A 54676-nucleotide genomic window follows, 5' to 3' on the forward strand; every position below is an offset into this window, starting at 1 on the left:
CAGAAGCTTTGGGAACTTTCTTAGCAACCTGATTTCAGGGCTTATCGCATATAGCTTCTTGCCTAAAAAACCGTCTATTAAATTTCAAACTATAAATTCCAATCAAGTTTGCCTGTTTTAATAATCGAACTCAGGTTTTAAATTCATTTATTAGGCCTGCCCTGTTGGTCCAAAGTTCAATGGTATTGGTGGTTGCTCGTAAAAAAACATTTCGAGCACCACAAAATAAGTGGTACTAAAAGAATTTAAATTCATTTATTAGGCCTGTCCTGTTGGTCCAAAGTTCAATGGTATTGGTGGTTGCTCGTAAAAAAACATCTCGAGCACCACAATATAAGTGGTACTAAAAGAATTTAAATTCATTTATTAGGCCTGCCCTGTTGGTCCAAAGTTCAATGGTATTGGTGGTTGCTCGTAGTCTTTAATTTCACCATGAGCGTTTTCAAACCTAGTAATGTTTTCCCCTAAGGCTTTTAATAAGCGCTTAGCATGTTGCGGCGTTAATATAATTCTAGATTTAACCTTATTCTTGGGAACCCCGGGCATAATGTTTACAAAATCAACTACAAACTCAGAAACTGAATGATTTATAATAGCTAGGTTGGAATACGTTCCTTCTGCTACTTTCTCATCAAGCTCTATATTAATCTGTCCTTGTTTTTGGTTGTCTTTTTCTTCAGCCATTGGAAATTATATTTTTCACTTCCACGAAAGTGGAAGTCTCATTATTAATCATTTTTAAAATAAAAAGTCCTTACTATATAATTAGCAGGACTTTTTATTATTATTTAAACAGATCCCAACCTGCGTTGGGATAAATTCGACTAACAAGTTTTACTACCCTTTCAGCTATTAAAACTTGAGTCTCATTTAATTATAATTTAATTCTTGTTTTACTTGCATCATTTCGTCAAACTCTTCTTTAGAGCCAACAATAATATCAGTATAACTTCTCATACCTGTACCTGCTGGAATTCTATGTCCAACAATAACATTCTCCTTTAATCCTTCTAAAGTATCAACTTTACCAGCAACTGCTGCTTCGTTAAGTACTTTAGTTGTTTCTTGGAAAGATGCTGCAGATATAAACGATTTCGTCTGAAGTGAAGCTCTTGTAATACCCTGAAGTATTGGTGTAGCTGTTGCTGGATTTGCATCCCTTGCAGTTACCAACGCTTTATCTTCTCTACGCAAAATAGAATTCTCATCTCTTAACTCACGAGGTGAAATAATTTGTCCCGGCTTAAGATTTTCTGAATCTCCAGCGTCTTCAATTACTTTCATTCCGAAAATTTCATCATTTTCTTTTATAAAATCTGCTTTATGAGCTAATTGATCTTCTAGGAAAATAGTATCACCAGAGTCAATAATTCTAACTTTACGCATCATCTGTCTAACAACAACCTCGAAGTGTTTATCATTAATCTTCACTCCTTGCAAACGATATACTTCTTGTACTTCATTTACTAAATATTGTTGAACCGCTGAAGGGCCTTTAATATTCAAGATATCATTAGGCGTTATAGAACCATCAGATAAAGGCATACCAGCTTTAACATAATCATTTTCTTGTACAAGAATTTGATTAGATAACTTCACTAGGTATTTTTTAACATCTCCTAACTTAGATTCTACTATAATCTCACGGTTACCTCTTTTGATTTTACCGAAAGACACCACACCATCAATAGCACTTACTACTGCTGGGTTAGAAGGGTTACGTGCTTCAAATAATTCTGTTACACGAGGAAGACCACCAGTAATATCACCTGCTTTAGCAGATTTACGAGGAATCTTAACTAAAATTTTACCAACTTCAATTTTATCTCCATCATCAATCATTAAATGGGCTCCAACAGGTAAGTTGTAAGAACGTATAGTTTCTCCTTTTCCATCTTCAATATGAAGTGTTGGAATCAGTTTCTTATTTCTAGATTCAGAAATCACTTTTTCTTGGAAACCTGTTTGCTCATCAATTTCAACTTGATAAGTAACACCTTGTTCGATGTTTTCATAGGTCACTTTACCAGCAAATTCTGAAATAATTACACCGTTATATGGATCCCAAGTACAAACAACATCACCTTTAGTTAATTTATCACCATTTTTAACATTAATGGTAGAACCATAAGGAATATTATTAGTACTTAATACAATACCTGTTTTCTTATCCGTAAGTTTAAGTTCAGACGTTCTAGAAATTACAATATCAATCGCATTTCCTTCACTATCTGCACCTTTAACCGTTTTTAAATCTTCGATTTCAGCGATACCATCAAACTTCACAGCTAATTTGTTATCCTCTGAAATATTACCTGCAATACCACCCACGTGGAATGTACGAAGTGTTAATTGTGTTCCAGGTTCACCAATTGATTGTGCAGCAACTACTCCAACAGCTTCACCACGTTGTACCATTTTACCTGTAGCTAAGTTACGACCGTAACATTTAGAACAAATACCTTGTAAAGCTTCACAAGTTAAGGCAGAACGTACTTCTAAACTATCAATAGGAGATGCTTCAATAGCCTTTGCAATATCATCTTCAATTAATTCACCAGCAGAAACTAATAAATCATCCGTTAATGGATCATGAACATCATTTAATGATACACGACCAACGATTCTTTCTTCTAATTTCTCAACAACTTCATCATTTTTCTTAAGTGCTTCAACTTCAACACCTCTTAATGTACCACAATCTTCAGTATTAATGATAACATCCTGAGACACATCAACTAAACGACGTGTTAAATACCCAGCATCGGCAGTTTTAAGAGCCGTATCTGCAAGACCTTTACGTGCACCGTGAGTAGATATAAAGTATTCTAAAATTGAAAGACCTTCTTTAAAGTTAGAAAGAATTGGGTTTTCAATAATCTCTCCACCACCTGCGTTAGATTTTTTAGGTTTCGCCATTAATCCACGCATACCAGTAAGCTGACGTATCTGCTCTTTAGATCCACGAGCTCCAGAATCAAGCATCATAAATACCGAGTTAAATCCTTGTTGGTCTTCACGAATACGTTTCATTGACAACTCTGTTAATTCTGCATTAGTAGAGGTCCAAATATCAATAACTTGATTATAACGTTCATTGTTAGTAATAAGCCCCATATTATAGTTTCCAGTAATACCGTCTACTAAAGTGTTAGCCTTATCAATCATGCTTTGCTTTTCTGGTGGGATAATAATATCACCTAAACTGAATGATAATCCGCCTTGGAATGCAAATTTAAATCCTAAAGTTCTAATACTATCTAAGAAATCAGCACATTCAGGAACAGATGTTGCTTTAAGAATATCACCAATAATATCTCTTAAAGACTTTTTAGTTAAAACTTGGTTGATATATCCAGCTGCTTGAGGTACATGTTGGTTAAATAACACTCTACCAACAGTTGTTTCAACAATCATTCTATCAAGTTTACCATCTTCATTAATGTCGATAGTTCTAACCTTAATACCTGCATTTAATTCAACCATTCCTTCATTAAAAGCAATTTCAACTTCTTCTGGAGAATAGAATGTTAAGCCTTCACCCTTAACTTTGACTTCTGCTGTAGACTTACGCAACTTAGTCATATAATACAGACCAAGTACCATATCCTGAGAAGGTACCGTTACTGGTGATCCATTCGCTGGATTTAAGATATTATGTGATGCCAACATTAATAATTGACACTCCAAAATAGCTTCTGGCCCTAGTGGTAAGTGAACCGCCATCTGGTCACCATCAAAATCGGCATTAAATGCAGCACATGCTAATGGGTGTAATTGAATCGCTTTTCCTTCAATTAATTTGGGTTGAAAAGCTTGGATACCCAAACGGTGTAATGTAGGCGCACGGTTAAGTAATACTGGATGTCCTTTAAGAACATTTTCCAAAATATCCCAAACTACAGGCTCTCTTTTATCTATAATTTTCTTTGCAGATTTAACTGTTTTTACAATACCTCTTTCAATTAGTTTTCTAATTACGAAAGGCTTATATAATTCAGCTGCCATATTTTTAGGCAATCCACATTCAAATAATCTTAATTCTGGACCAACAACAATTACAGAACGCGCAGAATAATCAACACGCTTACCCAATAAGTTTTGACGGAAACGTCCTTGCTTACCTTTAAGTGAATCTGATAATGATTTTAACGGTCTGTTAGAATCTGTTTTTACTGCAGAAGACTTACGTGTGTTATCTAGTAACGAATCTACCGATTCTTGTAACATACGTTTTTCGTTACGTAAAATAACTTCTGGAGCTTTAATCTCTACAAGTCTTTTAAGACGATTGTTACGTATAATTACACGACGGTATAAATCATTTAAATCTGAAGTTGCAAAACGTCCACCATCTAAAGGCACTAAAGGTCTTAATTCTGGTGGAATAATTGGTACTACTTTTAAAATCATCCATTCTGGACGGTTCTCTCTATTTAAATTAGACTCTTTTAAAGACTCTACAACTTGTAAACGTTTTAAAGCTTCTGTTTTACGTTGTTTAGATGTTTCAGTATTTGCCTTATGACGTAATTCGTATGACAAAGCTTCTAAATCAATTCTTGATAACAAGTCTATTAAACATTCAGCACCCATTTTAGCTAAAAACTTGTTAGGGTCTGTATCGTCTAAATACTGGTTATCTTGAGGAAGTGTTTCTAAAACGTTTAGGTATTCTTCTTCGGTTAGGAAATCCATTTTTTGCAATGGTTCTCCTTCTTCATTTTTAGCATTACCTGGTTGAATTACTACATAACGCTCGTAGTAAATTATCATATCTAATTTCTTAGATGGTAACCCTAATAAATAACCTATTTTGTTTGGTAAAGAACGGAAGTACCAAATATGAGCTACAGGAACCACTAAATTGATATGTCCTACGCGATCACGACGTACTTTCTTTTCTGTTACTTCTACACCACAACGGTCACATACAATACCCTTATAACGTATTCTTTTATATTTACCACAAGCACACTCGTAATCCTTAACAGGACCAAAAATACGCTCACAGAACAAACCATCACGTTCAGGTTTGTGAGTTCGATAATTGATAGTTTCTGGTTTTAAAACTTCACCTCTAGACTCTGCTAAAATAGACTCTGGCGATGCCAAACCAATTGAGATTTTATTAAATCTCTTAACTGTATTTTTATCTTGTTTTCTTGCCATAATAAATGGTTGAAATGAATTTAATTAATTAACTACTCCTCTAATCTGATGTCTAAACCTAAACCTTTCAATTCGTGCATAAGTACGTTGAATGATTCTGGTAATCCTGGATCTGGCATTGGTTCACCTTTTACGATTGCTTCGTAAGTTTTGGCTCTACCAATAACATCATCAGATTTTACAGTTAAGATCTCACGTAAGGTGCTTGATGCTCCATAAGCCTCAAGTGCCCAAACTTCCATCTCACCAAAACGCTGACCACCAAATTGTGCTTTACCACCTAAAGGTTGTTGCGTAATTAATGAGTAAGGTCCAATAGAACGTGCGTGCATTTTATCATCCACCATGTGTCCTAGTTTCAGCATGTAAATCACACCAACAGTTGCAGGTTGATCGAAACGAGCTCCTGTTCCACCATCGTATAAATATGTATGGCCATATCTTGGAATTCCAGCTTCATCTGTAAATTCGTTAATCTGATCTATAGTAGCACCATCAAAAATTGGTGTTGCATACTTACGATCTAATTTTTGACCAGCCCAACCAAGAACAGTTTCATAAATCTGACCGATATTCATACGAGACGGTACACCAAGTGGATTTAATACAATATCAACAGGTGTTCCATCTTCTAAGAATGGCATATCTTCTTGACGAACGATACGAGCAACAATACCTTTATTACCATGACGTCCTGCCATTTTATCACCAACTTTAAGTTTACGTTTCTTCGCGATATAAACTTTAGCTAATTTGATGATACCTGCTGGTAATTCATCACCTACAGAGATTGTAAACTTCTCACGACGTAAAGCACCTTGTAAGTCGTTTTCTTTAATCTTATAGTTATGAACTAAATCTGCTACTAATTTATTAGTATGATCATCTGTTGTCCATTTTCCTGATACTAAATGCGCATAGTCATCAACAGCGTTTAACATTTTAAGTGTGAACTTTTTACCTTTTGGTAATACTTCTTCACCTAAATCATTAAAAATACCTTGAGCAGTTTTACCATTTACAATAGCAAATAGTTTTTCAACTAAAACATCTTTTAACTCATCAAACTTTCTGTCGTATTGCGCTTCTAAAGCTAGAATATCATCTTTATCTTGAGCTCTTTTACGCTTATCTTTTACTGCTCTTGCGAATAATTTCTTTTCAATAACAACCCCATGTAATGAAGGCGAAGCTTTTAAAGAAGCATCTTTAACATCTCCAGCTTTATCACCAAAAATGGCACGCAATAGTTTCTCTTCAGGTGTTGGGTCAGATTCCCCTTTTGGTGTAATCTTTCCAATTAAGATATCACCAGGTTTAACTTCGGCACCAACGCGAATCATTCCGTATTCATCTAAGTCTTTAGTAGCCTCTTCTGAAACATTTGGAATGTCATTTGTTAATTCCTCATTACCCAATTTAGTATCTCTTACGTCTAAAGAATACTCATCTATATGAATAGAAGTGAATATGTCTTCACGAACCACTTTTTCAGAAATTACAATCGCATCCTCAAAGTTATACCCTTTCCAAGGCATAAAGGCTACTTTCATATTTCTACCTAAAGCAAGCTCTCCTTTCTGGGTGGCATACCCTTCACATAAAACCTGACCTTTAGAAACTTTATCTCCTTTAACTACAATGGGTTTAAGGTTGATAGAAGTCCCTTGGTTTGTTTTTCTGAATTTTACTAATTGATATGTTTTAACATCAGAATCAAAACTTACTTTAGCTTCATCTTCAGTACGATCGTATCTTATTTTGATTTCATTGGCATCAACATAAAGTACTTCTCCGATTCCTTCAGCATTAATTAATACTCTAGAATCTGAGGCTACTTGACGCTCTAAACCTGTACCTACAATTGGTGCATCTACTCTTAATAATGGTACTGCTTGACGCATCATGTTAGATCCCATTAAGGCTCTATTCGCATCATCATGTTCTAGGAACGGAATTAACGACGCAGAAATAGATGAGATTTGGTTTGGTGCAACATCTGTATAATGCAAATCACTAGGATCAATTACAGGGAAGTCACCTTCCATTCTTGCAATTACCTTATCATGTAAAATTTTACCGCTATCATCAACTTCAACAGTTGCTTGAGCAATTAATTTATCTTCTTCCTCTTCTGCACTTAAATATGTTGGCTCATTTTTAATATCTACAACACCCTCTGTTACTTTTCTATATGGTGTTTCGATGAATCCCATAGAGTTCACTTTAGCAAAAACTGAAAGTGATGATATTAAACCAATGTTTGGTCCCTCTGGTGTTTCAATTGGGCATAAACGTCCGTAATGTGTATAGTGTACATCACGAACCTCGAAACCTGCTCTTTCTCTGGATAAACCTCCAGGTCCAAGCGCTGACAAACGACGTTTATGCGTAATTTCCGCTAAAGGATTGGTTTGATCCATAAACTGTGACAACTGATTCGTTCCAAAGAAAGAATTAATTACAGACGATAACGTCTTTGCATTAATTAAATCTATAGGAGTAAATACCTCATTATCACGAACGTTCATACGCTCACGAATAGTTCGGGCCATACGTGCTAAACCAACACCAAATTGAGACGATAATTGCTCACCAACTGTACGTACACGACGGTTAGATAAGTGATCAATATCATCAATCTCTGCTTTAGAATTGATAAGCTCAATTAAATATTTTATAATCGTAATGATATCTTCTTTGGTAAGCACTAGCTTATCCATTCCGATATCTAATTGTAATTTTTTATTCATTCTATAACGACCTACTTCTCCTAAAGAGTAACGTTGGTCACTAAAGAATAATTTATCTATAATACCGCGTGCTGTTTCCTCATCTGGTGGCTCAGCATTACGCAATTGTCTATAGATATGCTCAACAGCTTCTTTTTCAGAGTTTGTTGGATCTTTTTGAAGTGTATTATGAATAATAGCGTAATCGCCTTGTTCTGTACTTTCTTTATGTAAAAGAATAGTTTTTACATCAGCTTCAAGAATTTCTTCAATATTCTCTTTATCTATAACAGTATCACGATCAAGCACAATTTCATTACGCTCAATAGATACTACTTCTCCTGTATCTTCATCAACAAAATCCTCATGCCATGTATTTAATACACGTGCAGCTAATTTTCTTCCTACATATTTCTTTAATCCAGATTTAGAAACTTTAACTTCTTCTGCAAGGTCAAAAATCTCTAAGATATCTTTATCACGCTCAAAACCGATAGCACGGAAAAGCGTAGTAACTGGTAATTTTTTCTTTCTATCAATGTATGCATACATCACTTGATTGATGTCTGTTGCAAACTCAATCCAAGACCCTTTGAATGGTATAACTCTTGCTGAATATAATTTTGTTCCATTGGCATGGAAAGATTGACCAAAGAAAACTCCCGGTGAACGGTGTAACTGTGAAACAACCACACGTTCTGCACCATTGATACAAAATGTACCAGAAGGTGTCATGTAAGGTATAGTTCCTAAATACACATCTTGAACAATGGTCTCGAAATCCTCATGTTCAGGGTCTGTACAATATAACTTTAACCTTGCTTTAAGCGGAACGCTGTATGTAAGTCCTCTTTCAATACACTCTTCAATAGCATATCTTGGTGGATCTACAAAGTAATCTAAAAACTCTAAAACGAATTGATTACGTGAATCTGTAATTGGAAAGTTTTCCATGAAGGTATTATAAAGACCTTCATCACCTCTTTCTTCAGATTTTGTTTCTAATTGGAAAAAATCCTGAAAGGATTTAATCTGAATATCCAAAAAATCTGGGTATTCTGTCTTATTTACAATAGACGAGAAATTTAATCTTTCAGCTTGTGTTGATAACATCAATGGACGGAATTTTGATTAAAAAATAGTTATAGTGGTTTTAAACACTAGATAAATAGCTTAAAAATAGTTTCATTTTCTCACTATTCAGCAATTTATTCTGCTATATCATTATATACGCAAAATGGTCTAGGTGTTATCCCGCTATAAACGGGATAGACCTAAACCTTTGTATTGTTGAGAAAATAAGCTTACTTAAGCTCTACCTCTGCACCAGCTTCTTCTAAAGATGCTTTTAAAGCTTCAGCTTCATCTTTAGTTACTGCTTCTTTGATAGCACTTGGTGCATCATCAACTAAACCTTTAGCTTCCTTTAAACCTAAACCAGTTAATTCTTTAACTAATTTTACAACAGCTAGTTTAGAACCACCTGCTGCTTTTAAAATAACATCAAATTCAGTTTGAGCTTCTTCAGCTTCTCCTCCTCCAGCAGGACCAGCAACAGCAACTGCAGCAGCAGCAGCAGGCTCGATACCATACTCATCTTTTAATATAGTTGCTAACTCATTTACTTCTTTTACAGTAAGGTTAACTAATTGTTCTGCGAAATCTTTTAAATCTGCCATTTTTCTATCGTTTTAATAATTTTGTAATAATATATTTGTAATAAAGTGCGTACTATTTAATACTATCCTTCTTTTTCAGATAGTGTTTTGATAATTCCAGCTAGTTTTCCACCACTTGATTTAAGTGCAGAAACAACGTTTTTAGCAGGCGATTGTAATAATCCTATAATCTCTCCTAATAACTCTTCTTTAGACTTGATATCTACTAACATGTCTAATTGTTCGTCTCCAATGTAAACGGTTTCCTCAATAAAGGCACCTTTTAATAAAGGTTTATCTGATTTTTTACGGAACGTCTTAATTAACTTAGCTGGTGCATTACCTGTTTCAGAATACATCACCGATGTATTTCCTTTTAAAACAGATGCAAGGTCTCCAAAATCTCTATCTGAAGCTTCCATTGCTTTTTCAAGTAATGTATTTTTAACAACTGCCATTTGCACGTTTGCTTTAAAAGCAGCACGACGCAAATTTGAGGTAATTCCTGCGTTTAATCCTGAAATATCTGTTAAATAGATATTTGAATTGTTAGCTAATTCTGCAGTTAAGTCCTCAATTACTTGTGATTTTTCTTCTCTTGTCATAATTTAAAGTTTTAACTTAATTAACCAATTTTAGGATCAATAGCTAAACTAGGGCTCATTGTAGAAGACATAAAAATGCTTTTTACATAAACTCCCTTAGCCGTTGTCGGTTTTAGTTTCATTAATGTTGTTAATAATTCATTTGCGTTACCCGCAATTTTATCAGCACTAAATGATGCTTTTCCAATAGCAGCGTGTACAATACCTGTTTTATCAACTTTGAAGTCAATTTTACCAGCTTTCACTTCGCTTACTGCTTTTGCAACATCCATAGTTACTGTACCTGTTTTTGGGTTAGGCATTAATCCACGAGGACCTAATACACGTCCTAAAGGACCTAACTTACCCATAACACTTGGCATAGTAACGATAACGTCAACATCTGTCCAACCACCTTTAATTTTATCAAGGTATTCATCTAAACCAACGTAGTCTGCCCCAGCTTCTTTAGCTTCTGCTTCTTTATCTGGTGTTACTAATGCTAATACTTTCATGTCTTTACCAGTACCGTGCGGTAAAGAAACCACACCTCTTACCATTTGATTTGCTTTACGAGGATCGACTCCTAAACGTACTGCTAAATCAATTGATGAGTCGAACTTAGTATTGGTAATTTCTTTTATTAGAGCTGATGCTTCATCAACAGAATAAACTTTACCTTTTTCAATTTTTGCTAAAGCCTCTTTTTGCTTTTTTGTTAATCTTGCCATTTTATAATGTCTTTAATAGATTAAGAAGGAAATTTTCCTGTTACAGTTATTCCCATCGATCTTGCTGTTCCAGCAACCATTTTCATAGCAGACTCTATAGTAAATGCATTTAAATCTACCATTTTGTCTTCTGCGATGGTTTTAACCTGATCCCAAGATACTTTAGCTACTTTTTTTCGGTTTGGCTCTCCAGACCCTTTCTTCACTTTTGCAGATTCTAATAATTGAACTGCTGCCGGTGGAGTTTTAATTACAAAGTCAAATGATTTGTCTTTGTAAACAGATATAACAACAGGTAATACTTTACCTGCCTTATCTTGGGTTCTGGCATTGAATTGCTTACAGAACTCCATGATGTTAACACCTGCAGCTCCTAAAGCGGGTCCAACCGGTGGCGATGGATTCGCAGCACCTCCCCGAACTTGTAACTTAACTACTTTACCTAATTCTTTTGCCATTTTTAATAATTTAATTTTTGATGTTATCTCTCATTTGGAAGCGAGAGACTCATCTATCTAATGTAACACTCTTATACTTTTTCAACCTGCATATAACTTAATTCTAATGGTGTTTTTCTTCCGAAAATTTTAACCATAACTTCAAGTTTACGCTTTTCTTCGTTTATCTTTTCGATAGTACCATCAAATCCATTGAAAGGTCCATCAATAACTTTAACGGTTTCACCTTTAGTAAAAGGAATGGCAACATTTGCACTTTCTTCTACTGCTAATTCATCAACCTTACCTAACATTCTGTTTACTTCAGATTGTCTTAATGGTACGGGGTCTCCGCCTTTTGTTTCCCCTAAAAAACCGATAACATTAGTAACCGATCTTATGATATGAGGAACCTCTCCAGTTAAATTAGCTTGAACCATAATATATCCAGGGAAAAACACTTTTTCTTTGTGAATTTTTTTTCCGTTTCGGATTTGTACTACGCGCTCTGTTGGAACCAATACTTGATCAACATAATCTTGTAAACCTAGACGAGCAATTTCATTTTCTATGTAGGTTTTAATTTTGCTTTCTTGACCACTTACAGCACGAACAACATACCATTTTTTTTCACTTACTTCAGACATAAATTTTGTTTTTAACCGTTAATCCATTGAAAGTAAGCTTCTATAACTTTACTAAAAACTGTATCTACACCCCAAATAGCTAGGGAAAATATAATAGAGAATACAGCTACTAAAACTGTTAAACTTTGCGCTTCTGCCCACGTAGGCCATGTCACATTATTCTTTAGTTCTCCGAATGATTCTTTTATATAATTTACAATTCCAGCCATGATATTATTTTCTTTTTTATCTAAATTGAAATGGTACTCAATTTCATATTGCACGGGCGGAGAGACTCGAACTCCCGACACCTGGTTTTGGAGACCAGTGCTCTACCAACTGAGCTACGCCCGTAAATACAAGTCAAGGTATTCCGAAAAAAACGGAATACCTTAGCTTATAATATTTATTTAAACTGTATTAGTCTAATATCTCAGTTACCTGACCAGCACCAACTGTTCTACCACCTTCACGAATTGCGAAACGTAAACCTACGTTCATTGCAATTTTCTGAATTAATTCAACAGTAATAGTTAAGTTATCTCCAGGCATAACCATTTCAACTCCATCAGGAAGCGCAATGTTTCCAGTTACGTCAGTAGTACGAACATAAAACTGAGGACGGTAGTTGTTATGGAATGGAGTATGACGTCCACCTTCTTCTTTTTTAAGGATATAAACCTCAGCTTTAAATTTAGCGTGTGGTGTTACAGAACCTGGCTTTGTAATAACCATACCTCTTGAGATTTGAGATTTCTCAATACCCCTTAATAAGATACCAGCATTATCACCAGCCTCACCTCTATCTAATATTTGACGGAACATTTCAATACCTGTAATAGTAGATGTTAACTTTTCAGCCCCCATACCAATAATTTCTACAGGATCTCCAGTATTTGCTACACCAGTTTCAATACGACCAGTTGCAACAGTACCACGACCAGTAATAGAGAATACATCTTCAATAGGCATTAAGAAAGGCTTGTCCATATCACGTACTGGCTCTTCAATCCACTCATCACAAGCTTTCATTAACTCCAATACTGTATCCACCCATTTTTGCTCACCATTAAGTGCACCTAAAGCAGAACCAGAAACTACAGGTCCATTATCTCCATCATACTCATAGAAAGATAATAAATCTCTGATTTCCATATCTACTAATTCAAGTAACTCTTCATCATCAACCATATCCACTTTATTCATGAATACAACGATACGAGGAATACCTACCTGACGTCCTAATAAGATATGCTCACGAGTTTGTGGCATAGGACCATCAGTCGCAGCTACTACTAATATTGCACCATCCATTTGCGCAGCACCAGTAACCATATTCTTAACATAATCGGCGTGACCTGGACAGTCAACGTGTGCGTAGTGACGATTTTCTGTTTGATATTCTACGTGTGACGTATTAATTGTGATACCTCTTTCTTTTTCCTCTGGAGCGTTATCAATTTGATCAAATGATCTTGCTTCTGAGAAACCTGCATCAGCTAATACTTTAGTAATAGCAGCAGTTAAAGTTGTTTTACCGTGATCTACGTGTCCAATTGTACCAATGTTTAAGTGTGGTTTTGAACGATCGAAAGTTGCCTTTGCCATGTTTTTAAATAATTTTAATCTTAGTTATATAATAATACTTTGTGTATTCTTTCTTTTACTCTTAATAGAGCCAATGACGAGAATTGAACTCGTGACCTCTTCCTTACCAAGGAAACGCTCTACCCCTGAGCTACACCGGCGTAAAGTTTTTATTTCCTATTCTCTCAAACACAATTTTTTAAACTGTTTTAACATGAAAGAAGAGATTCCTGCCTTCGCAGGAATTTATTGAGCGAGAGACCAGGTTCGAACTGGCGACATTCAGCTTGGAAGGCTGACGCTCTACCAACTGAGCTACTCTCGCAATTTTTGATAAGTTAAAACTTATCTGGTTTACAATATTTCAACAAAAAAATCAAAAAAAAAGTTGTGGGGAGAGCAGGATTCGAACCTGCGAAGACGTAGTCAGCAGATTTACAGTCTGCCCTCGTTGGCCGCTTGAGTATCTCCCCAATTAACTTTATTTCATTTTTTTCAAGAACGTCCTCAAAACAACTATTTTTTTGTGTTTTGAGATTCCTGCTTTCGCAAGAATTTAAAGAGCCGATGGAGGGACTCGAACCCACGACCTGCTGATTACAAATCAGCTGCTCTAGCCAGCTGAGCTACATCGGCTTTTTCTGAGTTTATTTTACAAAAAAACCACATAAAAAAAGCCCGCTATTTCTAACGGACTGCAAATGTATAGATTTTTTACTTTATTCAAAACATTTTTTGAGAAATTTTACTATAAATGTGCACTTAATTTTTCTTTTCTCTTTTTAAGTTGTCTTTGAAGCGATGCAACTGCCATATCTACACCTTCTTCAAAGGATTTGCATTGCTTTTTTACTATTAGAGTATCTCCGGGTACACTTACTTTTGCTTCAAATATTTTATTTTCTTTATTACTCGTATTTTCAACTTTTAAAAAAACATCAGATTTAATGACTTTATCATAATACATATCTAATTTATCCATGCGTTGCTGAACGAAATCTATTAACTTTTGGTCTGCATTAAAATTAACTGATTGTGTGTTTACCTTCATAATCCTTTTTTTGGTTAGACAATAATTTTACAAATACTACTTTTTACTTCTTGGATGTGCATCTATATGCACTTTTTTTAGTTCGGCTATACTATTATGAGTATAAACTTGTGTAGCAGCTAAACTGGAATGACCTAGAAGTTCTTTAACAGCATTTAAATCGGCACCTTGATTTAACAAATGTGTAGCAAAAGAGTGCCTGAGTATATGTGGACTCTTTTTTACTTTTGAAGATGCTAAACTAAAATACTCATTTATTATTCTGTAAACAAGTGTTTCATATATTTTAACGCCTTTTTTCGTTAAAAAGAGATACTCTGCATCCGAAATACTCTCAAGTTTATTTCTTAGATGTAAATATTTACTAGCTGTTTCCACTACAGATTTTAATAACGGAACGATGCGCTCTTTATTTCGTTTGCCTAATACTTTTAGTGTTTTAGTATTTAAATCTATACTTGTAAGTTTGAGTTCAACAAGTTCAATTCTCCTGATACCGGTTGAATAAAATAATTCGATAATGAATTTATCGCGTACACTTTCAAAATCGTCAGCAAAATTTAAATCGTCCAAAACAGTTTTTATCTCTGCTTCTGAAAATGGGACTTGAATTTTTTTACTTGTTTTAAGTGCTCTATGTTTTGATAGCGGATTAAGCTTAATATCACCGGTTTTTAAAAGAAACTTAAAATAGGTGTTTAAAGCTGAAACTTTCCGATTGATACTTCGGTTTGACAACCCTTTTTCTACAAGTGATACTATCCAACTTCTTATTTGAGAATAATTGACATTTATTATTAAATTGGTATCGTATTCGCCTTTTATGAATTCTAAAAAGTCTTCTAAATCATTTTGATAGGCATTCACAGTTAACTTGGAATAATTTTTTTCCAGTAATAAATAATCTGTAAAGGAATTGAAAGACATCTTTTTAAGTTAAAAGTTTAAAGTTAAAAGTTAAAAGTCAATACCGCAACTTTAAAACTACATATAACCAATGAATACTTATTGCGCAAAAATCCCGCTAGATACTGAAAGAATTCCGATAGCTATCGGAACAGTAAACATAGCGGGATTGTATGATTTTAAAAAAAGTACTATTTATACTTCTTCTGCATCTCTTAAACTTTGTATGTATTGCGCTTTTTTAACTTGCGCTCTACGTTCAACTGAAGGTTTAGTGAACTGTTTACGTTCTTGCAACTGATTTTTAACCGTTGTTTTTACAAACTTTCGTTTGTAACGCTTTAGTGCTCTATCTATATTTTCTCCTTCTTTAACTGGAATTCTTAACATAGTGTCTTAACCTCCTCTCTTTTAGATTTTTCAAGGCGCAAATATAAAAAGTAATTTAAAATTTGCAATGATGTGGGATGTTATTTTTTAATGTGCTTTTTTTTAGAAAAAAGCCATTGAATTTGTCGGAAAAATTAGCTAATTTGGCTTGACTTCTGATATAAAACATTAAAACGATTTTATATCATGAGAATTAAACGAACCTCTACAAAAAAAGAACAATTTTCGAATTGATACAATAGCTGGTAAATATGTGCGTTAGGGATTGAACGGCATGTTTGAGCTCCCCGACCTTGGAGGGAGCGAGTAGTGAAAGCCCGACCCTTGGGTAACGTCCAAATTCTCGATACTATTCCAAAAAAAAAAAATCGGAATAACTCGAAGTGACAACAATTCACATCTAAGTTGCGGATTTATATTCCTTTTTATCAATTATAATTTTAGCAAATTGTGATATAATTTTCGCTAAAACTATAATTAATTTAATTAGTTGCGGGTTTGTACTCCTTTTTATCAATTATAATTTTAGCGATAATTTCACGTAAAATTTCTGAAGTTCCCCCACCAATAGGCCCTAGCCTACTATCGCGCAGTAAACGTGCCATAGGATAATTTTCCATGTAACCATAACCGCCTAAAAACTGAAGGCATTGGTAAATAACCTCGTCGGCCATTTTAGTAGACTTTAGTTTTGACATGGTGGCTTCTTTAACAACATACTCACCTTTATTTAATCTGAAGGCTATTGTATAATTAAAGGATTTGTTAATCTCCATATCTGAATATAAATCAGCTATATTGTGTCTTAGCGCTTGGAATTTATCTATAGTCTTGCCAAAAGCTTCGCGTTCGCTCATATATTGTAGTGCATATTCTAAAGCAAATTCTGCACGTGCATGGGCATTTATTCCCATTATTAAACGCTCTAATGCAAAGTGTTGCATGATGTATGAGAAGCCTTTATTCTCTTCGCCCAAAAGATTTGCAAAAGGTACTTTTACGTTATCGAAAGCAATTTCTCCAGTATCAGAAGCACGCCAACCTAGTTTATCCAATTTGGTTGCCGACACGCCTGCCATATCTCTATCGATAACAAAAATACTAATGCCTTTATTACCAAGTTCTGGGGTTGTTTTTGCCGCAACCACTAAGTAGTTGCTTGAAATGCCATTGGTAATAAAGGTTTTGGAACCATTAATTATATAATGATCGTCTTTTTTTACAGCTGTTGTTCGCATACCTGCCACATCGCTTCCTCCAAAAGGTTCTGAAATGCAAAGACATCCTATTTTATCCCCTGTGATACTTGGTACTAAATATTTTTGTTTGATGGCTTCATCTCCTTCTGCATTTAAGTGTGTCATAGCTAAATAAGCATGTGCCCAAATAGCTGCGGCAAAACCACCAGAATTTATTTTTTGAAGTTCTTCAAGTAATATAACGGTGTAGAATAAATCTAAATCCATACCACCATAAGTTTCTGGGTAATTAATACCGAAGAAACCCATATCTCCAAATTTTTTCCAAATAAATCTTTCGATGCTACCTGCTTTTTCCCATTTTTCGATGTGAGGGACTACTTCTTTTTGTAAAAAATCTTGAAGGCTTTTTCTAAAAAGATTGTGTTCTTCAGTGAAGTACATACTATTCATTCAATTTTCTTTTTTTATTTGCAAATATAATTCAATTATCTCTATTTTATTTGCAGGAAAGTCTTTAACTTTTGTTAATTCATTTATAGTTTTATAACCTTCTCTTAATTGACGTTGTTCTATAATATTATGTGCTAAATCGTAATCTATATGTGGGATGGTAACCAAATCATCAACAGTTGCTGAATTAACATTTATTTTACGAATAACTTTTGGTGTTTTTACTGTAAACTGATTTGTAATTTTCTCAATAACCTCTGGTGTTAATCCATATACTTCTTGAAGTTGAACATCGGCAATGAAACCGCCTACAGATTTATTTCTGTATTTAATAATGCGGTCTGAAAACACTTTACCAATACCATTTACTTTTTGAAGTTGTATTGCTGTAGCTGTATTTAAATCTTGTTTCTGAGCAAAGGTGAGCGTTTTTTTATAATTATTGCCATGGCGCCAGCTGGCCTTTTCGCTAAAATTATCCACTGGATAATTTCTTGACGCTCGATCCGGCTTAGTTTTGGTTACCCATTCAGGGAATTTAAAATATGGTGAGATTGCTTTTAATAATGAATCTGATACTTGAGTCACGTTTTGAAATTGTTTGGTAGAATTAATCCATTTGTCTTGTCTTCTGAAAGCTAATAATCTATCAATTTCTTGATTCGTCATTCCTAATGTAGCACCTTTATAATCTGAAATATAATTGGGATTGAATGGGTAAATTTTCGGTTTGCTTTCTTCTAACTGCACTAACCTTAAGGAATCTATTTCTTTAGTGAATTTTGAAAGTTCTTCTTTATTTATTTGGATTTCTTCTGAAGAGAAATCGACAAAAAAATACACGCACTGAAAGATTATTATAAGAATTAACAATAAAAAAATCCCATTCCGCTGTTCTTTTGAAAACGTGAAATGAGATTTAAAATTTTGCATTTTATATTTTTAATCTGTCAAAATTTAGTAGACTGATTTTTATTTTAAGATTTGCCCTCTTTTATAGCTGACATATATTTATTCAGTTCTTTTTTAACTTTAGGAGCCAAAATTACAAGTCCAATCATATTTGGAACCATCATAGCAAAAATCATGGCATCAGAGAAACCTATAACAGACCCTAAACTTGCCGCTGCACCTATTACCACAAATACACAGAATAATAATTTATAGGTGTATTCCATTTTTTTAGTTCTTCCGAATAAATAAGCCCAACCTTGAAAACCGTAGTAAGACCAAGAAATCATAGTACTAAAGGCAAATAGCACCACTGCAATAGTAAGCACATATGGGAACCAAGAAATTGCAGACTCAAAAGCTCCAGAAGTTAATAGAATAGCTTGTGCATCATTTAAAGAGGCATTTTCAGCTGTAACATTACCTGTTATAATTAAAACCAAGGCTGTCATGGTACAAACTACAACAGTATCAATAAATGGTTCTAATAATGCTACCATACCTTCTGATGCAGGGTACTTCGTTTTTACTGCTGAATGTGCAATAGATGCAGATCCAACACCTGCTTCGTTGGAAAAAGCAGCGCGTCTAAACCCTTGTACTAAAACACCAATAGCACCACCAGCTACACCTTCCGGACTAAATGCTCCATTAAAAATTTGAGCAAAAGCATCACCAATCATAGTATAGTTAGCAAATATTACAAACAAGGAAGCTGCAACATAAATAACAACCATAAACGGCACTATTTTATCTGTAACTTTAGCAATTTTTTTAATACCTCCAATTATAACAATACCAACAAATACAGCCATCACAAGTCCAAATAACCAACCTCTACCGTGTAAAAAAGATTCACTACCTCCAGTAATATTTTCAACCAATTGAAATGCTTGATTAACTTGAAACATATTTCCACCTCCAAAAGAACCTCCAATTACAAATACTGCAAATAATGCAGCAAGTACTTTTCCTAGTTTCTCTAATCCTTTTGATTTAAGTCCTTTTGTTAGATAGTACATGGGGCCTCCATAAACAGTCCCGTCTTCTGCAATATCTCGATATTTAACACCTAGAGTACATTCAACAAATTTTGAAGCCATTCCTAAAAAGCCAGCAATAATCATCCAAAACGTTGCTCCGGCACCACCAATAGATACTGCTATTGCTACACCGGCAATATTACCTAAACCAACTGTAGCCGAAAGGGCTGCCGTTAGGGCTTGAAAATGCGATACTTCTCCATCATGGCCTTCTATTGCAATGGTTTCTATAGCATCACCACCTGGAGTAGAATCTCCTGCTCCTACTAAAGATTCATGGTGATCTAAATCATCATATTTCCCTCGAACGATGTTTACCGAAGTCAAAAAACCTGTAAAATTTATAAGTTTGTAATATACTGTAAAGTATAGTGCCCCTAAAATTAACGGGAATAAAACCCAATAAACTTGTACCGTATCTGAAAATGGGATTTTATAAAAGACTGCTGTCACAAACCATCCCGTTAAGTCGCCAAATACTTGGTCTATTTTTTGATCTATACCAACCTCTTCGGCAGTTTCTTGAGCAAATGTTAAAAATGGAATTATTAATGTAAATATTGAAAGAAGATACTTCCTCATAAGGTTTATGTTAGTTAATTTTTATTGAAAGGATTCATACTAATAAGCAAGCAAGATGCTAAAAAAAAATGATTTTTTAAAAGAATAGCTGTTAAAATAGATTTTACTAATCGATATCGTACTGGTGATTTAAAGCTTCTATTTGTTCTGGTCTTCCTAAAACAATAATACTAGATTTAGGTGCTAACTCTAACTCTGCCTCTGGATTTACAAGGTATTCACCATTTTCATTTTTATAGCCTATAACATTACAACCTGTTTTTCTTCGAAGATCTAAATCTCTAATCGTTCTACCTTTATTTGATTTAAAAAGCTTTTCCACATCTACTTCTTCAATATTAATATTCGATTTCCCAACTATTGATAAGTTATCTATAAACTCCATTAATCCGGGGACCACTACTAAAGAAGCCATGTGGTCGCCACCAATATTATCTGGTAAAATAACATTATTGGCGCCAGCAAATTTTAATTTTTTATATGAAGATTCTTGAGAGGCACGACTAATAATATTAATTGACTTACTTAATTGTCTTGCAGAAAGTACTACAAATAAGTTATCAGCATCATTTGGTAAAGCCGAAATAAAACATGAAGCTCGGTCTACTCCTGCTTGAATCAAAATTTCATCTTCATTGGCATTTCCAATAACATAGGGCACATCGTCAAACCGAAAACGCTCTTCCATATCCTTGTTTTTCTCAATAACAACAAATTGTTTATTGTAAGCCATTAACTTTTTTGCTGCTTGTTTACCATTTCTCCCATAGCCACAAATAACGATATGGCCTTTAAAACTATCTATACGTTTTTGCATCTTCTTATGTTTTAATTCTTCAATATGATCTTTACTTAAAATATACTCTGTAATTATTGAAAGCGCATAACCCACAATAACTACACTTGCTAAAATTAAAAATATGGTAAAAATTTTCGATTGGTCGTCAAGCGGATCAACTTCGCCAAAACCAACAGTCGTCATAGTAATGACAGTCATATAAAAAGCGTCAACCAATGAGTATCCCGCTATAAATTTATATCCTGAAACGCCAATAAGCAGAATAACAACGAGTAAAAATACCGCAGTATAAATTTTAGTTCTAAAAAATTTAATTAGTGGATTCATAAATCAAAAACCGATGAGCGTTTTGTGTAAATCAAATCCTTAATACGCATCCAGAATGCTAAAAACAAATAGAGTGCAAAGCCAAAACCAATGGTAACAAATGTTAAGTACATAAAAGAGGTTCTAACCACTTTGGCTCTAATACCAAATCTCTCAGCTATACGCTGGCAAACATAATATCCATGTTTTTGAAAAAACAATAAGGGTTTGTAAATATTGTTCATGCTGCAATTTAAGGCTTTGTTTATTCGTTTAAAAGTTTATCTGTTTAAAAATTGATTTCCAACAGCACATTTTAAACATTTATTTTTATCACAATATTCAGTTTTAAGTTGAATTAAAGACTGAGAATCTAAAGATGATTTAGAAACCTTCTTTAAATTATTAAAAGCATCGATAATACTATTTTTTTCTGAGGCTAATGCTGAAGCTATTTTTATGATTTCAGCATCTACCGCTTCCCCTTTTTGTCTAGCATAACTAAATTTTATTGGCAGAATAGTATTAATAAGCAGCAAATCAATAAATGACTTTGATAGTATTTTAGTTGATTCTTTCGATTCTTTTTGAAACGTGTAATGCGTTTTCCAATACTCAGAAGTAGTTACTTTAAAAAGTTCGTAAAAATCTTCTAATTTATTTAATGCAATAATTTTTGAAAATAAATTTTGTTGTTTGTTATACAAACTGGCTAATTGAGATAGTCTAATTGTTGGAAAATTTGCCGGACGTAATCTAAAAAAATTAATAGGTAACACTTGAATGTTTTCTATTTTGAATTTCTGCTTTAAAAACTGATAATCTTTTACTAAATCTATAAAGTAAGCATCTTCCAAATCTTGCTCCAACAAACCTGCTTGCCCAAATAATAGAGCCTCTAAAATCTGCGGGTTAGATTGTGCCTTTCTGATAATTGAAAAATCCGTAGACTGTGCTAAACTAAAAAACGACTCGCCATTTACTTTTAGCCCAAAGTTTTTAGTCAGCATTTTAAACAACACAGCTTCCCAATCGTTTTTAGAAGCTTCTAGAAGGGTTTGGATGGTTTCCGCTTTTCTTTCTAACCGTTCGAAATATAATCGCTCTAACCAATTACCCAAAATAAAATCGTCTGTTGAAGCAAAATCATTTTCACAATTAATCCATTTATTTTGTTTGGCAAATAGTTTCTCATAATTATTTAACATTGAATCATCTACAATATCTTTCAGCTGTAATGTTGGGATGGGCGTGTTATCTTTTCTAAACACCTCGGTATCATCTTCCCAGACTACATGAAGAATGACGTTATCAAAAGCTTTATCTTGCTCATGACTATGTAAAAACCAATCTGAAGATTTAATATGAATTTCTACATTTCCTGCCCAAAGCTGTTCGCCTATTTTGATTTTTGCATTGAAAAAATCTGGACCAGAATTATGGTTATGTTGACCAACAGTATTAACTAAAACAGCCTCTCCTGTTGTCGTTTTCAAATTATTAAACTGAATTTTTTTATGTTTCCAGATATAATGTAGGAAGTCTTCTTGCATACAACTAAAATATAAAAATATTCCTCTTTTTTATTTGAAGTTGGAGAAATTTAAAAGAAATTTGAATTATGGAAGAACTTACCCTTACAACCCCTGCCCTTTTATTTTCAGCGATTTCTTTAATTATGCTAGCTTACACTAATAGATTCATAGCATATACAGCAGCAATTAGGGATTTGTTTGATAAATACCAAAAAAATCATGATAAGCGTTTTTATAAACAAATTAAAAACATAAAACACCGTCTATATCTTACCAGATATATGCAAATTTTAGGCATTACAAGCTTATTATTTTGTGTATTAACCATGTTTTTAATTTACATCCAACAACATACTATAGCTGTTTGGATTTTTGGATTAGCCTTAATATTACTAATTGTATCTCTAGCACTTCTTATTGTTGAAATACAAATTTCGGCTAGAGCTTGGGAAGAACATATTAGTGATTTAGAAAAGGATTAATTTCCACCTTGAGTTGAAGTAGGCTTTTTATATTTTTGAAAAGGCTGCTTCAATAAATCTTTAATATTGCTATTTTCTTTTTCATTTGGGAATACATCAACCCCATAAACTATTTTATCTGTATCCAATTCCATATAAGTACCTAATAATCTGTCCCAAACTGAAAAGATATTTCCGTAGTTAGAATCGGTATAGGGCATTTTGTAATGATGATGAACCTTATGCATATCTGGTGAAACCAAGACGTAGCTTATTAGTTTATCTACCTTTTTGGGTAATCTGATATTTGCATGACTAAATTGTGTAGCAACAATTGATAAAGATTGGTATAGCATAACAATACCAATTGGTGCGCCTATAGCAATAACACCAATTAAAGTAAATGTATATCGAACAATACTCTCAATAGGATGATGGCGGTTAGCTGTTGTAGCATCAACTTTATGATCGGAATGATGGACTAAATGCACCATCCAAAGTGGTGGTACTTTATGCTCAATAAGGTGCGGTAAATAAGCTCCAAAAAAGTCCATTAAAAACACGCCTAAAATAACATATAATCCTAAAGACATCTCTGGCAGCCAATTTAAAATTCCAAAATCATTGGTATTTACCCAATCGGCAGACATTAACAAAAGAAATGCCATGGGTAAATTAACAGCTATTGTTGTGATGGTAAAAAATATATTAGGAATAGCATGTTTCCATTTTTTATAGTTGAGATTAAATAAAGGAAGTGCCCCTTCTAAAAGCCAAAAGAAGGTTAAACCTCCCACAATAATTAAACCTCTATGAAGTGGTGGAATGGTTTCGAAATAGTTTAAGATGGTTTCCAAAGTATATTTTTTTTGTTTTAAAGATACTTATTTAATTCTCTTTTTCATATCCTCCACAATATTAAAAGCTGCAGGACATAAAGCAACATTCTTTAATGTAAGGTTGAAAATTTGCTGAAACTTTTTTCTATCTGTATGAGGGAATTCTCTGCATGCCTTTGGGCGCACTTCATAAATCGAACAATAATTATCTGCTCCTAAAAATGTACATGGTACACTTTGCAATACATAATCGTTATCCTCATCAACACGTAAATATTGGCTAATGAATTGTTGTGTTTTCATTCTGAAATGTTTTGCAATCCTATCCACATCTTTATCTGTAAATAGCGGACCAGTAGTTTTACAACAGTTTGCACACTTTAAACAATCTGTACGCTTGAATTCTTCTTCGTGCAACTCTTGCATGATATAATCCAGATTTTTTGGTGATTTCTTTTTTAGCTTCGCGAAGAATTTTTTATTCTCGTTATGTTTATCTTTGGCGAGCTTTGGAAGATTATTAATGATGTTTTGCATGGTATAAAAATAGTAACTTTCGACATCACGAAGGCTATTGAAAATCAAAATATATTTTGATTAAAAAGACCCTAACGAAGTTTGTGACCGAAGTAATCTTTAAAATTAATACGCTAAACCAACATATTGCCGCGACTTAAAAGTCTCGCAATGACTTATAATATGAAAGACCTTTTCGGGAAAGCTTTATTAGATTTTCAAAATGGAAACTATTCTGAGGATATTATAACTTCAACGAATATTTCAGATGAAGATGCATTACCACTTCCCTACTTATTTCGTGAGTTTAAAGACATGCCAAAATTAGAGCAACACGCATTAAAACTATGCAAAGGTCATGTTTTAGATGTAGGCTGTGGTTCAGGAAGCCATACCATTTATTTACAAGAAAAGGGTTTTAAAATTAAAGCTTTAGACATTTCCAAAGGTGCTATTGAAGTTGCCAAAAAACGTGGTGTTTTACATGCTAAAGTTTTAAATATTTTAGATGAAAGGGAAACTTTTGATACGATTCTGCTTTTGATGAATGGCACAGGTATTTTTCAAGAATTAACTCAAGTTTCAAAATACTTGTCGCATTTAAAAAGCCTTTTAAAACGAAACGGACAAATTTTAATTGACTCTTCGGATATTAAATATATGTACGAGGATGAAGATGGTGGTTATTGGATGGATATGAATGCTGGTTATTATGGTGAGCTTGATTACTTTTTGTCTTATAAAGGTGCAAAAGAAACACCAATGAAGTGGTTGTATTTAGATTTTGAAACTTTAAAATTAGCTTGTGAAACCGTTGGTTTGAAATGTGAATTGGTTATGGATGGTGACCATTTTGATTATTTGGCGCGGTTGATTGTGAAATAAATTGTGACAAGAATTTGACGGATTTTTGATTAAAATAAATAAGCTTTCGGTAAACCCGCGTTAAGGATTGCAGTGGATAGCCCACAGTTTTTGCGCCCTAGCGCAAAAGCGAGGACTTGTAACGGAAAGCCTGACCCCTTTTCGGGGTAACGCCCAAAAACTCTTCTTGACAAATTTTCTATATTACTAAAAATAACGTTTTGCTTGATGAGTTTCTTGCCTTCGCAGGAATTTAAAAATCAAACTTATACGTTGCTCCAGCTAAAAATTGAATACTCTGTACTGGAAAATTTTGCCATTTCTGATACGCATTATTAGCTATATTATTCGCTTTTACAAATACTGAAAGTTGATTATTTACATGATAGCCTGCATTTGCGTTGGCATCAAAAAAGCTGTCTAAAGTGACTGTAAATGGTGATCCATCATTTAAGAAAAACTGGTCTTTACGTTTGCCTGTATAAAAGAGATTTGCTCCTGCAAACCAATGTTCGTCTATTTGATAATCTAAAAACAATGAGCCTTTTACGTCTGGCAAATTCCAAGCTTCTGCTTCATCATCTGTATTGTAACTAAAATACTCTGCTTTTATGCCTAATTTAAAGTTTCTATTAACATCTAAATTAATTTCTCCAGCTACTCCAAATGTATCTATATTGTCGTAAACTATTCCGAAAGAGTTTCCATAGGTGTAATCTTCGTTTGTTAATGTGATTTCGTTATTTCTGAATAGGGCCTTGTTTCTATCTGCGATATAACGACCACTAACATTATAACTCATATTGCTAGAAAGTTTCCCTTTCAAACCTACGTAAGCGTTATATAATTGATCTGTTGGAGCAATGAATAATGTTGGAGATACGAATGGGTTTTCATTAGCAAAACTGTAATATGAATTTTGAATTAAATCGCCTTTAAGTCCTCCGTAAGCAATTAACACATCGTTTACTAATCTGTACGTTGCGGTAATATTGGGGTACACATAAATATTATTATCGCCCGACTCTTTATCATTTAAATAATATAATGAGACACCTAAATCTAGTGTTAAATCATCTTGTTTTAATTGAAATGTTGGTGATATACCAATTTGGAAATTTCCGTAGTTTAAGGCATCGGTTGTAGTATAATTTCTATCAAAAGAACCGCCTAAATAATCAATTTTAAAATCGGTAGAAATTTCAATATCATTTATTGGTACATCCACTTTAGCTTTTACTATAAATCTATTTTCTCCAGAGCCTTGATTATCTCCAAAACGTCTGAAAAAAAAGTTTCCTGAGTTAATATATGTATCTTCGAAAGTAATATCGCCTCCAAAATGGGCATCAAAAAATGAATGATCGACGTCAATATTATTGGCTTGTGCTTGTGCGATTTGAGATTCTGGAACACCATACCAATTGTACATTTGATGTTGAAAACCAGCTTGAACGTTCCATGCTAAATCTCTTAATCGACTTGAATAATTCAAGTTAACTTTTGAGTTAGAAAAATCATCATTGAAAGACACGCCTTCAATCCCACCTGCCGACGAATGATGACTTACATAACCACCAATATTTTCGTTTCTACTAAGGGCATGGTTCAAGTAAACTTCACCTAAAATAGTGGTGTACGTTCCAACACCTAAAGTGGCATAATTATCAAATAATTTTACGGGTGCTCGTTTTTCTACAATAGCAGCTTTTCCTTTTGCAGGCGTAAAAGTTGACGCTACAGGAAATGAAAAAATATTATACTTAATGTCCTTTTTTGTTTCTGTTGCTTCATCATCTAAAGATGGGACCTCCTTCACTTTAAAAGCATCTGAAATTGTTGGTGCATAAGGCTTAACAACATCAATAACACCTGTGTTTATAGTATCGTTTTGAGTTCTTTGAGCAAATCCTAAGGTGATGGTTAATAAAAGAATTCCTGTGAAAATATTTTTTATTTGCTTACGCATACTGATAGTTTTTTTTTGACCCTTCGACTTCGCTCAGGACAGGTTTACGATTGACGATTTTTGATTTATTAATTAGGTCTCGACTGCGCTCGACCAGACAAATTAATCTTCTTGTAAAATGGATGAATTTGTTTTAGCTTCTTCGGTTTTAATTTTACTGAGTTCTGTTTTTGCTTCTGAAACCACATCATCAAACTCTGGAAAATTCTGAATGACACTTTCTAAAATATAAGTGGCTTGAAAAGCATCATTTAAAGCATAATAGTTTTTAGCCATTAAGACTAAACCTTTGGCGCTGTAATATTTATACCCTGAAAAATCTTTAGCTAATTTTTGTACAGATTTATTAGAAGCTTCATGTTTACCCGCTTTGTTTTTAAAATAGGCATTGAAGTATAAAGCCTCTGAAGCCGTTTCTCCTGTTGCAACACGTTCAACATTTGCGTAAGCTGATTTTGCTTTAGCCATATCACCTGTTTTCATCGCAGAACGCGCAATAATAATATGGGCATCACTCTTTATTTTATTATCAATTTTAGAGCTTCCTAATACCTTTTCTGCATAAGAAACCGCATTATCATAGTTCTTTAATTGATAATTTGCTTTCATTAAATTGGACTGTGCAAATATTATATTCTGTGTATAGTTTGCTTCTTCCTCTAAACGTTGTAAAATCGGGATGGCTTTGTTCCAGCTTTTACTCTCCAAATAAAACTGAGATAAACGCGATAAAGCTTCTTCTGTAAATTCACTTTGGCTAGCATCAACAACATATTTATAATGTGGTGCAGCATTTTCTAGTAAATCTTTTTTGTAATACAATTGTGCCACATAAAAATGGGATTGTAAGGCGTGAATACCGTTTGGAAATTGATTTAAATAGCCATTAAATTGCTTGATGGCTTTATCTGTATTGTTGTCTAAATATTGTTTTTCAGCAGATTCGTAAGTCGCATTGTCTAAATCGACATCTGTAACTTCAACATAATCAAGTTGCTTCACCCAATTAGCGTAGTCGTCAACACGACCTAAATCTATATAAATTAAACGTGCTGTTGAAACGGCTTGAACTGCTTCTGGTGTTCCTGGATAATCCCCTGCCACTTTTTTAAACTTGGTTAAAGCACGCTCGTTTTCACTTCCGTTATAATACACTAAACCTTGACGCAACAAAGCTTTTGGCAAAAACGAACTCATTCTGTATTCGCTACTTAACTTATTATAGACTTTCATCGCCTTATCCGTTTCGTTAGCTTTTACATAAGAATTACCAAGTTCGTAAAGCGCATCGTCTCTTAATTTTGATTTAGAATATTCTGAAACAAACTGTTCTAATGCTTTTATTTTTTTTGAAGATTGCCCTGCATAACCAATACTAATAGCTTTTTGAAACGCTGGATAATCGGAGTCTATTTCATTCAATTTAATAGCATTTTTATAAGCTGAAATAGCACTTTCGTATTGACTTGACACAAAATAACCATCACCTAAACGTAAATAAGCGTCATTCAATCTTACTTTGTCTTCGCTTTTATTTGAAATAAAATTATTGAAATATTCAGTGGCCTTCCCATAATTTTTTAATTTGAAATATGTATAAGCTAAATTATAATCAATGTTTTCAATTTCAGGTGTTGCTGATGTTCCTATTTGTTGTTTAAATTGTTTAAAACCAATGAGCGCATCATCATAATTAGTTAAATTATAATCGGCTTCTGCTTTCCAAAAGGTTGCTCTTGCTGTATAATTTTGGTCTTGTGATTCTTTTAAAGAGGCATCAAAAAGCGAATCCGCTTCTTGATAATCGCCTTCATTATATAATTCTAAACCTCTGTAAAATGCCACTTTTTGATATGCCACTTTATTTTCAAAACTCTTCTTGCTTTCTAATAGTTTTAAAGCTTCTTTATAATTTTTTGATGTGATGTAAGAATCAATTAAGAGGGTTACAACCTCTTCTTTGTAAGGCGTTTCTGGATATTTCTCTAAATAACTTGCTAAAACTTGTGGTGCAGATTGGTAAGGGTTTCCAATTTCATAGCTAATCTTTGCGTAGTTTAACCAGGCATCTTCTTGGATTTTTAAATCGTAATTCATTTGAGATGCATTTCTAAACGTATTTAAAGCTTCCTGCTTTTTATCTAAGTTGATGTAGCTTTCTGCTAAATGATAGTAAGCATTTTGAGCAATAGCATTATTCCCGCCTACTATTTTATTAAATTCTGAAATGGCATTTTCATAGTCCTTCTGCTTGTAATACGCATAACCTAATTGATAAAAATCGGTATTATTCCATTTGCCTCTTTTACCTTTATAATCCGTTAAATACGGAATAGCTTCAGCATATTTTTCTAAATTGAAATAGCTTTCACCTATAATTTTAGAAAGCTCTGAAATTTCATCTGCGCCGCTAGACTCTAAGCGTTCTTTAGCTAGTTCAATAGCTTTATAAAACTTCCCTAGTTTGAAGTTTAAATCCGCTTGGTAATATGATAATTTTTCTTTGTAGCGCTCTTGGTCGCTTACTTGCTCAAAATATTCGTTTGCTCTATCGTAATCATCGCCTTCATAAGCCATAAAACCGATATAATATTTAGCTTGTGCTCCAAATTCTTGAGAGTTCTCTACCTTACTTAAATACTTTTTAGCATCTTTATATTGTTTGGTTGAAAACGCTGTGTACCCATTATTAAAATTGAATTTCTCACGCTCTTTCTTCCCTAAAGCTTTTTCATCTACCTTATCATACCATTTTCTGGCGTAAGCATATTTTGAATTTTCAAAGTAATAATCAGCAACATCAACAAAAGCAGTATTTCTTTTTGTACTTGTTGGATATGCTTTTACAAAATCTTCAACTAACTGATCTGCATTTTGCTGATTTAATCGTACCGCACAATTGGCAATATAATAGGCACAATTAGATTGTAAAATATCTTCTTCTGCAGTTTTTTTAACATTAGTAAACATGGACTGAGCTGCTCTGTATTGTTGATTATTATAAAGCGATAATGCCTTTTGATAATCTACCAAACTACTTGTATATGTCGCAGATTGTTGTGCTAGGATTTGAAAACTAAAACTTATAGCAAGTACTAATGAAACGATACTTTTCTTAGTCATTTAGGATTAATTTTTAAATTTAAAATCAAAGATAATTTAATATGAATCTTATAACGTAATAATCGTGCCATAATTATAAACCGAGTTATTAAATGTTGGGAAATAAGTTTGAAGGCGGAAGTTTAAAGTTTTGGTTGGAATTACATTTAGTTTGTACATATCAAGTAAATATGAGAAACTGAATACTGAATTTAAACTTTTCACGTTTAACTTTTACTTTCAAATTTTAAATAATACATTTACAACAGTCTAAAAGAACCTTATTTAATTTATGCCAACTCCCATTTTACAATTAAAAGACGCCTCTATTTTTCAAGGTGAAAGCTTAGTACTTTCAAATGTGAATGTAGAGATTAACAAAGGGGATTTTGTTTACTTAATTGGAAAAACGGGTACTGGAAAAAGTAGTTTTATGAAAACACTTTATGGCGATTTACCACTTACTGAAGGCGAAGGACATATTGTTGATTTCGATTTAAAAAATCTTAAAGAAAAAGATATTCCGTTTTTAAGACGAAAACTAGGCGTTGTTTTTCAAGACTTCAAATTACTTACAGACAGAACGATTAACGATAATTTACTTTTTGTTTTAAAAGCTACAGGCTGGAAAGACAAAGACAAAATGACGACGCGTGTTGAGGAGGTTTTAGCCAAAGTTGATATGAAAACTAAAGGTTTTAAATTTCCGCATGAACTTTCTGGTGGCGAACAACAACGTGTAGCCATTGCTAGAGCTTTGTTAAATGATCCAGAACTTATTCTTGCCGATGAACCTACAGGAAATTTAGACCCTCAAACCAGCATTGAAGTCATGGAAGTACTCCAAGAAATTAACAAAAACGGCAATACCATTTTAATGGCAACTCACGACTATGCTTTACTCCTTAAATACCCAAGTAAAACTTTAAAATGTGATGAAAATCAAGTTTATGAAGTGGTACAACGCAAAGGATAACATGTATAATTCTATAAAAAAAAGTCTAAAATCGATAATCCCGAAGCAGTTTTTAATTAAAAACGAACTGTTTTTTAGAATCTTTTATGGTGTTTTCTATTTAGGAAAGAAACACCAATGTAATATTTGCAAAAAGAAGTTAAGGGCTTTTGTTGAGTTGGAGAATGAAGATTTATTATGCCCTTTTTGTGGGAGTTTATCCAGAAACAGAAGACTCTGGAAATTAGTTAATAAGGATCATGCTTTAAAAGGAAATGTATTGCACTTTTCACCATCAAGAAACCTTTATCGAAGATTAAAAAAAACTCAAAAGATAAATTATTTTAGTAGCGATTTTGAAAATGAGTTTCTTGCAGATTATAAATTTGATATTACTAAGATTCCACAAGAAAATGAAACTTTTGATACCATCATTTGTTATCATATCTTAGAGCATATTACAGATGATAAAAAAGCAATGACCGAATTATATCGAGTTTTAAAGCCAAATGGGTCTATTTACATTCAGACGCCGTTTAAAACAGGTGATATCTATGAAGATGATTCGATAGTTTTACCAGAAGAACGATTAAAACATTTTGGACAGGATGATCATGTTAGAATCTATTCTGCTGATGGATTGAAAACAAGATTGGAAAAAAATGACTTTCATGTTAAAAAGCGTTCTTTCGAAAGAAAAGATGATGATTTTTACTTCGGTTTTAAATCGCCAGAAACAGTATTAATTGCAAACAGATAATGCTTTCAATTTTAATTCCTACATATAATTATAACGTATTTCCGCTAGCAAGTCAACTTGAAAAGCAAGCCTTAGCTTCAGATATTGAGTTTGAAATTATTTGTATAGATGATGGATCAAAATCTTCTATAAATTCAGAAAATGAAAAAATAAATTCGCTTAAAAGTTCTAAATTTTTAGCTCAAAAAAATAATGTTGGTTTAAGTAATAATAGAAATGCTTTAGCAGAAATTTCAAAATACGAATATCTTTTATTCATTGATGGAGATTCACTTTTACCCGACGACATTTTTATTTTAAAGTATTTAGAAGCTATTAAAAAAAATACTGAAGTTATTTACGGAGGCAGAATTCATCCTAAGTCAGTTAATTCTAGCAGAAAATTACGCTGGAAATATGGAATTTACAAAGAAGATACCACATCTGTTAAGCGAAATAAAAGTATTTATAAAAGCGTATTATTTAATAATACATTGATTAAAAAAAGTGTATTTAATACTATTGGGTTTGAAAAAAGCATAACAACTTATGGACACGAAGACACAGTTTTCGCTTACAATCTTAGTAAAATTAAAGCTTCTATTTTACATATAGACAACCCTGTTTTGCATGGTGATGTAGATTTAAATGAGGTCTATTTTAGGAAGACGCACAAATCGCTTGAAAACCTAGACTCTATTTATAAAACCAAAATGATTGACCCTGAATTTACCACATTCCTGAAGGTTTTTATTAAATTAGAAAAATTTAAATTGAATTATCCCTTAGCCATAACATATAAAATTTTATCACGCTTTTTCACTTATAACTTAACATCCAAACGTCCGTCGTTACATATCTTTGAATTGTTTAGATTAAGTTACTTTTGTCATATAAACTTAAAAAAATAATGCCTTTTTTTTCTGTAATTATACCACTATTTAATAAAGAAGAATACATTGAAGAGACCCTTTTAAGTGTTTTAAATCAAACTTTTACCGATTTTGAAATTATTGTAGTTAACGATGCCAGTACTGATAAGAGTTTAAATAAGGCAAAAACCGTTCAAGAAAAAAGGATAAAGTATTTTGAAAACGAAAAAAACCTAGGCCTTTCTGCTACTAGGAATAGAGGCATATCGCTTGCTAAAGGAGAAATTATCGCTCTACTTGATGCAGACGATATTTGGTTACCTGATTTTCTGGAAAACATAAAATTATTGCATAAGAAGTTTCCAGAAGCGAGTATTTATGGTACAGATTATCTAGAAAAATATGATAACAAAACCGTCCTTGAACCACAAAAAAATATTCCAAAAAATTTAAAAAATAAGTACTTTCTAATTGATGACTTTTTTAATGCCAATATGTATCAATGCATATTCTGCCCGAGTTCACTAGCCTTTAAAAAGAATATCTCAAAAAACCAAGACGTTTTCAACCCAAATATAACATATGCTGAAGATATTGATTTCTACATAAGATTCGGGTTTAAATTTAAAACAGCATATTGTTATAAAGCTAGTTTAGAAAAGAATTTTAATGTTCCTAGTCAAATGACCAGAAAAGGTATCTCAGAAGAAACAATTCCAGATTTAGATTATTTTGAAAATTGGACAAAAGACAACAACTCACTAAAAAAATACCTCGATCTTTATAGGTATATTTTTGCATATCAATATAAAATGGAAAAAAGCATTAAAAAAAAGCGGACCATTTTAAAAAACATCAATTATAATAACCTCTCTCTAAAACAACGGTTTTTATTAAAAAGCCCCAGAATAATTGTTTTAGTATTTAATAAAATTAAACTTTTACTTTTGAAATATAATATTAGGGTTTCCTCTTTTTAACATGACATCAAAACCATTACTTTCTGTACACCTTTTAACCTATAATTGCGAAAACTATATAGACGAGACTCTACAATCTATATTAAAACAAAACACTACTTTCAAATTCGAGATTGTAATTGGTGATGATAACTCTACAGATAGCACGCCAAGTATTTTAGAATTATATTCTAAGAAAAACCCCAATCTTATTAACTATAAACAAAACAAGGAACAACTAGGAATTCTAAAAAATTTTAAAACAACATTAGACAGATGTAGTGGCGATTATGTTTTTGATATTGCAGGAGATGATTGTTTAAAACAAGAATATGCCTTACAAAAAATGGTTGATACTATTTCAAAAAAACCTAATCTTGGTTTTATTGATAGTGGTTATGATAGCCTTTTTATGAAAACAAAAAAAGTAAAACCCTTTGATAATAAAAAACAAATAACAAGTAGTAAAACACACTATAAGCATCTAGTTCTAACGGGTCAAATTTATCCGATAGGTATTTGCTACAATAGAGCGCATCTTCTAAATTATGTAGATTTTGAAAAATATTTGGAAATGAAAATATCTTTTGAAGACTATCCGATATTAGTTGATTTATTAATGAATACGGATTTTGAAAGGATTAATGAATCTTTACATGTATACAGAATTCATACAGATTCTTACAGTCATAAAAAAGATTTAAAGCTACAATTAGATTTACTTGAACAAATGCAAAATTTAGTAAAATTCTTTTCAAACAAATACAGCTTACCTTCAACAGTTTTATCAGATTACAAAAAAAGTTCGAATAAGACTAAACTATATTTTGCTGGTTTTTTTGGTGATAAAATACTGGGGAAAACAATGTACTTAGTACTTAAAGGAAATAGATCATTTTCCGATTTTATCAATTACCTCTCGAGTCAGTTACTCTTTTTTAGAAAACTACAGTCCCTTTTCAGAAAGGTAAAGTAAATATTCATCAAAATCGTATATATAATCTTCTTCCTTGTAAACATCTGATGCCACCACTAAGCAAACAGCTCCCGAAGAAAAATTTTCTAACTCTCTCCAAACACATGGTGTAATAAGCAATCCTCTAGACGGGTTGTTTAAAGTAACCTTCTCTGTTTTTATTCCTGTTTTAATAATCACATCAAAGCTACCACTTAAAGCAATTAAAAACTGACTTAATTCTTTATGCGCGTGCCCACCTCTACTTGACCCACTAGGAACATCAAACAAATAATACACTCGTTTGGTTTCAAAAGGCACAACTTCCTTTTCAATTACAGCCAGATTACCTCTAGGGTCATGAATTATTGGAATATCTAAAACTTCCGTTTTTTTCTTTTTTATCTTCATTTTGCATCACTTTTTTTGAAAATATACCTAACCGACCATACTATAATCAACAAATATAATAAGTAACGTACAAAGTGAGCAAATACTATACCCTCAACGCCATTTTTTTCGACAAAATAAATACCAAGGAAATAAAATAACGCATAAGACATGAATTCCGTTAATATAAATAACTTCCATTTATTTTTTGCTACTAATTGATAAGCCATTACTACAGCTACTATTTTCACCAAATCACCAATCAACTGCCATTTAAAAAGCACTTTCATTGGCGAAAATGCTTTGGAATAAAGAATCTCAATTATAAAATCCCTACCTAAATATATACCTAAAAACATAATTATAAATATGGGTAATATAATTTTATAGATATTAATCAACTCTAGTTTATAGGCTTTAAAACTTTCTATTTTTGCATATTTGGGCAATATATAAAGTGTATAAATTCCTGCCATAAAAGATAAATAATAAGTCGACAGACTAGTGATAGCAGTCCAATACCCAGCATTTTGGGACGAGATTTCTTCGGTTAGGTAATTCCTTAATTCAATATCAACAAGGTTACTTAATACTACCGCTACAAAGGCCATAATAATGAATCCCATTAATTTTGACCTGAATAGTTTATTGAATTGGATTTTACTTTTAAGTAATAACTTGATTTCATTTCTACCAAAAACAACAAGAGACAACAATTGTAATACTGGCGTAAGCGTAACTGCAAGTAACACTCCTGATAATTGATATTTAAAAACAAATAATAAAACTAATAGCGTTGATAAAGCATTGGCTGTAAACGAAATTATAGTAGCTTTTTTATAATTTGATTTCCCACTAATGATACTAAAACACAAATTATATATTGCTGTAAATGGTAATATAAAAGAGAGAATGATAAATAAATAATCGAATTTAGCTGTATTAAAAACGTAATTGCTCCAAAATTTTGAACCAAAAAAAAGAACGCAAAAAACTATAATACTGCCAATAACACTGAAGGCCAACGACGTTCCGTAAAGTTTTTTTAAATGTTGATTTTCGCCTTCGTGTTTCGATTGGTAATTTAACACACCTTGATCTACCCCAAAGGAGGCCCCCAAACCTAATAAAGCCATGGCATTCTTTAAATTCCCTACTAAAGCCATCCCTTCAGGTCCTAAAAAAACAGCAACAATTTTTTGGGAAAAAATAACTAAAGCAGACCTTCCGAGAACGCCTAAAGAATTAACTGAAAATAATTTTATCAGAAATAAATCTTTATGTCTATTAAAGAAATTCAATTAAACGTATTTATTACAGAAACAATTTCACGGATTTCATTTTCACCGAGTGTTGCATATATTGGCAAGCTTAAAATCTCACTATGAATCTTTTCAGTTACTGAAAAGCTTAAATGATTTAGTTCCCTGTATGCTTTTTGTTTATGAATAGGAATTGGGTAATGAATTAAAGTTTCTACACTGTTATTTTTAAGATATTCTTTGAGTTCATTACGCTTTTTATGCCTTATCACAAATTGATGAAAAACATGAGATTCTATATTTTCACATGCTGGAAGAATTACACCTTTTAGTTCGATGTTATTTAAATAAAACTGGGCAATACTTTGTTGTTTTTTATTGTCTTGGTCTAAATATTTTAATTTAAGTCTTAAAAATGATGCTTGAAGTTCATCTAATCTACAATTATAGCCTTTATATTCATTTTCATTAGTAGAGATTCTGCCATAGTTTCTTAGCTGTCTTATCACAGTTTCTAACTCATAATCGTTAGTGGTTACAGCTCCTCCATCTCCTAAGCCCCCAAGGTTTTTTGTTGGGTAAAAACTAAATGCCGCAGCATGTGATAAATTGCCAGCCTTTCTTCCGTCTAAATGTTTTGCTCCATGAGCTTGTGCTGCATCTTCAACTAACAATAAATTGTGTTTTTCACAAAAAAGTTTCAACCGATTTACGTCAAATAATTTCCCATACAAATGCACTCCTAAAATAGCCTTTGTTTTAGAGGTAATATGTTTTTCCAATTCATTAGGGTCGATATTAAAACTATCTAAAGCAGGTTCAATTAAAACAGGTTTTAACCTACAATGACTTAAAGCCAACACCGATGCAATATATGTGTTAGCGGGAACCAATATTTCGTCTCCTTCTTTTAATTTTCCAAGAACTTTGTATGCTTCAAAAATTAATTTAAGCGCATCAAGCCCATTACTAACAGCTATACAATACTTAACACCACAATAGTTTGCAAACTCAGATTCAAATTTTGACACTTGCTCACCTAAAATATAGTTTCCCGAATTTAAAAACAATTGAAACTGCTTTTGAAATGCTTCCTGAAAACGTTCATTTACTTTATGAAGATCTAAGAATTTAATCATACAAAAACGTTTTCTAAAAGTTTACAATTGTCAACATTAATATTATAGAAATCATGCGAAACTGATCGACCTCCAAAACTTTCTTTCCAGGATTGCAATCCATCATTAATAAACTGTCCTTCCCCTTCATTTGAAATTCCAAAATCAAAGAATCGCTTATTTTTATAAACTTTGTTAATTAAATAATCTAGAATAACATCTAGTCCGCCATCAAAATTCTTAATAGGATGCTTAGATATATATTGTGCATGAGCTACATTTTCAGTTTCAAAAATCGTAATACCTGCAACAATATCGTCTTCATGGTAAGCATTAAATTGTCTTATATGATTTGGGAAACTCTTTTTAAGCAATGTTATTTCTTCCAAAGAATGAACTGGAGAAACATTGAATTTAGCTTTTAAATTAGGAATTAAAATTTGAGACCAGAAGTCTTCAAAACAATCTGTTTCCTTTACAACCAAACCTAAATCTCTTCCTTTTTTTAAATTTCTTTGTCTGTTTAAAGACTTTATTCTGGAGACACTAAATTGATGTACTACCGTTGTTATATCTTTTCTAAATAATTCTGCCTTAAGCTTAAAAAGTACATAATCAATTTCATCACTTGGTAAAGTATTATAAATTCTAGGAACTGGTTTTAATATCACTGTTTTAATTCCTAAATCTTTTAAAAACCATAAAATAGCCTCAAAAGTTTTTAAGGCGTCTTTTAAAGTGCTTTTTTTACTTAAAACTAACCCACCATAAGATAATCCTTGATGCGAAAAAACAGTGTCATTTACTCTATTTAATGGCATTATAGAAACCAAACTATTTTTTTTAAAAAACAATAAAGAAAAATCTTCAAACCTATCGGCATGGTATTCCATAAAATCTCTATGCAACATAAATGTAGCATTTTTAGCGCCTTCAACAAAAAGATTCCACTGACTGTAAAAGTCTGAAGTATAACGTACAACCTGATACTTACTCATCTTTTATTTTTCTAGTTTTTCTGAAACCACAAGTCCATTTTTGTCGATTAATCTATAAATAGACATCCCAATTTTATTTTCTTTACGCAACTGATAACTTCCATCCTCTTCCAAGTAGTTTAAATACGCTGAATTTTTACTTAAAGCGGAAAATAAAACCCTAAATATATTTACATTGGTCTTTAATGCTTTATCATACTTCAAGTTATCGATCTTATTCCATTTTATAGAACACAAAGTACTAAATAAAGAATTAACAAGAAATTCATCATTAGTAGAATAAAAATCTTTATAATTCTCTATACCAACCCAACCTCCGTGATCTGCAGCTACAATTATTATGGCGTTAGGGTCTTTTTCAGTTATCAGATTTATTATTTTTTTTACCCAAATACTGGCATTATCTAATTTATTTAAATAATCGTTACGTTCAATTTCTTTAGATTCTTTATAGTGAACATGGTGCGGAATTAGTTTTTGTATAAAGAAGAATTTTGGGTTTACACTATTTTTATCTCTTTTGATAACGTTTTCCAAATCCTTAAAAACATCCCTCTTTATATTCTGTCCACTACTAAAAAAAGGAATGTTTTTCAAATCAATATTTTGGTAAGAATAACTGTTTTTTGTTAAGTTTTGCTGAAAATAGTCGTCTTCAACAATAAAATAACTCTGGTAGCCATTATTATGGAGAATATCGATAACACTGTTATCGCCATTTAGAATAGATCTTGCTCTTGGCATCTCCATTGCAGGTAACAAAGTCTCTCCAAAATAATGGTGTTTCATTGTAAACAGAGAAGCGTTAGATACCAATGTTGAAGAATAATTGCTCCTAAAATCATGGTAAACATGAAAGTCTTTATTTTCTAACCAATTGTACAAATCACTACTTGATTGGTACACTTTATTTTCTAAAGTTTTTTTACTAACGTAACCATCTGGCTGTATAAAATAAATATTTGGCTTTTCTATTAATTTTACATTACCAATATTATCGGGTAAATTTTTCCAATTATCTTTTGTCAAAAAATGGCTATATAAAACTAGGATTAATTTTGGAACAACTAGAAATGCCATTAATAACTGAAAAACTATGGCTTTTTTTAAATGCTTTTTTAACAAAAAACCAAAAATAGTGGCAATAACAAGCCCAATTAATAAATATTCTTTTCTTATACCCCAAGTGCTTATAATTACAAATAAGGCAAAAAAAACAAAATTGTTGAGTGTAAATAATAGAGCTTCGTGTTTTTTTATAACATGTAATTTAGCTCCTATAATTTTGATGAAATACGATCCGAAAATTGGAAGTAATAAAAACAATAAAACTAATACAACAAAATGGCTTTTGGAATCTACAAGTGGAAAATTAGAATTGTAGTATTTAAAAAAAGGATATATTCCAGCCGATAAACCAACTAGCCATGGTATCTGTTTCGAATCGCTAAGAAAGTTTAAAATATATGTTCTTAGCCTCTTAAACATCTTTCTTTTTTAACAAATACATAACACGCTTAGAATTGTTTATTTCTAGTTTTTCAACAATATCAAAATAACATTCATAAATCTCCTCGAAAGATTGTATGTTATAAAAATTAAAATATGCTTTAAATTCTCTTTTAGAATTTAATAATCGTTCTACCCAAGAATCTTCTCGTTTTGGAAACTCAATAATTAAATATTTTGAAAACGACGCAAAAAATTCTGCAGACATTGCAAAAGGAATATTTCCAGATAAAGACATATGATGTATGACCGCTAAAGCCATGGTTAATTCCGGCTTAAAAGCTTTTATTCTGTGTAAAAAAGACGCACGCTCTTCACTATTAAAACCAATAGACGCTGAGGGATTTAACACATCCAAAACAAATGGTGTTATATAACTTTCTGTTTTATCATGTAATATTTTATAATTAAAATCTACAGCATTATTATCTATATCACAGATTAAGGCATGCTCTATATGCTGTTCAATTCGTCTTACAAAAGTGCCATCATTTCCCCCAATATCAATCAATGTTTTGGTTTTTAGATTACTTATCCATTGATTAATAATTTTTGTTTTTTGTAGAAAAGCTGATTCTGTATAATTAATCTTGTTATAATAATCACCCCATTCTGACTGTTCATTGAGCTTAATTTTCTTTATAAAATCATAAAGACTCTTAACGATATTTAATTGGGCCTTTTTGGATAATGACGTTTTTCTTGCTTTCCCTTTATAATCTGCCTTATAGTCGTTTTCATATTTTGCCAATAAATGAACATTTGAATACACAAATGGGTTAAGAAAAGTTTTAAGCGGAAGCATTGAAGACAGCATTTTAACAGGTATACCATCAATAAAATTACTCATTAATTTTAAAGTTGGGGCACCATGATATTTTGCCAAAAGAAGCGGTCCAAAAAAATGAGAAACAAACTGTTTAAAAGCTCTCCATGGCTCATTAGTTTGGTAAAAATCAAAAGATAAAGTATCAATAAAAATTGGCTTACCACTATGAAATGTTACATTAAAAGCTGAAGCATCCTTTAGAGACATATCATTATCTAAACAAAATTTCTGTATTTTAAGTGTTAATAATGCAGCGTCTTTATATTGATTAAAACTCCATTCATAAGGATAGGTAACAAAAGGAATTTGTTCTGGTTGTATAACGATTTGAGAGGTGTCGGCAAACACTTCTTCGTGCTTTATTAACAAACCAGCCGAAAACAACTTTTTAAACAGTTCTTTTTCTTTTAAAGTTTGATACTGTTTAAAATAAATAGGGTTGATTCTACGTTTAACAACACCGTTATCAACAAACACATACCCGGAAGGATCTCTAAAAGAAGCGGAATGATTTTTTTTACTTATCACTTTTAGATTCGTTTTCTACATCAGCAGTATCTGACACCTCTATGTCGTCATAAAAATCACTTTTCTTGGTTATTCCAAAAAAGACTTTTAATTTGTAAACTAAATTCTTAGAAAACATAAAGACACCTGCCACAGCCGCAACAATAGCCTGAACTATCATAGCTCCCAATCCTGGATCAAAATAAAGAAATTGCATAAATTTTATTTTATCACAAAAGTAGTTAAAATTAATTTTTCACAGCTTAAACAAGGTCCAAATATTTCCAATTCAAATAAAAACAACTAAGACAATTTATTATTTTCTTTTTCTAGACCAAAAAGAGAGCTTCCAAAAATTAGTAAAATAATACCATAGTACATCATGTAACTTACAAAATGAGCAACTACTGCACCTTTAACATGATCAAATAAATCAATAAAATAAACACTAGTGGTATATAAGATAATGACTAAGAAGGCTTCAGTTAAAATATAGTGCCAAAACATTTTTTTAGCTAAAAACTGATAAGCAATTACAATAGATAATATTTTTATAAAATCGCCTAACAATTGAAATAAAAATAAATCTTCAACAGGTTCAAATTCTTTTGAAAAGATTGCTAATACTATATAATGCTTCAATAAATAGATAATAAGTAAGCCAACTGCCAAAATAGGTATTATAGTTTTATAAAAACTTAAAACTTCTTTCCTAAACGCTTTAGTATCATTTATTTCTGAAAACCTTGGTAAAAGATATAAAGCTAGTAACGAGCTAACTAACATTAAATAGTAGCTAGATATCCGCGTCATAGCTTCCCAAAAACCAGCATCTTTATAACCAATATTTTCAATAATATAAGACCTAATTGCAATAGCAACAAATGGCAAAAAGACAGCCGTAAAAAGCGCCATTAAAGAATAAGGGCTTAGACTTTTTAATACGCTATAGCTAACCCTACTAGCCTTAATCGTTGACACTAAACTTTTTCTATTTGTTATAGCAACTAAAGTGATTAAAAATATCAAGGATTCTGCGATAACAACAGAAATTAAAGCACCATCAATCTTGTTTTGATAAATTAAAAGTAATGCAATAGAAACACTTAATATCTGTCCTATAATATTAATAATGATTAAAATCTTATACTTCGAAAATCCATTCATTATAGAAAATGAAAACATATTTAAAGCATAAAAAGGGAGTACTATGGCAAAAACTCTAATAACATTTGCGTAATCATTATACGTAGGAAATATAATGTTGTTAATCCACTCTGCATTGAAATAACAAAAAAAAGAAACTATAATTGTAGAAACAAAACCCGCATAGTATATCGTAGAAAGCGTTTTACTTAATTCTATACTGTTTTCCTTAAATTCTGCAACATATTTAACGGCACCTTTATAAAAACCTAACGTAGAAACCGTTTGAAAAGAACCAACAAAGTTTCGTAGATTACCTATCAATGCTAAACCCTCAGCCCCAATAAAAACGGCAATAGCCTTTGATGTTAATATTCCAGCTATTATTCTGGTTAGTACTGATGCGGTTTGTAATGAAACTATTTTTACTAAAACCTTATTATTTATATAGTCTATTAATTTTTTCAATTAATATATAATTTCCATGATAATTAAATTTCTAAACATAAGTTTATGCCTTATAAACGCTGTAAACTACATATTATTCTTCTAGAATATTATGTAGTATTCAAATATACAAAATCATTTTACGTTTAAATATTTTACTTTACCAAAAGGTAAGTGATTATAACATGAAAATTTATATTTATAAAATTAATTCTGCCGCTTTAAAATGTAGAGTATATTAATACATAAAATTGCAATATTGGTTATAATTATAGGTTTGGATATGGGTTGAAGCATAAACCCATAAGATACAAATAGTAAACACCCAAAGGCATTTACTATTCGTAATTTAGTTACAGATTTCATTAAAAATGAGATTAAAACGGTTGCCATAGCTACATAACCAATCCATTCTACCCACGAAATCCCTAAGAATTCCAATGTTATATTGATTTATATCGTTTACGATCTACTTCTGTTAAATAGATTTTACGTAAACGTAAAAAGTTTGGAGTTACCTCAACATACTCATCTTTTTGAATATATTCTAAAGCTTCTTCTAATGAGAATTTAATTGCAGGAACAATTTTTGCTTTATCATCAGCCCCAGAAGAACGTACGTTACTCAACTTTTTAGTTTTTGTAACATTAACCGTCATATCATCACCACGAGAATTTTCTCCAATAACTTGACCTTCATAAATATCTTCACCTGGGTCAACAAAAAACTTACCTCTATCTTGTAGTTTATCAATAGAATAAGGTATAGCTTGTCCTTTCTCCATAGATACTAAAGATCCATTTTGACGCTCAGGAATACCCCCTTTTAATGGTTGATATTCTTTAAAACGGTGTGCCATAATAGCCTCACCAGCGGTAGCCGTTAATAATTGGTTACGCAAACCAATAATACCTCTAGATGGTACTATAAATTCACAAACCATTCTATCGCCTTTAGCTTCCATACTTAGCATTTCACCTTTACGCATGGTTACCATCTCAATGGCTTTACCAGAAACAGTTTCAGGTAAATCGATAGTCATTTCTTCAACTGGTTCACATTTTACACCATCAATTTCTTTAATGATAACTTGCGGTTGTCCAATTTGTAATTCGTAGCCCTCACGACGCATGGTTTCAATTAAAACTGATAAGTGTAATACACCACGACCAAAAACCATAAACTTATCGGCACTATCCGTTTCTTCAACTTTAAGTGCTAAGTTTTTTTCTAATTCCTTAGTTAATCTATCTTTAATATGTCGAGATGTTACAAATTTACCATCCTTTCCAAAGAAAGGCGAATCGTTAATAGTAAATAACATACTCATTGTTGGCTCATCAATTGCAATTGTTTTTAAACCTTCAGGAGTTTCCCAATCAGCAACCGTATCACCAATTTCAAACCCTTCAAGTCCAACAATAGCACATATATCTCCAGTTTGTACCTCTTCTACTTTCAAACGCCCTAATCCTTCAAAAATATGAAGTTCTTTAATTTTAGATTTTTGAATACTTCCATCTCTTTTTACTAAAGAAATATTTTGACCAACTTTTAGCTCACCACGTGTTAAACGACCAATAGCAATTCGTCCTGTAAAAGAAGAAAAATCTAAAGATGTAATTAACATTTGTGTTGTTCCTTCTTCAATTTTAGGCTCAGGAATATGCTCAATAACCATATCTAAAAGCGGCTCAATGTTTTCCGTTTCATTTTGCCAATCATCACTCATCCAGTTGTTCTTAGCAGAGCCATAAACTGTAGGGAAATCTAATTGCCATTCCTCAGCACCTAATTCAAACATTAAATCGAAAACCTTTTCATGTACTTCATCAGGCGTACAGTTTTCTTTATCCACCTTATTTATAACAACACAAGGCTTCAACCCTAAATCAATTGCTTTTTGAAGCACAAAACGCGTTTGCGGCATTGGGCCTTCAAAAGCATCTACTAATAATAAAACACCATCAGCCATATTTAATACACGTTCTACTTCACCTCCAAAATCGGCGTGACCAGGTGTATCAATAATATTAATTTTAGTGTCTTTATAAATTACAGAAACGTTTTTAGAAGTAATAGTAATACCCCGTTCCCGCTCTAAATCGTTATTATCAAGAATTAAATCACCCGTGTTTTCGTTTTCACGAAATAACTGACAGTGATACATAATTTTATCAACCAAAGTAGTTTTACCATGATCTACGTGTGCAATAATTGCAATGTTTTTAATATTAGCCATAATAGTGCCTTATTTTAAGCGTGCAAATGTACGTGTTATTTAGTTAAAAAAATGTTATAATTAAAAGCTATTATAATTTTTAATAAATGTTTTCGTTATTTAAAAAAAATTCATCAATCTAGTCGTATTTAATTTTTAAAACATGTCCCTAATCTCTCGGTATACAAAGTTCATACCATACCTCTATTTTATTGCCATAACCGCCTATTGGTTCACCATAGTTAATAAAAGCGAAGGCATTACCGCATACCCTATTTTATTATTTGGAATCCCATTTTTATGGCAAATTATCAAACCTAACAAAAACCTCAATTTAACATTAGGTATTTCGTTTGTATGTGTTTCATCCTACCTAATATTGGCTTTCTTTTCAGATATACTTCAAATCATATCACTATCATATCCAATAAAAAAACTCATGATGTATGGTGGCCTATTCGTTTTTGCCAGTTTCATCATGGCACTATGGATTATAAAAAACAGCTTAAATAAAAGTTTTTAAAACATTTGGGCGTTACCCTAAAGGGGTCGGGCTTTCCGTTACAAGTCCTCGCACCTCCTTCGTCGGGCTGTGGGCTTTCCACTGCAATCCCTAACGCGGGCTTACCTGCTATTACCATTTCAATATCAGCAAAATCAAAGACTTTTTTCTAAAACCATTAAAACTCCTTTTCGTAACTTTGCAGCTTAAATTTTTAAGTCAATGAACCTCAACAACGTTCCTAAATTAAAACACACCAATTCCAACAATTTCTTTTTATTATGTGGCCCTTGTGCTATTGAAAGTGAAGACATGGCCATGCGTATTGCAGAAAAGGTAGTAAATATTACCAACAAACTAGAAATTCCTTATATCTTTAAAGGCAGTTTCAAAAAAGCAAACCGTAGCAGAATTGACAGTTTCACAGGAATAGGAGACGAAAAAGCTCTAAAAATTCTTAAAAAAGTTTCTAAAACTTTTGATGTCCCAACCGTAACAGATATTCATGAAATTTCAGACGCTCAAAAAGCTGCCGAATATGTTGATGTTTTACAAATCCCAGCATTTTTAGTACGCCAAACTGATTTAGTAGTTGCTGCTGCAAAAACGGGCAAAGTAGTCAACTTAAAAAAGGGACAATTTATGAGTCCAGAAGCCATGAAACATGCCGTACAAAAAGTAAAAGATGCCGGTAGTGATAAAGCATGGATTACAGATAGAGGTACCATGTTTGGCTACCAAGACATGATTGTTGATTTTAGAGGCATTCCAACCATGCGAAAATTTGCACCTGTTGTTTTAGATGTCACACATTCATTACAACAACCCAATCAATCAGCAGGTGTTACAGGTGGCAGACCAGATATGATTGAAACCATAGCCAGAGCTGGAATTGTAAATCATGTAGATGGCTTATTTATTGAAACACATTTCGACCCTGCAAATGCAAAAAGTGATGGTGCTAATATGCTTCATTTAGATAATTTAGAATCGTTATTAACTAACCTAATTTCCATCAGAAAAACGATTAATAATCTATAATTATAGTATTTTGGTTCACGAAATATCTTAAAATAAAAATTATGGATAACAATACTCGTGGAGGAGATGCTCCTGTTAAATGCGAATTAGAAGAAAATAAAAACTATGCTTGGTGTACTTGTGGCCATAGTGAAGATCAGCCATTTTGTAATGGATCGCACAGAGCAGCAAAGGCAACACCATCTATGGTTTTTACTGTAGAAGAAGATAAAAGCGCCTACCTCTGTACCTGCAAGCAAACAAAAAATCCGCCTTATTGTGATGGTTCTCATAATTAAAATAAAAATTAATTAAATAAACCAGGCCCTTTTACTTTTTTTAAGTTCCTTAAAAGCGACATTTAATAATTTCACAAAATTTTCGTGGTCTAAATCTTCTATCTGTTTTAATTGTATAGAACGTACTTGCTTTCTATTATTATCATTTTTTAAAACTGGAAAATCTTTTTCAAGAAGTATACCTTGCACAAAAGCTACATCAACATATTCTTTACCTTTTAAAACATTCAAATAAATCATTGGCTTTTTTCCAATATTATAAAACGGAATTTTATAGCTATACCGTTCCTGTACTTCTGGGAGTGTATTTAAAATAACACTTCGTACATATAACATGATAGATTGATAAGGCTCACCTTGATTAAGAAAATATGCGTCTACAGGCTTCACTATTACTCTTTTCTTCAAATTTATGAAAAGGTTTGTTTTCTTAACATTTTTTATTGATACAATTAGTATAGTTTTATCACTCCCAGACAATAAAAGGGTATCTACTAAAATCTAACTTAAAATTTACCATTAAATAAGTGAATATCTTTTTAACTTTTAGACTGCTTTGGCAACACCTCTTCAGGAAATGGAAATAAAATCGTTGAGTTCTTTTCTGCCGCAATATTAGACAACGTTTGATATAACCTTAGTTTTATAGCTGATGGGGATTGATCTATTAATTTACCAGCCTCTAATAACTTACCAGCAGCCTGCTCTTCAGCCAAGGCTAAAATAATACGCGCGCGTCTTGAACGTTCTGCTTCAGCCTGATTAGCCATCATACGTTTCATATTCTCAGGCAACTGAATGTCTTTTATTTTAACATCTTTAATTTCAATACCCCATTCTTTGGTCTCTACTTCTACAATGTTCTTAATATTCTTACCCATTTCTTCTCGCTTGGATAAAATAGTGTCTAGCTCCACTTTACCACAAACATCGCGCAAAGCCGCTTGAGATAATTGGGTTATTGCAAATTTAAATTCTTCAACTTCTAATACAGCCATTTCAGGATTGACAATTTTAAAGAAAACAACACCATCAATACTACAGGGTACATTATCTTCGGTCATTACTTCTTGAGATACTACATTAATTGTAATAACCCGAATATCTACTTTTTGTATCGTTTCAATAATAGGAATTACCCATCTAAATCCTGGTTGTAAAGTTTTAATATACTTACCAAACCTAAATTTTAAAGCACGTTTATATTCAAAAACAATTCGAATTCCTGATAATAGAAATAGAAAAAAAAGAACGGTTAACAGTAATGGTGGATTCATAATACATTTTTTAATTGTTAAAATCTAAACGAAATATGCTATAAGTTCGTTGATATTAAACAATTACAAAATGATATATATCATCTCCAAAAAGAGGTTTTAGATAGTTAAACACCCACACTATATAATTCATATTAAAACAAGTAGACAAGCTATTAGAATTAAAAAAGGCAGTGATATAAAATCACTACCTTTAGCTTATTTATTATGTAACGCTATATTAAAGTGTTACGTTTTTAAGCTCGTTATTGATTTAAATACATCATCAAACCAGAATAATCTCCGTAACCTTGTTGAACAGCAATTTTACCATCAGTATCAAAGTCAAAAGATTCATATAATCTAATAACTCCAGATTTTGCTTCAGTGGAATCTGTTGCTGGTAAAGTCACTTCCCATGCACCATAATAACGTACAGAACCGTCTGGCAACTTAGTATCTGCATTTACACCAGGTAAAAATACTGGAGGATTAGTCAACAATTTAAAATCATACTTTGATAACATTGACTTATCTCGCGCTTTGGCTTCTTCGCTTTGAATCATTGTAGAATCATTTTCTGCTCCAAAATAGGTATTGTAAGCCACAGCGTTATCAGCATAAATGCTATAATCTGGTGTTTCGCTTTCCCAATCTAACATAGACTGTAAAGCGGTTTCTGAATTTTTAGCAAATAATTCATTTGCTGAATTGTCTGGTTCTGCTTTGCAGCCTACAATTAATAAGGCTAAACATAAAATGGAATACATAATTTTCATAATTATTTTGATTTTGATTAGTATATAAATATAATGTATTTATTTGATAATGAAACAATTATAAATTTAATTTATTCAATACCCTTAACATAATTATACAAATATGAAAACCGATCAGTTAATTTTCCATTTTCGGTAATTTTTGCGCGTTCTAGAACGCCGTTTTTATCATTATCAAAAAACGCAGGGATAACCTGTTCTAAAAACTGCTCACCAAAACCTTCACTGGCATCTTGTGGAAGTTCGCAGGGAAGATTATCAACTGCCATAACGGTTATGGCATTTTCATCTTTGTAGTCTATTTCAGTTTCAGTTTCTGGATTGTAACCATAAATAGGATCTGCAATGGTTGAAGCTTTTAATGTTGTAGCTACTGGACCATCAACATCGCAACTTATGTCTGCAACTACTTTAATGTTAAAGTCTGGAGATTTCACATCTTTTCTAGTATATAAATAGGGTGCGCCATCGCCATAAAAATGACCAGCAATATAATAATCGGTTACTCTGGCAAACCGCATAAAGTTAGACGTGTATTCTTCAGGATGATTAAAAAAATCGAATACATCGTCAATCGCTTTTCCGTCTTTACGCTTGTTATAATCTAAAACATCAATTTTACAGTAAACAGGTTCATTAAATCTGTTATCCAAATAATCATCAACCGAAACTGCTTTTATATGCATAGCATCTAGCATTTCTTGTGCACCATTTGAAACTTTTCCACTTCCCGTTAGTAATATTTTAATATTTGGCAACTCTAAGTTATTTAACTCGTTTATTAAAGCTGTTTGGTTTGATAATCGCCCTGCTTTTGGTAAATTCCAAGAATTATACTTTAACCCCCATGCTCGAAATCCGTTGTAAGCACCAACAATCCCTGCGTATCTACCAAATCCAATCAATCTGAATCCTTTCTCGTTTACGATAGTTTCATGGTCGTATAACTCAATATTATTCTCTAAAATAGCTTTTAATAATTTTCTGTTATAGGGTTGCTTTTTAATAGTATGCGAAAAGAAAAAGTATTTTTTATTTGGAATTAGTGCATCAATAGGCACTTCCTTTACGCCTATCATAACATCGCAATCAGTAACATCATTTGTAACTTCAAACCCTGCGTCTTTATAAGCTGCATCAGGAAATACCCTAATATCTGATGATTCCACTTTAAAAATAGCTTCTGGAAATTGTTTTTTAGCTTCTACTAATTTTAATGGTGAAAAAACCACACGACGGTCTGGTGGATTTTTGCGTTCTTTTACGATGGCGAATTTCATAAAGTTAAAATTTTACTGACACCAATAAACTTTGGTATAAATTTTGACTAAAAGTAATAGATTTGAAGTGGTAAACAAAGTTTTTTGATACCTTTGCTGCCCGCGTTAAGGATTGAAGCGGTATCCTTTTTTGCCATTAAAAGCAAAAAAGATATAGCGGAAAGCCTGACCCTTTTTAGGGTAACGCCAAAATAATAATTACTATTTTGTTAATAAAAAACGGGGTCGACTGGTTTTGACAGCGAGATTAATTGAACGGTAAGCACGTCGTGTAATGGCATTGAAACACGTAAAAGGCTAGACCAAATTTTAAACGGCGAGAATAACTACGCTTTAGCTGCATAATTCGAATTATAGTAGAATTAGCCTAGGTACACAAGGTGTACAAGCTTTATGTCTCCGGAAAGCCTTGATTGACGGCGTTCCATTTTGAGGCATCGTAAATGTCAATATAGATTGGGCAGTGCTTTGATGCCCTTTTGAAACTAAAGAAGATAAGTGATAAGTGGGTTGTCTGTAACCAGCTTATTATCGAAAAATCAAGAATAGAATAAACGTGTAGAAAGCTCTTTGATTACTTGTTTGGACGAGAGTTCGATTCTCTCCGACTCCACAACTTCAAAACCCTATCAGTTTAAATTAGAACTGATGGGGTTTTCTCTTCTAAATGTTATTTTTTTATTAAAGCTTAATTTTTATGGTTCGTGAAGTCTTAATTTTGAAATAAAAATCATGACTAATTCAAAAACACTTTTTACATTTTTAATTTCTCTTTGCTTTTTATTTTCAATTGATGCCCAAGAAAAAACAGAAACTAAAAAAGATTCTTCATTAACTGGATTAAAATTCAGAAGCCTAGGTCCTGCCTTTATGTCTGGTAGAGTTGCGGATATTGCCATTGACCCAGAAAACGAAAATATTTGGTATGTTGCCGAAGGCTCAAGTGGTGTCTGGAAAACCGTAAATGCGGGTACAACTTGGACACCATTAACTGATGACCAATCTTTCTTTTCAACAGGGTGCTTAACACTTGACCCTAATAACTCTGGCACAATTTGGCTAGGTACTGGAGAAAATGTTGGAGGACGACATGTTGGTATTGGTCATGGTATTTATGTTAGCTACGATGGTGGTAAAAGCTGGAAAAATAAGGGTTTAAAGAAATCTGAACACATTTCGAAAATAATAGTTAACCCGAAAAACTCAGAAGAAATTTGGGTAGCTGCACAAGGTCCGCTTTGGAGTTCTGGCGGTGACAGAGGTTTATATAAAACAACTGATGGTGGTGATACTTGGAAACTTGTTTTAAGTAGTAATAAATGGACAGGTGTTACAGATATTGTTATTGACCCAAGAGACAACAAAACCATGTATGCAGCAACATGGCAACGTCATAGAACGGTTGCCGCTTATGTTGGTGGTGGCGAAGGTACGGCATTATATAAAAGTATTGATGGAGGTAACACTTGGGAAAAACTTAAAAATGGATTACCCGAAAGCGATATGGGGAAAATTGGCTTAGCTATTTCACCCATTAATCCAGATGTTTTATATGCCGCCATTGAGTTAGATAGAAAAAAAGGCGCTATTTACCGCTCTGATAATAAAGGAAGTAGCTGGACAAAAATGTCTAATACCGTATCTGGCGGAACTGGACCGCACTACTACCAAGAATTAGTGGCATCGCCTCATGCTTTTGATAAAATATATTTGATGGATGTACGTGCACAAATTTCTGAGGATGGTGGTAAAACATTTTACACCATGAATGAAAAAAACAAACATTCAGATAATCACTCCCTTACTTTTAAAGCAAACGACCCAAACTATTTATTAATAGGAACTGATGGTGGTATTTATGAATCGTTTGACGATACCAAATCGTGGAAATATGTGAGCAACTTGCCAACAACACAGTTTTACAAATTAGCAGTAGATGATGCTGAACCATTTTACAATATTTACGGAGGTACGCAAGACAACAACTCACAAGGAGGACCGTCAAGAACATTAAATACTATTGGTATAAAAAATGCTGACTGGTTTGTACTTTTGGGAGGAGATGGTCATCAACCTGCTACTGAACCTGGAAACCCGAATATTGTTTATGCGCAATCCCAACAAGGAAATTTACATAGAGTTGATAGAACTACAGGTGAAGCCATTTTTATAAGACCTCAGGCTGGTATTGATGAACCATACGAACGTCAAAATTGGGACTCCCCTATCTTAGTCAGTAGCCACGATTCAAAACGTATTTATTTTGGTTCTCAGCGTGTTTGGAAATCTGATAATCGCGGTGACAGTTGGACACCAATTTCTAAAGATTTAACAAAAAATGAAGAGCGTATAACATTACCAATTATGGGAAAACAAAAGAGTTGGGATGCCGCTTGGGATGTTTACGCCATGTCAACCTACAACACTATTACGTCACTATCAGAATCACCATTAGACGAAAATATTTTATATGCGGGAACTGATGATGGTATTATTCAATACACAAAAAATAGTGGAGAATCTTGGACTAAAGTGCTTGTTGGGAGCTTACCAAAGGTTCCTTCAACAGCTTTTGTTAACGATATTAAAGCGGATTTGCATAGTAAAAATGTAGCATATGTAGCTTTAGACAACCATAAATATGGCGATTATAAACCTTATTTATTAAAAAGTGAAAACGGTGGAAAAACATGGAAACCCATAACAAACGGTATTCCAGAAGATACTATGATATGGCGTATTGTTCAAGATCATATAAACCCGAATTTACTGTTTTTAGCAACGGAATATGGTATTTATGTTTCAATGAATCAAGGTGAAAAGTGGATTAAATTTTCTGAAGGGCTACCCACTATTTCATTTAGAGATTTAGCCATCCAGAAACGTGAAAACGATTTGGTTGCTGCTTCTTTTGGTCGTGGTTTTTATGTTCTAGATGATTATAGTCCTTTAAGAACTATGAACGCATCTACATTATCGAACCCAACTTTATTCAAACCTAGAAGAGCATTACAATATAAACCTGTTAGTGGAGGTACATCAAGTCAGGGTGAAAGTTTTTTCACAGCAAAAAATCCAGATTATGGCGCCACATTTACATACTATCTACCTAAAAAATTTGAAAGCCTAAAATCTAAACGTCAAAAATCAGAAAAGATATTAAAAAAGGAAGATAAGAATATCCCTTTTCCTGGTTGGGATGCTTTAGACGAAGAAAAAAATGAGGACGGCGCTTCAATAATTTTGGTTATAAGAGATAGTGATGGACACTTTATAACACGTGTTAATGGCCCTTATAGAAAAGGATTTAACCGTGTAACATGGAATTTAAAAAAATCTTTAAGAACTTCCTTAAATATGGAGAAGATTAATTCCAGTCCCTCTGAATATGCGAATAGTCAATTTGCTAAGGCAGGTACTTATACCGTCTCCATGTTTTCTAATATTAAAGGACAAATAAATCCTTTATCAGATCCTCAAACTTTTGAAGTTGAAAGAATCAGAGAAAATGTTTTAAATAATCCTATGGCAAGTAAAATGGATACTTACGTTGAAGAACTTAAAGACTTTAGGTTAACTTATGAAACATTTATAAAAGCCTACGATAATGCGTCTAAAAAAGTATTAGCTTTTGAAAAGGCCGCTGCTTATGCACAAGGCGAACCAGGTCGTTTAGAAAAAGAGATCAGTGGCTTAAAAAAGCAGATGCAAATACTTAACAGTACACTTTATGGTAATTCATCCAAAAAAGAAATTGGAGAAAAGGATACTCCATCAATAGCCTCAAGATTATCAGTAGCCCAAGGTGGTTTTAACACTACTTATGGCCCTACTGCGATGCATATGGAAAGTCTTCAAATGGCAAAAACTCTTTTTAATAGAGTGGAATTAAAACTCAAAAAGTTCATTGAAGTCGATATACCAGAAATCGAAAACAAATTAATAAAAGCAGGTGTACCTCCTATTTTAAATTAGAGATAAGAGAAACTATGAATATAAAAAAAAGAGGTCGTCTAAAAACAATTTAGGCGATCTTTTTATTTTTGGTCATTTAGGTTTTATTTTGACGCTCTTTGTTTTAATAGTAAATAATAATGTTGTTAAAATAGAGCAAAGCGATTTCTATATCGCCAAACTCA

Annotated in this window: 48 protein-coding genes, 5 tRNA genes and 1 other RNA gene; 12 read left to right on the forward strand and 42 right to left on the reverse strand. The window is 32.6% G+C overall.

Going from position 1 to position 54676, the window contains the following annotated elements; genetic code table 11:
• Positions 1–366: 366 nt before the first annotated feature.
• From P8K68_RS05930 to P8K68_RS06045, 24 genes are all read right to left on the reverse strand, one after another.
• Positions 367–684 (reverse strand): DUF3467 domain-containing protein, encoded by a 318-nt coding sequence (locus P8K68_RS05930; RefSeq protein ID WP_300248775.1) that lies wholly within the window; start codon positions 682–684, stop codon positions 367–369.
• Between the two features lie 186 nt (positions 685–870).
• Positions 871–5172, reverse strand: a complete 4302-nt coding sequence (rpoC, locus tag P8K68_RS05935; protein ID WP_300248776.1) for a DNA-directed RNA polymerase subunit beta' — start codon at positions 5170–5172, stop codon at positions 871–873.
• Between the two features lie 32 nt (positions 5173–5204).
• Entirely contained in the window at positions 5205–9017 is a 3813-nt protein-coding gene (gene rpoB / locus P8K68_RS05940) for a DNA-directed RNA polymerase subunit beta (RefSeq protein WP_300248777.1), read from the reverse strand.
• A 191-nt stretch (positions 9018–9208) separates the two neighbouring features.
• Positions 9209–9583 (reverse strand): 50S ribosomal protein L7/L12, encoded by a 375-nt coding sequence (gene rplL, locus P8K68_RS05945; protein WP_300248778.1) that lies wholly within the window; start codon positions 9581–9583, stop codon positions 9209–9211.
• A 62-nt stretch (positions 9584–9645) separates the two neighbouring features.
• Positions 9646–10167 carry a 50S ribosomal protein L10 gene (rplJ, locus tag P8K68_RS05950; RefSeq protein ID WP_300248779.1) on the reverse strand — a complete coding sequence of 174 codons (522 nt, stop codon included), beginning with the start codon at positions 10165–10167 and terminating at the stop codon, positions 9646–9648.
• Between the two features lie 20 nt (positions 10168–10187).
• Complete coding sequence (gene rplA, locus P8K68_RS05955) at positions 10188–10877, reverse strand: 50S ribosomal protein L1 (RefSeq protein ID WP_300248780.1); 690 nt, start codon at positions 10875–10877, stop codon at positions 10188–10190.
• A 20-nt stretch (positions 10878–10897) separates the two neighbouring features.
• Positions 10898–11335 carry a 50S ribosomal protein L11 gene (rplK, locus tag P8K68_RS05960; protein ID WP_189360534.1) on the reverse strand — a complete coding sequence of 146 codons (438 nt, stop codon included), beginning with the start codon at positions 11333–11335 and terminating at the stop codon, positions 10898–10900.
• 71 nt (positions 11336–11406) lie between these two features.
• Positions 11407–11961: a transcription termination/antitermination protein NusG gene (gene nusG / locus P8K68_RS05965; RefSeq protein ID WP_300248781.1), complete on the reverse strand. Its 555-nt coding sequence runs from the start codon at positions 11959–11961 to the stop codon at positions 11407–11409.
• 11 nt (positions 11962–11972) lie between these two features.
• The gene (gene secE / locus P8K68_RS05970; protein ID WP_300248782.1) at positions 11973–12170 is read right to left on the reverse strand and encodes a preprotein translocase subunit SecE; all 198 of its coding nucleotides are present in this window, start codon (positions 12168–12170) and stop codon (positions 11973–11975) included.
• Positions 12171–12221: 51 nt separating this feature from the next.
• Positions 12222–12294 (reverse strand) — tRNA-Trp (locus P8K68_RS05975).
• A 66-nt stretch (positions 12295–12360) separates the two neighbouring features.
• Positions 12361–13548 carry an elongation factor Tu gene (gene tuf / locus P8K68_RS05980; RefSeq protein WP_300248783.1) on the reverse strand — a complete coding sequence of 396 codons (1188 nt, stop codon included), beginning with the start codon at positions 13546–13548 and terminating at the stop codon, positions 12361–12363.
• 68 nt (positions 13549–13616) lie between these two features.
• Positions 13617–13688: transfer RNA gene (locus P8K68_RS05985), tRNA-Thr, on the reverse strand.
• Positions 13689–13779: 91 nt separating this feature from the next.
• Positions 13780–13852 (reverse strand) — tRNA-Gly (locus P8K68_RS05990).
• 66 nt (positions 13853–13918) lie between these two features.
• A tRNA-Tyr gene (locus P8K68_RS05995) sits at positions 13919–14000 on the reverse strand.
• An 89-nt stretch (positions 14001–14089) separates the two neighbouring features.
• Positions 14090–14163 (reverse strand) — tRNA-Thr (locus tag P8K68_RS06000).
• 112 nt (positions 14164–14275) lie between these two features.
• Positions 14276–14578, reverse strand: coding sequence for a ribosome-associated translation inhibitor RaiA (gene raiA / locus P8K68_RS06005; protein WP_300248784.1), 303 nt, complete (start codon positions 14576–14578; stop codon positions 14276–14278).
• Positions 14579–14614: 36 nt separating this feature from the next.
• Positions 14615–15505 (reverse strand): tyrosine-type recombinase/integrase, encoded by an 891-nt coding sequence (locus P8K68_RS06010; RefSeq protein ID WP_300248785.1) that lies wholly within the window; start codon positions 15503–15505, stop codon positions 14615–14617.
• Between the two features lie 174 nt (positions 15506–15679).
• Positions 15680–15874 (reverse strand): 30S ribosomal protein S21, encoded by a 195-nt coding sequence (gene rpsU, locus P8K68_RS06015; RefSeq protein WP_109353751.1) that lies wholly within the window; start codon positions 15872–15874, stop codon positions 15680–15682.
• A 482-nt stretch (positions 15875–16356) separates the two neighbouring features.
• Positions 16357–17526, reverse strand: a complete 1170-nt coding sequence (locus P8K68_RS06020) for an acyl-CoA dehydrogenase family protein (RefSeq protein ID WP_300248786.1) — start codon at positions 17524–17526, stop codon at positions 16357–16359.
• Complete coding sequence (locus P8K68_RS06025) at positions 17527–18369, reverse strand: helix-hairpin-helix domain-containing protein (protein WP_300248787.1); 843 nt, start codon at positions 18367–18369, stop codon at positions 17527–17529.
• 134 nt (positions 18370–18503) lie between these two features.
• Positions 18504–20102 (reverse strand): alanine/glycine:cation symporter family protein, encoded by a 1599-nt coding sequence (locus tag P8K68_RS06030; protein ID WP_300248788.1) that lies wholly within the window; start codon positions 20100–20102, stop codon positions 18504–18506.
• A 106-nt stretch (positions 20103–20208) separates the two neighbouring features.
• The gene (locus P8K68_RS06035; RefSeq protein ID WP_300248789.1) at positions 20209–21228 is read right to left on the reverse strand and encodes a potassium channel protein; all 1020 of its coding nucleotides are present in this window, start codon (positions 21226–21228) and stop codon (positions 20209–20211) included.
• Complete coding sequence (locus P8K68_RS06040) at positions 21225–21452, reverse strand: PspC domain-containing protein (RefSeq protein ID WP_300248790.1); 228 nt, start codon at positions 21450–21452, stop codon at positions 21225–21227. Before P8K68_RS06040 ends, P8K68_RS06035 begins: the two co-directional genes overlap by 4 nt.
• Before the next feature lie 36 nt (positions 21453–21488).
• Positions 21489–22760: a DUF2851 family protein gene (locus P8K68_RS06045; protein ID WP_300248791.1), complete on the reverse strand. Its 1272-nt coding sequence runs from the start codon at positions 22758–22760 to the stop codon at positions 21489–21491.
• A 68-nt stretch (positions 22761–22828) separates the two neighbouring features.
• On the opposite strand from P8K68_RS06045, the gene P8K68_RS06050 reads away from it, so the two are divergent.
• Complete coding sequence (locus P8K68_RS06050; RefSeq protein WP_300248792.1) at positions 22829–23224, forward strand: DUF2721 domain-containing protein; 396 nt, start codon at positions 22829–22831, stop codon at positions 23222–23224.
• Here the strand turns inward: P8K68_RS06050 and P8K68_RS06055 are convergent.
• Positions 23221–24060, reverse strand: a complete 840-nt coding sequence (locus P8K68_RS06055) for a sterol desaturase family protein (protein WP_300248793.1) — start codon at positions 24058–24060, stop codon at positions 23221–23223. The genes P8K68_RS06050 and P8K68_RS06055 overlap by 4 nt on opposite strands.
• 27 nt (positions 24061–24087) lie before the next feature.
• Positions 24088–24579, reverse strand: coding sequence for a YkgJ family cysteine cluster protein (locus P8K68_RS06060; protein WP_300248794.1), 492 nt, complete (start codon positions 24577–24579; stop codon positions 24088–24090).
• 162 nt (positions 24580–24741) lie between these two features.
• On the opposite strand from P8K68_RS06060, the gene P8K68_RS06065 reads away from it, so the two are divergent.
• Positions 24742–25443 (forward strand): class I SAM-dependent methyltransferase, encoded by a 702-nt coding sequence (locus tag P8K68_RS06065; protein ID WP_300248820.1) that lies wholly within the window; start codon positions 24742–24744, stop codon positions 25441–25443.
• Between the two features lie 232 nt (positions 25444–25675).
• Here P8K68_RS06065 and P8K68_RS06070 read toward each other — a convergent pair whose 3' ends face one another.
• Both P8K68_RS06070 and P8K68_RS06075 read right to left on the reverse strand, forming a co-directional pair.
• Entirely contained in the window at positions 25676–27391 is a 1716-nt protein-coding gene (locus P8K68_RS06070) for a TonB-dependent receptor (RefSeq protein ID WP_300248795.1), read from the reverse strand.
• 102 nt (positions 27392–27493) lie between these two features.
• The gene (locus P8K68_RS06075; protein WP_300248796.1) at positions 27494–30514 is read right to left on the reverse strand and encodes a tetratricopeptide repeat protein; all 3021 of its coding nucleotides are present in this window, start codon (positions 30512–30514) and stop codon (positions 27494–27496) included.
• A gap of 271 nt (positions 30515–30785) precedes the next feature.
• On the opposite strand from P8K68_RS06075, the gene P8K68_RS06080 reads away from it, so the two are divergent.
• Genes P8K68_RS06080 through P8K68_RS06100 form a run of 5 tightly spaced genes read left to right on the forward strand, consistent with a single transcriptional unit; the run spans position 30786 to position 34994 of the window.
• Positions 30786–31469 carry an ATP-binding cassette domain-containing protein gene (locus P8K68_RS06080; protein WP_300248797.1) on the forward strand — a complete coding sequence of 228 codons (684 nt, stop codon included), beginning with the start codon at positions 30786–30788 and terminating at the stop codon, positions 31467–31469.
• The gene (locus P8K68_RS06085; protein ID WP_300248798.1) at positions 31444–32208 is read left to right on the forward strand and encodes a class I SAM-dependent methyltransferase; all 765 of its coding nucleotides are present in this window, start codon (positions 31444–31446) and stop codon (positions 32206–32208) included. The genes P8K68_RS06080 and P8K68_RS06085 overlap by 26 nt, the downstream gene beginning before the upstream one ends.
• Positions 32208–33098, forward strand: coding sequence for a glycosyltransferase (locus tag P8K68_RS06090; RefSeq protein ID WP_300248799.1), 891 nt, complete (start codon positions 32208–32210; stop codon positions 33096–33098). The genes P8K68_RS06085 and P8K68_RS06090 overlap by 1 nt, the downstream gene beginning before the upstream one ends.
• Positions 33098–34039 (forward strand): glycosyltransferase family 2 protein, encoded by a 942-nt coding sequence (locus tag P8K68_RS06095; protein WP_300248800.1) that lies wholly within the window; start codon positions 33098–33100, stop codon positions 34037–34039. The genes P8K68_RS06090 and P8K68_RS06095 overlap by 1 nt, the downstream gene beginning before the upstream one ends.
• Position 34040: 1 nt before the next feature.
• Positions 34041–34994 (forward strand): glycosyltransferase family 2 protein, encoded by a 954-nt coding sequence (locus P8K68_RS06100; protein WP_300248801.1) that lies wholly within the window; start codon positions 34041–34043, stop codon positions 34992–34994.
• Here the strand turns inward: P8K68_RS06100 and P8K68_RS06105 are convergent.
• The 10 genes from P8K68_RS06105 to typA form a co-directional block, all read right to left on the reverse strand.
• Complete coding sequence (locus P8K68_RS06105; RefSeq protein WP_300248802.1) at positions 34965–35384, reverse strand: FdtA/QdtA family cupin domain-containing protein; 420 nt, start codon at positions 35382–35384, stop codon at positions 34965–34967. The two genes, P8K68_RS06100 and P8K68_RS06105, sit on opposite strands and share 30 nt — an antisense overlap.
• Positions 35381–36664 carry an O-antigen translocase gene (locus P8K68_RS06110; protein WP_300248803.1) on the reverse strand — a complete coding sequence of 428 codons (1284 nt, stop codon included), beginning with the start codon at positions 36662–36664 and terminating at the stop codon, positions 35381–35383. Before P8K68_RS06110 ends, P8K68_RS06105 begins: the two co-directional genes overlap by 4 nt.
• Complete coding sequence (locus P8K68_RS06115) at positions 36661–37764, reverse strand: DegT/DnrJ/EryC1/StrS family aminotransferase (protein ID WP_300248804.1); 1104 nt, start codon at positions 37762–37764, stop codon at positions 36661–36663. The genes P8K68_RS06110 and P8K68_RS06115 overlap by 4 nt, the downstream gene beginning before the upstream one ends.
• Positions 37761–38741 carry a GNAT family N-acetyltransferase gene (locus tag P8K68_RS06120; protein ID WP_300248805.1) on the reverse strand — a complete coding sequence of 327 codons (981 nt, stop codon included), beginning with the start codon at positions 38739–38741 and terminating at the stop codon, positions 37761–37763. Before P8K68_RS06120 ends, P8K68_RS06115 begins: the two co-directional genes overlap by 4 nt.
• A 3-nt stretch (positions 38742–38744) precedes the next feature.
• Positions 38745–40229 carry a sulfatase-like hydrolase/transferase gene (locus P8K68_RS06125; protein WP_300248806.1) on the reverse strand — a complete coding sequence of 495 codons (1485 nt, stop codon included), beginning with the start codon at positions 40227–40229 and terminating at the stop codon, positions 38745–38747.
• On the reverse strand, positions 40222–41607 hold the full coding sequence (locus P8K68_RS06130; RefSeq protein ID WP_300248807.1) for a class I SAM-dependent methyltransferase: 1386 nt from the start codon (positions 41605–41607) through the stop codon (positions 40222–40224). The genes P8K68_RS06125 and P8K68_RS06130 overlap by 8 nt, the downstream gene beginning before the upstream one ends.
• Positions 41597–41803: a hypothetical protein gene (locus P8K68_RS06135; RefSeq protein WP_300248808.1), complete on the reverse strand. Its 207-nt coding sequence runs from the start codon at positions 41801–41803 to the stop codon at positions 41597–41599. The genes P8K68_RS06130 and P8K68_RS06135 overlap by 11 nt, the downstream gene beginning before the upstream one ends.
• An 86-nt stretch (positions 41804–41889) precedes the next feature.
• A complete protein-coding gene (locus P8K68_RS06140) occupies positions 41890–43200 on the reverse strand; it encodes an O-antigen translocase (protein WP_300248809.1) in 1311 nt (436 codons plus the stop codon).
• Positions 43201–43386: 186 nt separating this feature from the next.
• The gene (locus P8K68_RS06145) at positions 43387–43620 is read right to left on the reverse strand and encodes a uroporphyrinogen decarboxylase (RefSeq protein WP_300248810.1); all 234 of its coding nucleotides are present in this window, start codon (positions 43618–43620) and stop codon (positions 43387–43389) included.
• Positions 43621–43622: 2 nt separating this feature from the next.
• Positions 43623–45422 (reverse strand): translational GTPase TypA, encoded by a 1800-nt coding sequence (typA, locus tag P8K68_RS06150; protein WP_300248811.1) that lies wholly within the window; start codon positions 45420–45422, stop codon positions 43623–43625.
• Positions 45423–45564: 142 nt separating this feature from the next.
• On the opposite strand from typA, the gene P8K68_RS06155 reads away from it, so the two are divergent.
• The 3 genes from P8K68_RS06155 to P8K68_RS06165 all read left to right on the forward strand — a co-directional run bounded on the left by P8K68_RS06155 (position 45565) and on the right by P8K68_RS06165 (position 47222).
• On the forward strand, positions 45565–45924 hold the full coding sequence (locus P8K68_RS06155) for a hypothetical protein (protein WP_300248812.1): 360 nt from the start codon (positions 45565–45567) through the stop codon (positions 45922–45924).
• Between the two features lie 201 nt (positions 45925–46125).
• Positions 46126–46944 carry a 3-deoxy-8-phosphooctulonate synthase gene (gene kdsA / locus P8K68_RS06160; RefSeq protein ID WP_300248813.1) on the forward strand — a complete coding sequence of 273 codons (819 nt, stop codon included), beginning with the start codon at positions 46126–46128 and terminating at the stop codon, positions 46942–46944.
• 41 nt (positions 46945–46985) lie between these two features.
• Positions 46986–47222, forward strand: coding sequence for a CDGSH iron-sulfur domain-containing protein (locus tag P8K68_RS06165; protein WP_300248814.1), 237 nt, complete (start codon positions 46986–46988; stop codon positions 47220–47222).
• 12 nt (positions 47223–47234) lie between these two features.
• Here the strand turns inward: P8K68_RS06165 and P8K68_RS06170 are convergent, their stop codons facing one another.
• From P8K68_RS06170 to P8K68_RS06185, 4 genes are all read right to left on the reverse strand, one after another.
• Positions 47235–47630, reverse strand: a complete 396-nt coding sequence (locus P8K68_RS06170) for a DUF1801 domain-containing protein (RefSeq protein WP_300248815.1) — start codon at positions 47628–47630, stop codon at positions 47235–47237.
• Between the two features lie 131 nt (positions 47631–47761).
• The gene (locus P8K68_RS06175; RefSeq protein WP_300248816.1) at positions 47762–48499 is read right to left on the reverse strand and encodes a slipin family protein; all 738 of its coding nucleotides are present in this window, start codon (positions 48497–48499) and stop codon (positions 47762–47764) included.
• A gap of 245 nt (positions 48500–48744) precedes the next feature.
• A complete protein-coding gene (locus tag P8K68_RS06180) occupies positions 48745–49257 on the reverse strand; it encodes a hypothetical protein (protein ID WP_300248817.1) in 513 nt (170 codons plus the stop codon).
• A gap of 71 nt (positions 49258–49328) precedes the next feature.
• Complete coding sequence (locus tag P8K68_RS06185; RefSeq protein WP_300248818.1) at positions 49329–50537, reverse strand: NAD(P)-dependent oxidoreductase; 1209 nt, start codon at positions 50535–50537, stop codon at positions 49329–49331.
• A 221-nt stretch (positions 50538–50758) separates the two neighbouring features.
• Between P8K68_RS06185 and ssrA the strand changes: the two genes are divergently transcribed.
• Positions 50759–51153: a transfer-messenger RNA gene (gene ssrA / locus P8K68_RS06190) on the forward strand.
• Between the two features lie 116 nt (positions 51154–51269).
• Positions 51270–54512: an exo-alpha-sialidase gene (locus P8K68_RS06195; RefSeq protein ID WP_300248819.1), complete on the forward strand. Its 3243-nt coding sequence runs from the start codon at positions 51270–51272 to the stop codon at positions 54510–54512.
• Positions 54513–54676: the final 164 nt, after the last annotated feature.

Source organism: Algibacter sp. (genome assembly GCF_029245835.1).
In the GTDB taxonomy this organism is placed as follows: Bacteria; Bacteroidota; Bacteroidia; order Flavobacteriales; family Flavobacteriaceae; genus Algibacter_B.

Excerpts from the sequence above, each read along its gene's own strand:
- P8K68_RS05930 (WP_300248775.1), bottom strand. The coding sequence starts at position 684 with ATGGCTGAAGAAAAAGACAACCAAAAACAAGGACAGATTAATATAGAG.
- rpoC (WP_300248776.1), bottom strand. The coding sequence starts at position 5,172 with ATGGCAAGAAAACAAGATAAAAATACAGTTAAGAGATTTAATAAAATC.
- rpoB (WP_300248777.1), bottom strand. The coding sequence starts at position 9,017 with ATGTTATCAACACAAGCTGAAAGATTAAATTTCTCGTCTATTGTAAAT.
- rplL (WP_300248778.1), bottom strand. The coding sequence starts at position 9,583 with ATGGCAGATTTAAAAGATTTCGCAGAACAATTAGTTAACCTTACTGTA.
- rplJ (WP_300248779.1), bottom strand. The coding sequence starts at position 10,167 with ATGACAAGAGAAGAAAAATCACAAGTAATTGAGGACTTAACTGCAGAA.
- rplA (WP_300248780.1), bottom strand. The coding sequence starts at position 10,877 with ATGGCAAGATTAACAAAAAAGCAAAAAGAGGCTTTAGCAAAAATTGAA.
- rplK (WP_189360534.1), bottom strand. The coding sequence starts at position 11,335 with ATGGCAAAAGAATTAGGTAAAGTAGTTAAGTTACAAGTTCGGGGAGGT.
- nusG (WP_300248781.1), bottom strand. The coding sequence starts at position 11,961 with ATGTCTGAAGTAAGTGAAAAAAAATGGTATGTTGTTCGTGCTGTAAGT.
- secE (WP_300248782.1), bottom strand. The coding sequence starts at position 12,170 with ATGGCTGGAATTGTAAATTATATAAAAGAATCATTCGGAGAACTAAAG.
- tuf (WP_300248783.1), bottom strand. The coding sequence starts at position 13,548 with ATGGCAAAGGCAACTTTCGATCGTTCAAAACCACACTTAAACATTGGT.
- raiA (WP_300248784.1), bottom strand. The coding sequence starts at position 14,578 with ATGAAGGTAAACACACAATCAGTTAATTTTAATGCAGACCAAAAGTTA.
- P8K68_RS06010 (WP_300248785.1), bottom strand. The coding sequence starts at position 15,505 with ATGTCTTTCAATTCCTTTACAGATTATTTATTACTGGAAAAAAATTAT.
- rpsU (WP_109353751.1), bottom strand. The coding sequence starts at position 15,874 with ATGTTAAGAATTCCAGTTAAAGAAGGAGAAAATATAGATAGAGCACTA.
- P8K68_RS06020 (WP_300248786.1), bottom strand. The coding sequence starts at position 17,526 with ATGAATAGTATGTACTTCACTGAAGAACACAATCTTTTTAGAAAAAGC.
- P8K68_RS06030 (WP_300248788.1), bottom strand. The coding sequence starts at position 20,102 with ATGAGGAAGTATCTTCTTTCAATATTTACATTAATAATTCCATTTTTA.
- P8K68_RS06035 (WP_300248789.1), bottom strand. The coding sequence starts at position 21,228 with ATGAATCCACTAATTAAATTTTTTAGAACTAAAATTTATACTGCGGTA.
- P8K68_RS06040 (WP_300248790.1), bottom strand. The coding sequence starts at position 21,452 with ATGAACAATATTTACAAACCCTTATTGTTTTTTCAAAAACATGGATAT.
- P8K68_RS06045 (WP_300248791.1), bottom strand. The coding sequence starts at position 22,760 with ATGCAAGAAGACTTCCTACATTATATCTGGAAACATAAAAAAATTCAG.
- P8K68_RS06050 (WP_300248792.1), top strand. The coding sequence starts at position 22,829 with ATGGAAGAACTTACCCTTACAACCCCTGCCCTTTTATTTTCAGCGATT.
- P8K68_RS06060 (WP_300248794.1), bottom strand. The coding sequence starts at position 24,579 with ATGCAAAACATCATTAATAATCTTCCAAAGCTCGCCAAAGATAAACAT.
- P8K68_RS06065 (WP_300248820.1), top strand. The coding sequence starts at position 24,742 with ATGAAAGACCTTTTCGGGAAAGCTTTATTAGATTTTCAAAATGGAAAC.
- P8K68_RS06070 (WP_300248795.1), bottom strand. The coding sequence starts at position 27,391 with ATGCGTAAGCAAATAAAAAATATTTTCACAGGAATTCTTTTATTAACC.
- P8K68_RS06075 (WP_300248796.1), bottom strand. The coding sequence starts at position 30,514 with ATGACTAAGAAAAGTATCGTTTCATTAGTACTTGCTATAAGTTTTAGT.
- P8K68_RS06080 (WP_300248797.1), top strand. The coding sequence starts at position 30,786 with ATGCCAACTCCCATTTTACAATTAAAAGACGCCTCTATTTTTCAAGGT.
- P8K68_RS06085 (WP_300248798.1), top strand. The coding sequence starts at position 31,444 with ATGAAGTGGTACAACGCAAAGGATAACATGTATAATTCTATAAAAAAA.
- P8K68_RS06090 (WP_300248799.1), top strand. The coding sequence starts at position 32,208 with ATGCTTTCAATTTTAATTCCTACATATAATTATAACGTATTTCCGCTA.
- P8K68_RS06095 (WP_300248800.1), top strand. The coding sequence starts at position 33,098 with ATGCCTTTTTTTTCTGTAATTATACCACTATTTAATAAAGAAGAATAC.
- P8K68_RS06100 (WP_300248801.1), top strand. The coding sequence starts at position 34,041 with ATGACATCAAAACCATTACTTTCTGTACACCTTTTAACCTATAATTGC.
- P8K68_RS06105 (WP_300248802.1), bottom strand. The coding sequence starts at position 35,384 with ATGAAGATAAAAAAGAAAAAAACGGAAGTTTTAGATATTCCAATAATT.
- P8K68_RS06115 (WP_300248804.1), bottom strand. The coding sequence starts at position 37,764 with ATGATTAAATTCTTAGATCTTCATAAAGTAAATGAACGTTTTCAGGAA.
- P8K68_RS06120 (WP_300248805.1), bottom strand. The coding sequence starts at position 38,741 with ATGAGTAAGTATCAGGTTGTACGTTATACTTCAGACTTTTACAGTCAG.
- P8K68_RS06125 (WP_300248806.1), bottom strand. The coding sequence starts at position 40,229 with ATGTTTAAGAGGCTAAGAACATATATTTTAAACTTTCTTAGCGATTCG.
- P8K68_RS06135 (WP_300248808.1), bottom strand. The coding sequence starts at position 41,803 with ATGCAATTTCTTTATTTTGATCCAGGATTGGGAGCTATGATAGTTCAG.
- typA (WP_300248811.1), bottom strand. The coding sequence starts at position 45,422 with ATGGCTAATATTAAAAACATTGCAATTATTGCACACGTAGATCATGGT.
- P8K68_RS06155 (WP_300248812.1), top strand. The coding sequence starts at position 45,565 with ATGTCCCTAATCTCTCGGTATACAAAGTTCATACCATACCTCTATTTT.
- kdsA (WP_300248813.1), top strand. The coding sequence starts at position 46,126 with ATGAACCTCAACAACGTTCCTAAATTAAAACACACCAATTCCAACAAT.
- P8K68_RS06165 (WP_300248814.1), top strand. The coding sequence starts at position 46,986 with ATGGATAACAATACTCGTGGAGGAGATGCTCCTGTTAAATGCGAATTA.
- P8K68_RS06175 (WP_300248816.1), bottom strand. The coding sequence starts at position 48,499 with ATGAATCCACCATTACTGTTAACCGTTCTTTTTTTTCTATTTCTATTA.
- P8K68_RS06180 (WP_300248817.1), bottom strand. The coding sequence starts at position 49,257 with ATGAAAATTATGTATTCCATTTTATGTTTAGCCTTATTAATTGTAGGC.
- P8K68_RS06185 (WP_300248818.1), bottom strand. The coding sequence starts at position 50,537 with ATGAAATTCGCCATCGTAAAAGAACGCAAAAATCCACCAGACCGTCGT.
- P8K68_RS06195 (WP_300248819.1), top strand. The coding sequence starts at position 51,270 with ATGACTAATTCAAAAACACTTTTTACATTTTTAATTTCTCTTTGCTTT.